The organism is Aeromonas cavernicola, from assembly GCF_002795305.1.
GTDB classification, from domain to species: domain Bacteria; phylum Pseudomonadota; class Gammaproteobacteria; order Enterobacterales; family Aeromonadaceae; genus Aeromonas; species Aeromonas cavernicola.
Genome location: NZ_PGGC01000095.1, coordinates 1 through 57,671, shown reverse-complemented (window position 1 = coordinate 57,671; position 57,671 = coordinate 1). Strand labels below are relative to the sequence as shown.

Here is a 57,671-nt window from a genome sequence, read left to right as displayed (position 1 = left end):
AGAAGATGGCCAGCCCCATCCCCACTAGAGCGTATTGAATCGGGTGTACCCTTAGCCCTCTGAGCAGCTCGAACATAAAGAAGCTGATAAAGGTTAAGCCGATAAATAACAAGGCATACTTAGCCGCCCGCTCATTTTGCTGATAGTGATCTACCGGCTGTACCAAGCTAATGCTGAAGCTAGGTAGTTGCTCGGTACCTCTCACCATTATTTGGTCAAAACGGTTCGCCATATCGGTGGCAAACCAGCTGGTCTGCCAGTTGGCAGTAAAGCCTTGCTTACTGATGTCGCGGCGAGTCGGGAGGAAGTCACCGAGGAAGCTGGGATGTGGCCAGTTACCCTCCATCGTCAAATGGCTGTTACGTCCAACAGGTACCAATGAGAATTTCTCCATCCCCTGTAAGGTCAGTTGCACGGCAAAGTCACCCCCCTGCGGCTGCTGTGCCGGGAGCGGCACATGTACGCCAGCCAGATCGCTGATGTGCGCCCCCGGCAGCACTTCGCGGAGGTGGCCACTGAGGGTGACCGACGGGATTTGGCTGATACCACGGGCATCCGAGAGCGCCATGCTCAGATAAGGCTCATCGGCTATTGCCCCCTCCGGCAGTTGCCAGTCAGGGTTGGCTGGTAGCGTGCCGGTCAAGGAGATGTTGGTCTGATAAACCTGAGCTTGATAGATACCGAGCCGACGTGGTGTTACCTCTAGCTTCACCTGAGCATTGAGCTGCTCTGGTAGGATGAAGCGAGCGTGGTATTTACGCACCATCTTTACCTTATCCCCCTCCTGGACTTTTACCTCGCGGCTATATGGCAGCACGAGCACTGGGCCAATTAACTGCTGCGGGCCGCTGGCGCTTGCCATGATCTGATCTATTGCATCAGTGCGATAGGCTTGGCGTTCCTGATTGAGGTCACGAATAGACTGCATGGGTAGCATCAGTAACAGGCCGAGCAGAATTAACAGTGTAATTTTATGGGTAAGAATATGTTTCAACATGACAATCCCTCCTTGAGACCTGGCTACGTTAGCAATGGGGGGTGAAGGGAATATGGGGTTGTGTGAAGTGGCGGTGAAGTGAATAAAAAAACCGGCGCAGCGCGCCGGTGGGAGTGAGGAGAGTTAACCCATTAATAGCTGGCAAGGCGAGCCGGCAGGGCGGCCAGTACCTCCTCTTTTGCCTTAAGTGATGCAAACTGCTTACCGGGTTTTTGCACCACGGTATGGACGAAAATCAGCTGCTTGCCCGGTTTGCTGGCCCAGCCGACGAACCAGCCGATCTGCTGATCGCGGTTAAGGTTGCCATCCTGCTTCTTGGGGTAGCCCATCCCCGTCTTACCGTGGATCTGCCAGCCGTCGATCTCGCTGACCTTGAATATATTGGCGGTGTATTGCAGGGTTTGCGCCGAGACTGGCAGCTTGCCGCTCAGCATCTTACTGAGGAAGCGGGCCTGCTCCTCTGGGCTAATCAGGAGGCTGGTGCTGAGCCAAGCCTGAGTCAGGCCGTCATGCTTGCCCGGATTACCGTCGATGTTTCGGTTGCCGTAATCGAAGCGGTTCACATACTGCTGGAAGCGTTCCCATCCCAACCATTCGGTCAGCTGCTGAGAGAACCACACCACCGAGTGAGCTGCCCAGCGGGTCGGGGTCGTGGTTTCGCGCCAAGCGGGCAGCCAGCCGTCATAGCTCGGCTTGTAGGGGAGCGCCGGAAGCTTTTCATCCACCAGAAAACCGCTGTCGTAGCCCATCAGTGCCAGCGGGATCTTAAAGGTGGAGGCAGGCGGCAGCCGCGTGGTGCAATCCCCTTCAGCAGAGAGCGTTTGCCCATTGCTATCGACATAGAGAAAGCAGCCGCTGACCGCCGAGGCGGGCAGGGTGCAGAGTAGGCTACTGGCCAATAGGCTGGAGAGCAGTAGGCGGGACATCGCGTTTCCTTAAGCAAATAACGGGGACATCACGGCAGTGTAACGCCGCTTTGTGTGGCGACCGTGAAGTGATAGGCAAGGGACTAGGCGAGCGGTAGCCAAAGTTCGGCTAGCACGCCCCCTTCAGGGCGGTTGCACAGGGTTAACCGACCACCGTGTTGGCGGGCAACTTCATGGGCGAAGCTGAGCCCCAGACCGCTGCTCTTGCCCTTGTCCGGGCGTGGCAGCGAGTAGAAACGCTCAAAGATCCGTGGCAGGGCGTAGTCGGGAATGCCAGGACCGTTGTCGGAGACCGAAAAACAGTAACCCCCTTGCTGCAAAGCCCCTTGCAGGCGCACGGTGGCGCCAGTTGGGGAGAAGTCGATGGCATTATCTAGCAGATTGCCTATTGCCTGTTCGATTAACAGCGAGTCCCATTTGGCCTTGGTGCTGCTGGCTAGTGTCGTTAACAAGCTTATCTGACGAGGCGACGCTGCGATTTGGCGGGTATCGAGCACTCGTGTAGCCAGCTTACTGGGGTCAACCGTGTGGCGGTCGAGGGGTTGCCCCGATTCTAATCGTGCTAGCTGCAGCATTCGTTCAATCAACTGCTGGATGCGAGCAGTTTCCAGATTAATGTTGCCGATAAAGCGGTTAGCCACCGCGGGTGGGGGCGCTTCTGCGAGGATCTCCCCGGCTCCGCGAATCGCCGCCAGTGGGCTTTTCAGCTCATGGGTGAGGCTGTGAACATAATCCTCGATGTAGCCTTTGCCATCGAGCTGGTGGCGCATCGTCTCAAGGGCGCGGCCGAGCCGATCCAGTTCGACGGTATGCAGCCGTGGCAGTGGTGCCGCCTCTCCTTTACTGACGGAGTCGGCGTAGTGGACCAGCTTACCGATGGCGCGGTTGAGCCACCACACCAGCAGCCCGCCGATCAGCAAAGTGCCCAGTAGCATCTGGCTACCAACGCGCATCAGTTCTCGCTCCCCTCGCTCGATGGTGGGCATGAGGGTGCGACTGGGTTTAGCGACCGTGAGTACCCCGATGATCGCCACGCCATCGCGCAGTGGTGCGGCGACATACATGGTGGAACTTGCCGGATCATTGGGGTCGGTGCGAGTACTGCGAGCACCGTATTGGCCTCGCAGAGTGCGGTAGACGTCGTTCCAACGAGAGTAATCTTGGCCCACCGCGCCGCCATCAGAGTCGTAAATGACGATGCCCTGCTGATTGGTCACGTAGATGCGATATTCCGCGAGCTGTTTGAGATGACCATCGATCAAGGCGTTGACCGGATTTTGGTTGAGGCGGGCAAAGGCACTGGCCAAGCGTCCGTTTTGCATCTTGCCTTCCCGTAGGTCATCGCGTGCTAACGGCGCCAGTAACTGGGTCATGTCCACCAAGGTATCTTCAGTGGCGCTGCGTACCCCTGGTTTGATCTCTTCCACGAAGATCTTCACCACGAACCAAGTGGCGAGCGCAAAGATCAACAACAGCCCGCCCAGTAGTTGTAAGCCGAGCCTCATAGCTGCTCCAGACTGTAGCCTAGCCCGCGATGGGTCAGGATCAGATTGGTGTGCGGGTCATGTTCGCGCAGCTTGGCACGAATGGTCTTGATGTGGGTATCGACGGTGCGATCAAGGCTCTCTTCGGCATCTTGCCACACCAAATCCATCAGCTGTTGGCGCGAGTAAACCCGTCCCGGTGCCTGCATCAGGGTTTTGAGGAGCAAGTATTCGTAGCGGGTGAGCCCCAGCCGTTGGCCATGAAAGTGGATGCAGGCCCGCTCTTCATCCAGCACCAGCGGGCTGCTGGACAGAACTGCGGCCGGCTGGCTGCGGCGCAGGATGACCCGCACTCGGGCGCACACCTCGCGCGGCGAAAAAGGCTTGGCCACGTAATCGTCCGCCCCAATCTCTAACCCAATGAGCCGATCTATCTCTTCACTGCGGGCAGTCAGAAACATCAAGGGCACATTACTGCGAGCCCGCACCTGCTTACACAGCTCGAAGCCACAGATATCAGGCAGCCCCACATCGAGGATCATAAAGTCGGGTTGGGTTTGCGTCAGTTGGCTCAGCATCTGCTGGCCCAAGCTAAACCACTGCACCTCAAAGCCTTCGGTCTGTAGCGCGTAAATCAGGGTATCCGCAATGCTGGCCTCATCTTCCACCAGCCAGATAGTACGTTGTTGCATAGTCGCCTCACGATCAGTCGCCGCTATTTTGACATCTCCTTGCGCGCGCTCCTATTTGCGGTTTTATTTTTGCCAAAAAAGGGCTAACATTTCGATATTATTTCGAATCGAAACTTGTGCATGACCAAACGTAATACACAACAGCGCCGTCATACCATAGTGACCTTAGTTAACGAGCAAGGAGAAGTGAGCGTTGATGCGCTAGCGAACCACTTCTCCACCTCTGAGGTCACTATCCGTAAAGATCTCGCTCTATTAGAGAGCGGTGGCTTGCTGCTGCGCCGTTACGGCGGTGCCGTGCCCCTACCCAGCGAAATGGTGATGCCAACGCATTCTGAACATATTTCGAAACGAAAGATAGCGATAGCCAGAGCGGCCGCCGAGCGCATTCGCGACCACAATCGCATCATCATCGACAGCGGCACCACCACCAGCGCCATGATCCCCCTGCTGGGCCACAAGCGCGGCCTTATCGTGATGACCAACTCCCTCAATGTGGCCGGTGCGCTGCGTGAGCTGGAAAACGAGCCTACCCTATTAATGACAGGTGGCACTTGGGACCCTCATTCTGAATCCTTTCAGGGGCAGGTCGCCGAGCAGGTATTGCGCTCGTATGACTTCGACCAGCTCTTTATCGGAGCGGATGGCATCGACCCCGATCGTGGCACCACGACCTTTAACGAGCTGGTGGGGCTGTCGCGAGTGATGGCCGAGGTCTCGCGGGAGGTCATCGTCATGGTCGAGTCGGACAAGATCGGCCGCAAAATCCCCAATCTCGAACTGCCGTGGTCCGGTGTTCACACCTTAGTAACGGATGATGGATTGACCAATGAGATCAGAGCGCATATCAAAGGGTTGGGGATTACCCTCATCTGCGCCCCGATCATGGATTGAAGAGTGCTGGGTAGCCTAGATCGGAGCTATCCAACGCGCGTTTCATTTTTACATCTCAAGGAGAAGTGTATGTGTGGCATCGTCGGGGCTGTGGCTCAACGTGATGTGGCTGAAATCTTGGTAGAAGGTCTGCGTCGTCTCGAATATCGCGGGTACGACTCGGCTGGGGTGGCGGTATTTAGCGCCGATCATCCGCTGCAGCGGGTGCGGCGACTGGGCAAGGTTGCTGAGCTAGCCAACGCGCTCGACCAGCAGCCGGTGCACGGCGGCACAGGGGTTGCTCATACTCGCTGGGCCACTCACGGTGAACCCTCGGAGCGTAATGCTCACCCGCATGTGTCGGATCATATTGTGGTGGTGCACAACGGCATCATCGAAAATCATGAAGCGCTGCGCCATCAGCTGAAGGCGCTGGGCTATATCTTCACTTCCGATACCGACACCGAGGTCATTGCTCATCTGGTGCATCACGAGTTGAGATCGACCGACTCCTTGCTGGCAGCGATGCAAAAAACGGTAAAACAGCTGCGTGGCGCTTACGGCACCGTGGTGATGGATAGCCGTGACGACAGCCGCGTGGTAGTGGCGCGCTCTGGCTCGCCGCTAGTGATAGGCCGTGGTATCGGTGAGAACTTCATTGCCTCCGATCAACTGGCTCTGCTCCCGGTTACTCGCCGCTTCTTGTTCCTTGAAGAGGGTGACGTAGCGGAAGTGACCCGCCGCGAAGTGAGTATTTTTGATACCCATGGCCAACCCGTGGTGCGGGAAGAGCAAGAGTCCGACGTTTCTCACGATGCCGGTGATAAGGGCGAGTATCGCCACTACATGCTCAAAGAGATTCATGAGCAGCCAAAGGCGATCACCAGCACCCTAGAAGGCCGGTTAGCGGGCGAGCACGTGGTGGTCGAGTCGTTTGGTAATGGCGCTCGCACCATTTTCGAACAAGTGGACCATATCCAGATCGTCGCCTGTGGCACCTCCTACCACTCTGGTATGGTTGCCCGCTACTGGTTTGAAGAGATAGCAGGGGTATCGTGCGATGTGGAGATCGCCTCCGAATTTCGCTATCGCAAATCGGTGGTACGCCCCAACAGCCTGCTGATCACCCTCTCCCAGAGCGGTGAAACCGCCGATACCCTAGCCGCCTTACGGCTGGCCAAGGAGTCAGGCTACATGAGCTCACTGGCCATCTGCAACGTGCCGGGCTCCTCCTTAGTGCGTGAATCGGCACTGGCTTTTATGACCCGAGCGGGCGCCGAGATCGGTGTGGCATCCACCAAAGCGTTCACTACTCAATTGACCGGCTTGTTGATGCTGGTGGTGGCCATTGGTCGCTGCCGTGGCCACCTCAGTGCCGCTGCCGAGGCTGAACTGGTCAAGGCACTGCAAGCCTTGCCACTGCGGATCAAAGAGAGCTTGGCGCTGGCCAGCGATATCGAAGCCATGGCGGAAGAGTTTGCCGATAAACAGCACAGCTTGTTCCTGGGGCGCGGCAGCCAGTATCCCATTGCCATGGAAGGGGCGCTCAAGCTCAAAGAGATCTCTTACATTCATGCCGAAGCCTATGCCGCAGGCGAGCTGAAACATGGCCCGTTGGCACTGATCGACGGCGAAATGCCGATCATCGTGGTGGCCCCCAACAACGACCTGCTGGAAAAGCTCAAATCCAACGTCGAAGAAGTGCGGGCCCGTGGCGGGATCCTCTACGTCTTCGCCGATACCAATACCGGTTTCAAGAGTGATCAGACCATGCGGGTCATGAAACTCAATCCGGTTGAAGAGGCGATCGCCCCCATCGTCTATACCGTGCCACTGCAACTGCTCTCTTATCACGTTGCTTTGATCAAAGGCACCGACGTAGACCAACCCCGCAATTTAGCCAAATCGGTGACGGTTGAGTAACTCGAGCCGATTGGGTGGGGCTCTCAAATAAGATGAAAATAACGACGCTCGGGTTGAACTGACCCCAGCACCCCTCATCATCGCTGCCTACCTCAATTGCTGTCCCACCATCCGAAACCCAGTGCTGGGTTTCGGATTTTTTTATGGGCATCAACTCGGTGTTTGCGGCGCGCTAGTGGCAAGCAAGGGGGTAGCCATCACCGACCATGGGGGCTGGTGGAGCGGCTAATAGCGGTGACAATAGCGGTTGGTCGCCATGGCTGTCAGTCCCCGCTATTGAGCACGCTAGAATGGTTTGTCTCCCAAGATGGTGGCTCGGTGCATGATCCGGCGGGCCGGTAGGTAGTCGGCGTTGGCGTAGTGTTGGGTGACGCGGTTATCCCAGATGGCGATATCGTGCTCCCGCCAGCGCACCTGATACTCGGGTTTGGTGACGTGACTGAACAGAAAGCCGAGTAGCGCGTCGCTCTCACGGGCCGGCAAGTCGGGTAGGTGGGTGGTGAATCCCTCGTTAACGAACAGCGCTTGGCGACCACTTAGGGGATGAGTGCGTATCACTGGGTGGCGTAGCGGCGGATGCCGCGCCGCTGCGGCTTGCCAGCGCTGGTATTCAGCTGGACTGGTGTTGTGGCGATGGGCCGGAAATGACTTGGTGAAATCATGCTCGGCCTCCAGCCCCGCTAACAGTTGTTGCAGCCGAGGAGAGAGCCCTTCAAAGGCGGCGATGCCGCTGGTCCATAGGGTATCGCCGCCCACCGCAGGTAACTGTTTGGCTGCAAGAATAGCCAGCGCGGGTGGTGTTTCGATAAAGGTGACATCGGTGTGCCAGTTGTCGTTATCGGGCGGATTATCGTCGTGGGTATCGAGCACGATGATCTCTTCGGCTTCTGCGGTGTGGGGGTAGACTGGGTGGATGTGCAGATCGCCGAAGCGGTGACCCAGTGCCCGCTGCTGCCGAGGGGTGATGGGTTGATCGCGAAAGAACAGCACCTGATGGGTCAGCAAGGCCTGTTGCAGCTGGGTGAATTGATGGTCATCAAGGGGTTCGGCTAGGGTGAGGCCACTGATCTCGGCACCGATATAGGGGCCCAGAGGGGTGATATGCAGGGAATTGCTCATAGTCCTTCTCCATGCCACGGCGTCAGGCGACGCTGCAGCGCACGTAAACCAAGTTCCAGAGTGAAGGCGATCAAGGCGATCACCAGAATGCCCGCTAGCACCACATCGGTGGCGAGAAACTCGCTAGCGGATTGCACCATAAAGCCCACGCCACGGGTGGCGGCGATGAGCTCGGCTGCCACTAGGGTGGACCAGCCAACCCCTAGCCCGATGCGCAGCCCAGTGAGGATGTCCGGCAGGGCGCCGGGCAAAATGACGTACCACAGCACTTGCCAGCGGGTTGCGCCGAGGGATTGGGCGGCCCGCAGCCGTACCTGTTTTGCCCCCTGCACCCCAGCCAGCGTTGCCATGGCGATGGGGGCAAAGATAGCCAGATAGATGAGCAGCACTTTGGCGGTTTCACCGATGCCAAACCAGATCACCATCAGTGGCAGATAAGCCAGCGGTGGCACAGGGCGGTAGAGCTCAATCAACGGATCAATCATGCCGCGCAGAATAGGGCTGAGCCCCATTGCGATGCCGACCGTAACGCCGCATAAGGTCGCGGCGGTGAGGGCAACCAGAATGCGTTGCAAGCTGGCGGCGAGGTGCTGCCAGAGGGTGGCATCCATAAAGCCCTGCGGTCCTGCGAGGGTGACTAGTTGTTGTAGCACTTGGTGGGGGGAAGGCAGAAACAGAGGGCTGATTGCTCCTAACCGTGTCACCCCCCACCAGAGGGTCAGCAGGGCGGTCAGGGTGAGCAAGCTCACCCCCAGCCGATGCGACCAAGGCCAGCGCAGCCGGCGGCGCAGGGGCCAGCGTACTGAACGGGTTGGGCGAGCGAGTGTGAGGCTCATGCAAACACCTCCCGCGCGGCAAATACGCGACCGAGCACGTACTCACGCTGCTCGATAAAAGCAGGATCAGACTTGATACTGCGGCATGGCTCACCGGCTGCAAAACGGCGCCCAAAGTTTAGGGTGAGCCGCTCCAGCACTCGACCCGGCGCAGGGGAGAGCAACACCAGCTCAGTGGCCATAAATACCGCCTCTTCGATGTCATGGGTGATCAACAGCACTTGCTGGCGCTGGGCGTGCCACAGCCGCAGCAGTAGGGTTTGCATCTGCTCGCGGGTGAAGGCGTCAAGGGCGCCGAAAGGTTCGTCGAGTAACAGCAGTTGCGGCTGGGTAGCGAGAGCCCGAGCGATACCCACCCGCTGGCGCTGGCCACCAGAAAGTTGCCAGATAGCCTTGCCGCTGGCCTCCGCCAGTCCCACTTGACGCAGCATCGTCAGCGCCCTGGCTTCGCGCTCAGCACGGGATAAGCCCGTCAGTTGTAGCCCGAGGGCGACGTTGTCCAGCACGTTGCGCCACGGCAGCAGTCCATCGTGTTGAAACACGACCCCCCGCTCGGCACTGGGTCCGGTCACTGGCCTTCCCTGTAAGGTGATCTCCCCTTGCTGATAGGGAGTAAACCCCGCGATCAGGTTGAGCAAGCTGGTCTTGCCGCAGCCGGAGGGGCCGAGTACCACCATCAGCTCGCCCGCATTCAGGGTCAGATTGATGTCGTCGAGGACTCGGCGCCCGCCGTAGCTGGCACTAAGGTGAGTGATTTTCAGCATGGCTACCTCCTTGTGAGACAGGGTCAGCGGAACTGGCCTTTGACAAAACGGTCGGTGACGTAGTGGCGATAATCGTTGCCAGCCTGCGCGACCTTGCCCTGCTCTTTGAGAAAGCGACTGGTGTCCACCAGCGTTTGGTTCACCAGCGCCCCCAGTTCGGCGCTCTGCTGGTTAGCATTCAGGTAGGTATTCCCCTTGACCAGAGTGGGCACGTCTGGTGCGGCGACACCGCTTAGCTTGGCCAGTTTGGCGAGGTTGTCGGGCTGGGTCAGCCAGCTGTCAGGGTTGGCTAGATAGTCCTGTTGCGCTGCTAAGTTACTATCGACAAAGGCCTGCACCAGCTTGGGGTGAGCCTCGGCGAAATCTTTGCGCACTACCCATACATCCAGAGTGGGCGCGCCCCACTCACCGACCTGACTAGAGTCAGTCAGCACCTTGCCGCTGTTGGCCAGTTCGTTGAGAACCGGCGCCCAGACATAGGCGCCATCAATATCCCCTCGCTGCCAAGCGGCGGTAATGGCGGGTGGTTGCAGGTTGACGATCTCTACGCTGGCTGGCGCGACTCTCCAATGTTTGAGCGCCGCCAATAAGCTGTAGTGGGTTGTGGAGGTAAAGGGCACCGCAATGCGCTTGCCACGAAGTGCTGCTGGGGAGTCGATCCCGGGCTTGACCACCAACGCTTCCGAGTTACCCAGCTTGGCGGCGAGCAAGAACACCTCGATGGGTACCTGCTGGTTGGCCGCCACGGCCAGCGGACTGGAGCCGATATTGCCGATCTGCACATCGCCAGAGGCAAGCGCCCGCACCACGCTGGCCCCACTGTCGAATTTGAGCCACTGCACCTTGGCCCCGCTAGTGCGGGCAAAGGTGTTGTCAGCTTGGGCTACCTTGGCTGGTTCGGCGGAGGTTTGGTAGGCCACCGTTACCTCGACGGCACTGGCCTGCAGGCTGAATAGGGTGAGGGCGATTAGCCACAGAGGGTGTCCTTTTCCTGTCATGATATTGCTCCATCGGGTCAATGAAGCGGCAGTTTGCCCATCTCTTTGGGCGACAAGGAAAGACTAAAAATCGTGGCTTGATGAGATATGGTTCTTAGAAAAAGAGCGGTAACGCAATCCGGTTATTTGTATATCTCAATATGACCTATCGATAGTTGGCCATCGATAAAAGGGGACTGAACATCGCCGTCATTAAGGATGAGGGGAGTGCCAGCCCACTGGCCAGTAGGCTGGCGGGCGAGTGATGAGCGGTGGTACCAACGCAGCAAGGCCTGCATCTGCAGGCCTTGGTTATTTCTCGCGATTTGGTTTGCTTAACCGGGCAGCGCCAGCGGGTCGGGTTTACCGATGTGAATGGCGCGGGGCTTGAGCGCCTCCGGCAGTTCGCGAGCCAGGTCGATGGTCAGCAGACCATGCTCCAGCTTGGCGCCCTGCACCTCCACGTGCTGGCTCAGCTTGAAGGCAAGCTCGAAGTCACGCTCGGCAATCCCCTGATGGAGGAACTGGCGCTCACCGGCCGCAGCCCCTTTGCGCCCCTTCACCTTGAGAGTACCGTTTTCAGTCTCCAGCGCCAGCTCTTCGCGCTCGAAGCCAGCCACGGCGACCGTGATGCGATAGCCATCCTGATCGCGCTTTTTAATGTTGTACGGGGGGTAAGCGGCGGTCTTCTGCTCGAACAGACCTTCCAGCTCACGGGCCATCCGCTCGAAGCCGACGGCATTGGAATAGAGATGAGAAAAATCGAGGTTACGCATAATCCTATCCTTCTAATAAGCAACAGGTTCAACTCGCCACAGGCCCGTCATCGGCACCCGGGAAATTTTAAAATTTCAGTGAATTCAGGTTATCAGCCGTTGATCTCAATCTTGCGTGGCTTCATCGCCTCGGGCACTTCACGCACCAGCTCGATGTGCAGCAAGCCGTTTTTCAGGTCGGCCCCTTTCACCCGCACATAGTCGGCCAGCTGGAAGCGGCGCTCGAAACCACGTTCGGCGATCCCCTGATAGAGATAGCTGCGCCCGGTGTCTGCCTGCTTGTTGCCCTTCACCGTCAGCAGATTTTCCTGGAAGCTCAGCTCCAGCTCTTCCTGGGTAAAGCCAGCCACCGCCATGCTAATGCGGTAGTCGCTGTCACCCAGCTGCTCGATGTTGTAGGGGGGATAACCGGCATTGCCATTGCTGGCCGCAGATTCGATAAGATTGGCCAGACGATCGAAACCGATGGCAGAACGATAGAGCGGAGAAAAGTCGATAGAACGCATAGTATTACCCTCTCGTGAGCGATAACGGATTGTTTGCCCTCCTTATGGACGGGCGCCTGGTCGAAACCTCTGTCGAGCGTTCCGGCCTTGTTACCTATATAGGGGCTCACTTTTTCCTTTCAAGGGGATTTTTTCAAATTTTTAAATGGCCGCGCCGACCTTTGGCACATCAACCTGTTGGCCCGATAGTGATGATAATCGACCCGTGGGCCACTGATGGCAACTCGCTCCACACCCCATAATTGGTTGCATATCCACCAGCCAACATGGAGCCATCCCATGAAGATTACCCAGGTTCGCAACGCCACCCTGCTGCTCGACTATGCCGGCACCCGCTTTCTGATAGATCCCATGCTCTCGGCCAAAGGGGCCTTCCCCGGCTTTGAGGGCACCGCCAACAGCCAGCAGCGTAATCCGCTGGTCGAGCTGCCGCTACCGATCGATGCGCTGATCGATGTGGACGCAGTGATCGTCACCCACGATCATCCCGACCACTGGGATGACGCCGCCAGAACGTTGCTCCCCAAGCATCTGCCACTGTTTGTACAACATCAGAAGGATGCCGATGCCATTCGTGCCAGTGGTTTTGAGGATGTGCGCCTGCTGAGCGAACAGCCCGAATTTGCCGGCATTCGCCTGCAGCAGACCAGTGGTCAGCATGGCAGCGACCAGCTGATGGCGGTACTGGGTGAACGCATGGGAGAGGTGTGCGGCGTGGTCTTCTCCCACCCCGATGAACAGAGCCTCTATCTGGCCGGTGATACCATCTGGCATCCCCGGGTCGAGCAAGCCCTGCAACAGCATCAGCCCGAGGTCGTCATCCTCAACTGCGGCGATGCACAGGTGCCCGGGCTCGGTTCCATCATCATGGGCAAGGAAGATGTCGCCGCCGTTTATCAGGCCGCACCGCAAGCCACGCTGATCGCCAGCCATATGGAGGCGGTCAACCACGCCCTGCTGTCACGCCAGGAGCTACGCGACTATCTGACGGAACGGGGCATGACGGATCGGGTACGGGTGCCGGAAGATGGCGAGGCGATATCGCTGTGATCCGCAGGAGGGCCATGCCAGACATGGCCCTTCGGCTTTCACTGCCGAACGCTTATGATGAGAGTCCTGCGCGCAGAGAGGAGCCAACATAATGCCCACCCCGACCGTTGCCGTGGTGACCTTCGATCATTTCAGCCCTTTTCACTGCGCCGTCCCCTGCCTCATCTTTGGCGATATCCTGCCGGGCCAGCCGCTATTCGAGCTCAAGATCTGCTGCGGTGATGGCAACCGTCACTCACACTCGGCGCAAGGCTTCACCATTCAGGCCCCCCATGGGCTGGAGGTGCTGGCCGAGGCGGAGATCATCATTATCCCCTTCTGGCACGACCCGGCAGCACGGCCACCGGCGGCGCTGCTCGATGCCCTGATCGCCGCCAGAGCCAGAGGTGCCCGGCTGGTCGGGCTCTGTCTCGGCACCTATGTGCTCGCCTACGCCGGCCTGCTCAATGGTCGCAAGGCGTCGACCCACTGGGAGTACGAACAGGATTTCTGCCGCCGCTTTCCCTGCGTGCAGCTCGATACCAACGCCCTTTATGTGGATGACGAGGGGTTAGTCACCTCGGCAGGCACCGCCGCCGGGCTGGACTGCTGCCTCTATCTGGTTCGCCACTACCATGGCTCGGCTATCGCCAACAAGGTGGCACGGCGGCTGGTGATCCCACCCCACCGGGAAGGGGGTCAGGCCCAGTTTATCGAGCAGCCGGTACCCGCCTCCACCCGCGATGTCCGGATGAACCAGTTGCTCGATCACCTGCGTGCCCATCTGGCCGAGCCTCACACCCTGGATTCTCTGGCAGCCCATACCCTGATGAGTCGGCGCACCTTTACCCGCCGTTTTCATCAGGCTACCGGCCTCTCGGTAGGTGAATGGCTGCTGGCGGAGCGGCTCAGGCGCAGTCAGGAGCTGCTGGAAGTGAGCGGTCATTCCATCGATCGCATCGCTGAGTTGGTCGGCTTCAAGAGTGCCACTTCCCTGCGCAATCACTTCCGCGCCCGCTTTGCCATCTCCCCCAGCGAGTGGCGACGCTCTTTTCGCGGCCATAACTCCTGATGATGTCCGCTGTACCCACTCACTCCGCTACGGCAGGCTAACCAGAGATCCCGAGGAGTCATCCCATGTCCCGTTCCGAACGCCTGCTGGCCCTGCTCCAGCTGCTGCGCGGCCACCGTTACGCCATCACTGGCGCTGAACTGGCCAGCCAGCTTGGCATCAGCCTACGCACCCTCTATCGGGATATCGCCACCCTGCAGGCGCAAGGTGCCCATATCGAGGGCGAACCGGGTATCGGCTATGTGCTGCGTCCCGGCTTCATGCTGCCACCATTGATGTTCAGTGAAGAGGAGCTGGATGCGCTGGTGCTGGGGTCACGTTGGGTCGTCGCCCACGGTGATGGAGCCTTGAGTGCATCGGCCAGCAGTGCGCTGGCTAAGATAGAAGCCGTGCTGCCCGCCGACTATCGCCAGCAGCTCCAGAGCAATGCCCTGCTGATCGGCACCTCCCGCAGCGACAGCCTCACCGATGAAGCCCCGCTGCGCAGCGCCATCCGCCAGCAACGCAAGGTGACCCTGAGCTATCGGGATCTCAAGGATGAGGCCTCAGAGCGCACCGTCTGGCCCTTTGCCCTCGGCTACTTCGAACAGGTACGGGTACTGGTGGCCTGGTGCGAACTGCGTCAGGGCTTGCGCCACTTTCGGGTCGATCGCATCACTCGGATGCAACCGCAAGATTGCCGCTATCCAAAAAGCAGAGAGAGCCTGCTGAAGGAGTGGCGCGCCACCCAGCAGATCCCGCAGCCGAAATTCATTGCTGACAGAAACTGACAGCAGGTAGCGCCATGCTGACGGGGTCGGCGCCAATGCGCCATCTCATCAGCAAGGAGCATCACCATGTTCGTCCCCCAATTCACCCTCCTCTACGTTGCCAACCCAGCCTGCAGCGTGCTCTTCTACCGCGAGCTGTTCGGGCGCGAACCGGTGGAGGAGTCACCTACCTTTGCCATGTTCGTGTTCGAATCGGGAGCAAAACTAGCACTCTGGTCCCGTGCTACCGTCGAGCCAGCTGTGACACAAAGCGCTGGCGCCATGGAACTGGCCTTCCCGCTGCCTGATGAAGCCAGTGTTGATTCTGGTTTGGCAGAGTGGCAGGCACGCGGCCTGACCATCATCCAGCAGCCGACCCTGATGGAGTTTGGTTATACCGGTATGGCTCTTGATCCCGATGGCCATCGTCTGCGCTTGTATTGTCCAGCGCCTGACAGCCTGCCATCTCAATAACCCATATCCTTATGGTGTTAAGCTGTGACAAAAGGCCCAGCAATCTAAGATGACTGGGCCTGACCTAATGCGCTGATTAGCCTAGGTTATATGGCTCACCTAGGCGCGGTATCCGCTTTTATGGTTTGAGCAAGTTGCCATTGTTGACTTGCACCGCAGCCCCTTCGCTCATGAAGAAGCTGGCAAACTGGCTTTGCATCTCAGTCGTGACCTCACCGGTTGGGTCAAAGTTTTCATCCGGTGCCAGCAAAGAGCTGTGACCACCCAGCACAAAGCGAGCGGCGTGGTGATTGGCGGGGCCGGTTACCGTCAGCGGCTGTAATCCGAGAACCTTAAACAGCGCTTCTGTCCCTGCCAATGGGGCCGAGTCAACCCGATTGGGGATCACTTGGTCTGGCAGGCTCAGCGCGCCGTCGCCGACAATCTCAGTGGCAAAGAGCGGGAAATCTGGCGCAATCGTGCTGCCAAGGTTGATTGGGTCGGCGGAGTCCAGTACCGACTGGGCGGCGAAGCTGTAACTCTGCAGAGTGCTGGCAGCGAGCCCCAGAGTCGCGCTATCCAAACTGGGGAGGAACTCATTGACGAAGCAATTGGCTAGCACTGGTGTTTGGCAATTGGCGGCATACGCAGCAAAGCTTGCTTTCAGTTCAGGGCTGCCCCCGGTCAGTACCCCCATCTTGATGGTGGGACCAAAACTCGGGGAGTTCAACAGCAACGGGGCAATACCGCCACCCGGCATAGCGAGCCCACCACTATCAAATTGGAACAAAGGATCGGCGGGATTGCCCAGCGGCTGATTGGCGATTGCCAGTAAGTTGGCCCCGGTGATCGCGCCCAGTGAATGGCCAAGAAAGTGGGTCTTGAGGTTGCCTGCACTGCCGATTTGGCTTTGCTGATTCGCTAACCCAATGGCGAGCCGCAGCCCTAACAGGTCTGCCACGCTCTGCTTGAGGTTATCGCGCGCTACCGTCAGGTAGCTGAGGTTCAGATAAGGGGTCGGATCGCTGGCGGTGGTGACGGTTGCCATACTGCCGCTCAGATTAAAGCCCCGTTCACCGTGTAACGGATGGTCGATCACCACCAGCGCCACCTGCTTGCCAGCTTGCATCCCCGCAGCAATTTGCCCCAGCGCCAGCGCATAAGCGTTCTCTTTGATGGCGGTCACCCCATGTTGATAGATGATGACATCGGTCACCGTATTGAGCGGCCCATTGCTGAAGATCCGCACAGGCACTGGTTGCAACTCGGTCAGGGCGGGTAATGGGCTGAAACGGCCAATATGTTGCTCGGCATCTAATGGTTTGCCACCTGAGGTCAGGGTGACGCCAATCAGCTTGCGTGCTTCAGTCAACAGCTCGCTCTGGCGAGTGGGATCGGCGATCAGGGTTGCCAGCAAAGCGGGGTCAACACCGGCTCCAGCTAACCCAGCAATCACCTCGCTATCGGCGCTTTGGAGGGCGGTCGCTATGGCATAGAGGCTGGGTATGGCACCCTGCCATGATTGGGTTCTGGCGCGATCCCAACTGCCGCTGCTGGTGGGGGTGGCGAGGAAGTAGGGGAGCTGGACGGTGCCACTGTAAACCTGGGTCAGTTGAGCGATGGGATACAGCGGGGTGCCAGGGCCAAAGGCGGCAGTCAGCGCACTTTTTTGCTCTTGCGGTAAAAAAGGCTCACTGGCGAGCTGAGTTAAAAATGGGTTGCTCCCGGCTAGTGCTAGGCGATAAGTACCGGGGAGGCTGGTGTTACCCATGGCATCTTGTGGCCACACCTCAGTGGCATCTAGGGTAGGGCTGGCGGCCACCATTGCCGCAGCGCCTTTGACGGCCAGTAATACGTCGGCACCGGACTGAGTGCCAAACCAATCGGAAAAAATCACTTTGTCGCGGGCAACGCCGGTTGCAGCGCTAAAGATCTCCTCCTGCAGGGTAATCAGGCCACGGATGGTCTGCTCTTGGCGAGTGGCGCCTGCGGTTTTGGCGTTGCTGTAGTCGCCACCGGCCTTGAGTGGGGTGCCTCGGCTATCTTTGAGCGCCTCGGTGGCCACGATCAGGTAATAAGCAGAGGGGGTGAGTGGCTTGAGGGGGACGAGGTTGAGTTTGCCTGCCGCCGCTGCGACCACGAAGTCGGTGCCGTAAGTCAGTACTTTTTCCACCCCGTTTGGTCGTTGAGTCTGCTGATCGAAGGTCAACTCCAGCAGATAAAGGGGGGCGGTTGCCGTTGCGTACTCTGCTGGGTTGGGGGCGGGGACCGATACCCCAGTCACGGTGGCGGGCACGAGCGGAATGGCCTGAGTGGTTGACCAGCCATCTAAGGTGGAAAGCGCTGAGACCGGATTGGCGAGATCCTGTGTTTGCGTGGCAAATTTCAGGGTGCCATCGCTATCCCGTGGGGCTAAGACGCTGGGGCGTAGCCCGCTAGCGCCACTGAGGAGGTAATCAAGGGTGCTGCTGGTATCCCCCATCTTGTTGTTTTCACCACCACAGCCGGCCAGCATGGCACTGAGTACGGCGGCACAAATCAGCTTTTTCTGCATCGTAGATCCTCTTTATTGGTTGTTATCCATCACAGCCCACGGCGCACACTACTGCTCCGATGACTCACGCTAACATAGAATTATCCTCGGCCATCAATGCAAAACAACGCCTCGATCTCGGCAAAAAGATCCGATTATCGGTAGAATGGCCGCCAACGCTTTAAGGAGGATCAGATGATCGACCCGAAAAAACTGGAAGAGATCGCCAAACAACTGCACAACGCGCTCCCACCTGGCATTCGCAGCATGGGGGAAGAGGCAGAGAAGAAGTTTCGACAAGTCGTCCAAGCCCAGCTGGGTAAGTTGGATCTGGTTAGCCGCGAAGAGTTTGACGTCCAGACCAAGGTGCTGCTGCGTACTCGGGAAAAACTGACTGCGCTGGAGGCTAAATTGGCTCAGCTTGAGCAGCAGCTCAGTGCTAAAGGTGAATAAGCCTAGTCGCAGCAATGGCAAATCAGAGGGAGCCCACGGCTCCCTCCTCTTTTTATGGGCCCCACTTGCGGTAGACTGGCGGCCTACCCCGATACGTAGGAGACGTTAATGGACCAGTTTGCTCACATCAGTGCTCAAGATGCTTATCAGAAGTTAGCTGCAGGCGCGGCGCGGCTAGTCGATATCCGCGATCCGCAGTCCTTTGCGGCGGGGCATCCGGTAGGGGCGTTTCACCTCACCAACGATACCCTAGTGCGCTTTATGAATGAGGTGGAGTTCGAAACCCCAGTGATCGTGATCTGCTATCACGGCAACAGTAGCCAAGGGGCGGCGCAATATCTGCTGCAGCAGGGCTATGACTCGGTTTACAGCCTAGATGGGGGATTTGAGGCATGGCGCAGGGAATTTCCCATTGAGGCGAACACCCCATGATCCAGTTGCTGGTGCTCGACAACGCCCGCATGGCCCATGCGCTAGTCGACTATCTAGCGACCCTCGGCATCGGCTGCGAGCTGACCCAATCCGAACTCGGTGTCGCCATCTGGCTGGTAGACGAAGCACGATTCGTGCAGGCACAGCAGGAGGTGAAACGCTTCTTAGCTGACCCCACTCATCCCCGTTATATGGCGGCCTCTTGGCAATCTGGTCGGGCGGATGCTCGGCTCGATTACAGCAAAGGGATGCTGGATCCGGTGACCGATTTTCTCCACCAAGCGGGGCCACTGACCCTGCTCGTCATCATCGGCTGTTTGGCCATCTATGCACTGGATGCTATCGGCTTGCCAATGGTGGATGCGTTAGCCTTCCATCCCACCCTGACACAGTTCACTGATTGGCAGTTGTGGCGTTATGTGACCCCCGCTTTGCTGCACTTTTCCGTGTTGCACTTGGTATTTAACCTGCTGTGGTGGTGGTATCTGGGAGGGCAGATCGAGCAACGTATCGGCAGTGGTAAGCTCCTGATCTTGTTGCTTATTGGCGCCGCATTACCGAATATCGCCGAATTTTTTGTCAGCGGTCCAGCGTTTGGCGGCCTCTCTGGGGTGGTCTATGCCCTGCTTGGCTACTGTTGGCTGCGTAGTAAGTGGCAACCCGCGTGCGGATTAACGTTACCGCCCGCGCTGATGGGATTTATGTTGTTTTGGTTAGTGCTCGGTTTTTTCGATCTGCTGGGCACCCCCATCGCCAATGCAGCCCATTTGGTCGGCTTGTTGGTTGGGTTATTACAAGGTTGGCTAGATCGCCACAGCCCAGTGAGTCATCAGCGATAAACTTGGCATTGATGAGCTGGCGCGCAGTGAGCGCGCCTCTGCTGCTTGGTCGGATGAGGGCGGGTGACGGGCTGTTCACTCCCCGATGCTAGAGATAAATCGCCCCGTCCTCTGCAAACCGTTGCTCATCAATGCGTTTTTCAACAAGCTCTTCAATATCAAAGCGCATACTCTCGAACGCGCGCAGCGCATCCTCTTGCCCAGCAAGGGGCAGCCCAGTGAGTGCCTCCAGCTGGTGTAGGCTCATGTAACAGGTGATCAGCGCCCCCATCTGCTGGGCTGGAAAGCACACGCGCTGTTGATCCGCCTGCCACTCCACCAGGTCTGGAAAGTGAATACCTTGGTTCATATGCTCCCCAGATTACGCTTGAGTTCACGCAATACTTGCTTGGTGCCAGGTCGAATCCCACGCCAGATGGTAAAAGCTTCCGCAGCTTGCTCCACCAGCATCCCTAAGCCATCCATGGTGCGCCGAGCGCCGTGCTGTTTTGCCCAGCCAATAAAGGCGGTGTCGGTTGCACCATACATCATGTCGTAGATAGCGATATCGGCATGAATTAAGGTCGCTGCGAGCGGGGGCAGTTCACCTTGCAAACTGGCAGAGGTGGAGTTGATGATGAGATCGAAGGTGCCTGTCAGCTGCTCATAGCTGCAGGCACTCACGGTGCCCAGATCATGAAACTCTGCCGCCAACTGTTCGGCCTTGCTGTGGGTGCGGTTAGCGATCACCAGCTCGGTGGGTTGCTCCGCCAGCAGTGGTGCCAACGCACCACGGGCGGCCCCCCCCGCCCCTAACAGCAGAATGCGCTGCCCTGTCAGGGTCACCCCATGGGATGTCAGATCGGCAACCAGACCGGCCCCATCGGTATTGTCCCCCAGCAAGACCCCATCATCGGTCAATTTGATGGTGTTGACGGCCCCGGCCCGTTTGGCCCTTGGGCTCAACTGATCAACCAAGGTAAAGGCCTGCTCTTTAAAAGGCACCGTGACATTGCAGCCTTTACCACCTTGCGCGAAAAAGTGTTGTAGCGCAGCGGCGAACCCATCAATGGCCGGTTCCGCCAAGCCATATTCCAGCGTTTGCTGGGTTTGTCTGGCAAACAAGGTATGAATAAACGGTGATTTGCTGTGGCGCACTGGGTGGCCAAAAACCAGATAGTGATCCATTCATCTCTTCCATCAGAGGGCTATGGGTCGAGTGACTACCCATACCGTCAGGTCTATGTCAGTTGCCATATTGAATCAGGCTGTGGAGGGCGGTAGGCCTTAACGCCGATGTTCGGCGGCACTAAGGTCTCTCGATAACCGCCAAGGGCCGAGGGACGGTTTGCTCAGATCCACTCCCTCGGGGCGAGGTAATCGCGGTAGAGCAAGGCTTCTGGGCTGTCAGCCTCAGGCTGCCAGTCGTACTCCCAGCGCGCTAGCGGCGGCATCGACATCAGGATCGATTCGGTACGCCCGCCCGTTTGCAGCCCGAATAGGGTGCCGCGGTCGTAAACCAAATTGAACTCGACATAGCGACCACGGCGATAGAGTTGAAACTCCCGCTCCCGCTCGTGATAGGCCAACGCCTTACGTCGCTCGACAATGGGCAGGTAGGCCGCAAGGAACCCCTTGCCCACGGCCTGCATAAAGGCAAAACAATCGGCAAATGGCCACCGATTGAGATCATCAAAGAAGAGGCCGCCCACCCCGCGGGTCTCATTGCGATGTTTGAGGAAAAAATAGCGATCGCACCACGCTTTGAACTCGGGATAAATATCCTCCCCGAAGGGCTGGCATAGATCGTGGGCCGTCTGATGCCAATGTTGGACATCCTCAGCAAAGGGGTAGCATGGCGTCAGATCAAAGCCGCCACCAAACCACCAGATGGGCTCTTTTCCCTCTTGCTCAGCAATAAAGAACCGCACATTGGCATGGCTGGTCGGCACATAGGGATTGTGGGGATGGATCACCAGCGAGACCCCCATGGCTTCAAACTTACGGCCTGCCAGCTCAGGTCGATGAGCGGTGGCAGAGACGGGCATGGCATCGCCGTAAACGTGGGAGAAATTAACGCCGCCCTGCTCTATCACCGCGCCGTGGCGCAATACTCGGGTGCGGCCGCCGCCGCCGCCATCTCGGCGCCAGCTATCTTCGACAAAGTGGCCACTGCCATCGGCTTGCGCTAAGCCATGGCAAATTTCATCCTGCAACTGCAGCAGGAAGGCCTTGACCTCGGCCACATCCGGTTTGCTCATATTGTCTCCAGTCCGGCAGGATCTTGATTGCCCTGTCCGTCATTATTGTGATCTCGCGGTGAGCCTATCGCTCATCCGCGTGACCGTCAAACTAGGCAGCGACCCCGCTTATGAAGGGCGAATGATGGCACCCGTGCGGGCATCTCTGATTTGTGAAGGGCTGGCTTGCCCCCCTACCGTACCCGGCAGGATGTAGGCCAATTGGTTGGCCAGTGATGGGCTGAACTCGGCCACTTGGCGAGCGGGGGGCTCACCGGTCAGATTAGCGCTGGTGGAAACCAGTGGTTTGCCAAATGCTTGGCACAAGGCTGCCACCTGAGGGTGTGCCGTGACACGCACCGCCAAGCTAGCAAACTGGCCAGTCAACCATGCTGGGGTGGTCGCGCGGGCTGGCATGATCCAGGTGAAAGGGCCAGGCCAGCTGGCCTCCACCTGGGCCCATTGATCTGCCGTCAAGGTGTTGAGGTCAATATAAGGTTGCAGCTGGGCAACATTCGCTGCAATCAGGATCAAGCCCTTTTCTACAGGGCGCTGTTTGATCGCCAATAAGCGTTGCACGGCGAGTTCTGAATCAGGATCACACCCTAAGCCAAATACCGCCTCAGTGGCATAGGCGATCACGCCTTGCTGTTGAAGAGCGGTCACAGCCAGTTCAAATTCGTTAGCCATAAAAAATGCGACAGCCAAGCTGTCGCCTCATCATATAAAAGTAAGGGGCCGCTTATCGTGCAACACGAGATGGCGGCAGAGAGGCTGCTAGCCAAGCCGGAAAATGGCAATATATGCAGCCTGCCAATACGGGATGGTTTACTTCAATAGCGCCTGCAACGCGGCATCTTTGGCCATGACCTCTTCGGCACTCTTTTGGCGCTCAGCACGAACCTTAGCTGCCAATTCATCATCCCCGACAGCCAGCATTTGAGCCGCTAAATAGCCCGCGTTTTTTGCGCCAGCGTTGCCGATAGCGACGGTGGCAACCGGTACTCCACCCGGCATCTGTACCGTAGAGAGCAGGGCATCCATTCCTTTGAGTGGCCCGCCATCAATCGGCACGCCAATCACGGGCCGAGTGGTAATGCCCGCTACCGCGCCAGCCAAGTGAGCAGCCAAGCCAGCCGCGCAGATAAACACCTTGCAGCCACGGGCCTCGGCATCGGTCACATACTGATGGGTTGCCGCTGGGGTGCGGTGGGCGGAGGTGACCTTCACTTCGGTGGCGATATCAAATGACTTGAGTACCTCCAACGTGGTTTGCATCACGGGAAAATCTGAATCTGAGCCCATCAATACGGCAACAAACGGTTTACTCATGGTGGGAAGTTCCTTACTCCGGGTGAGGGGGATCTTGGCCGCAAACGTTTCAATTCACTCGCGGCGGCGGGATTATACCCGCTCACTTTGATGACCGCATTTTTTTTGCGGACAGACTAAGCGCAGTTGCCCCCGTACTTTTTTCTCCACCATCAGACCCCAACCGCATACTGGGCAAGGGGTTGGAACCGGTTTGTCATTAACCACATATTTGCAGTGGGGGTAATGATCACAGGAGTAAAACTGCTTACCGTAACGGGAGGTGCGACTGACCAAGTGGCCTTTGCCGCACGCGGGGCAGGGGATCTGGGTGTTATCACTTTCCTGCAAGGATTCAATGTGTTGGCAAACAGGGTAGTGGGTGCAGCCGACGAACAACCCATAGCGCCCTTTTTTGATGGCCAGTGGCTGGCTGCACTGAGGACAGCTGGAGCCCTCTAGTACTTTTTCGATGTCATGGCCTGACGGGGTGAGAGAGCGAATATGGTGGCAAGTGGGGTAGTTGGAGCAGCCTTGAAAGGGGCCGTGCTTACTTTGGCGAATGACCAGCTCCCCCCCACACAGCGGGCACGGCTCGGGGTCGAGCGCATGTTCGTGGGCGGAAAAAAGGTGATGATCGATTTTTGACATGGGCCGCGCCTTGCAATTCAGATGGCCTGAATTCTATCAGCGCGGCACTAGGCTGTCAGTGAATGACGCCATCTGACTCATCAAACACCAGCTCTTCCATCTGCTGGTAGGCGTTTTCACTGCCCGGTACGTTGAACAACACCATCATGACTACCCATTTGAGGTCATCCAGCTCGATGTCTGGTTTGTCTAACTCAAGTAGGCGTTCGATGCAGATTTCACGGGTTTCCGCATTGAGCACTTGAGTTTGCTCTAAAAACAGCAGAAAACCACGACATTCGGTGCTAAGACGAATCAGCTCCTGCGGGGCGTAGATCCGCATTGACCCTTGCGCGCTGGCGCTGACATAAACTTCTCGCTCGCTATCGTGTAAGGTAGCTAGCCGCTCTAACCAATTGAGAGCCTTTTCGATTTCGTCCTTATCGAAACCCGCTTGGCTCAGTTCGTCAGTGAGTTCATCCTGCGCGACCGTTACATCAGTATCACTGTGGATGTAGGTCTCGAAAAGGTACATCAATACATCAAACATGATTCACCCCCCTCGTTCTGACGTATCCACCGGCTACCGCTATGACTGCACCGGCAAGTTCCAACTCTACCAACCTGCCTAAGACAACGTCGACAGGAAGTTGAGCTCGCTCGGCAACGGTATCCACGCTTGTGGTCTCATAACCTACGTTATCCAACAACGCGGCATAAGGCAATTCACGGTTATGCTGTTGTTTTAATTCAGGGTGGGTCTGGCATTTCCACCCAGTGAGCATCGGTAGTTCTTCCATTATATCGGCGGCATTTAATACAAGTTTGGCTCCTTGTTGGATTAATCTGTTACAGCCTATTGCTTGCTCATTTTGCGGCGCGCCGGGAACCGCAAATACCTCGCGCCCTTGCTCCAGCGCATAACGCGCAGTGATCAACGAGCCGCTTTGCTCTGTCGCCTCTACTACCAAGGTGCCCAACGACAACCCACTGATAATACGATTGCGACGGGGAAAGTGTTCAGCCAAAGGCCCTTTATCTGGCACTAACTCGCTAATTAGTAAACCGCCCTGCTCTAACATCGTGGCCGCCAACCCTTGATGGCGTTTAGGGTAAATACAATCTAAGCCTGAACCGAGTACCGCCAAGGTGATCCCTCCCGCTACTAACGCCTGTTGATGACATACCCCATCAATGCCCAACGCAAGGCCGGAGGTGATCGCTAATCCGCCCGCAACCAACTCAGCACTGAGCCGAGCTGCGTTGTCCTTGCCCGCGTAGGTGGGATGACGGGTTCCCACCATGGCCAACTGTGGCAACCCAAGTGCGGACAGATCGCCGCGACAGTAGAGCAGCAGAGGGGCGGCAGGGATGGCTGCCAATAACGGGGGATAAGCAGGGTGATCGAGCGGGAGTAGGTAATTGCCCTGCTGGTTAGCCCATTCAACACCGTTGGCCACCGCGGGAGTCGGCCATCGTAGTTGCCGGATTTGTTCTGGTGATAGCCCCATAAGACGGAGCTGGCCATCGTCACGATCAAACAGCGCTTGGATATCCCCCTCAACTTGTTCAAGGAGCCGAGCGGCGGTGACGGGGCCAATACCGGTCACCGAATCTAGCGTGAGCCAATGCGCCAAGCGCTCGCTGGGGTAGCTCACGTTAGAAGTGGGTAACCTGATAGCCTGTACTCACTATCTCTTGGCTTTGCAGGATTAGGCCATAACTGAGTTTGTCGTAGATTTTGAATAGCATCACCTTACCGATCGACTCGGCAGGTAAAGAGAGCTGCTTATCGCTGTGAAACACCTTGTCGTAACTCGATGAAAAGTCCTTATATTCCTCTTTTCCATCGCGGCCAACCAAGGCAGCACCTGGCCGTTTTATGTCGAGCATATCACCCGCAGTTAGCTGATCTCGGGCGCCACGGTTGATCAGCACCACATCAAATTTCCCCCCTCCTCGGGCTTTGCTGGGCAAATCGATAATGTAGCCGGGACTGATCGCGGGGGCTGCTTTGGGGCTAAATACGCTCGGCAGATCACCTTGGGGAGGCAGGGGCATCAGTTTATCCCCCTGCAGCACTTCGCGCTGACTATGGAGTAGGGTGGCGCGCGTTCTTCCTTCTGCTAAGGGTGCTTGCGCCCGGATAGTTCCGGCTAACACCGCCTCTTGACCCAAGATCTCACCACTCACCTTGTCTTTATAGACGGTGCCGAGGTGATAGACGGCATAGTCTTGTCCCGTCGCGAGCACGCCCTGCACGTAGAGGGTTTGGCCCTCTAACATCGCAAGGTGTTTTTCATTGGCGCCGAGCAAGTAGGGCAAGCGTTTGACTTGCGCAATATCAGCCAGAATGTGGTCGTTCTGCAGAAAGGGAGCAATATCGCTGCTTGGTAAGGTCGGTATCGGGGCAGCTTTACTGGTGTAACGCATTTTAGGGCTCAGCCGAATGACCGGTTTAGCGTTGTGAGCCACTTTGCTCAACTGGGGCGTCCCATTCACCCAATTGAGGTGCAGCGTGTCGCCCGGATAAATCCAGTGAGGATTAGCCAGTTGCGGGTTGATCTGCCAAAGGTGGGGCCAATGCCAAGGTTCTGAGAGGTATTTACCAGAGATGTCCCATAGGGTGTCGCCAGGTTGCACGACATAGCGCTCGGGATAGCCCTCTTTGAGTATCAGCTGTTCTGCCTGTAGTGTTGTGCTCGCGGTTATCAGCAGACAAGCGAGGATGGTTTGCTTCAGATACATAACACTCCCTGTTACTTCTGCGCGCAAGTGTCGCTGTTTTTTGTCGGCGTAAATGACTAGAATTACGCCAATTAAGACGGTATTTATCTCAAACTAAAGAAAAAATTATGGCCATTCTAGAAGTATTGCGTTTCCCCGATGAACGCTTGCGCACTGTTGCAGCCCCTGTCGAGACCTTCACACCTGCGTTACAGCAGATTGTAGATGATATGTTCGAAACCATGTACGCGGAGGAGGGGATTGGCCTCGCAGCGACACAGGTTGATATTCATCAACGTATTATCGTGATCGACGTGTCTGAACATCGTGAACACCCGCTGGTGTTAATCAATCCAGAAGTGATCTCTCAAAGTGGCAGTACGGGTATCGAAGAGGGATGCCTCTCTGTGCCCGAGCAGCGTGCGCTGGTACCGCGTTTCGAGCAAATTAAGGTGCGTGCCTTGGATCGTCATGGTCAATCCTTTGAACTGGAGGCGGACGATCTGCTGGCGATTTGCATCCAGCATGAGATGGACCACCTAATGGGCAAGCTGTTCGTGGATTACCTCTCCCCACTCAAGCGCCAGCGCATTCGTCAAAAGCTGGAAAAGATGGCCCGCGAAGACCGCAAAGCCCCCTGAGGAGCTGCCCCATTGAATAAGCTGAAACTGATTTTTGCCGGTACACCCGACTTCGCCGCCCGTCATCTGGCGGCGTTGTTGTCTTCCGACCATGAGGTCGTGGCCGTTTATACCCAACCGGATAAGCCCGCTGGTCGTGGTCAGAAACTTACTGCCAGCCCAGTCAAAGCGCTGGCGCTGGCCCACAACCTACCGGTTTACCAACCTGACTCCCTACGTAAGGAAGAGGCGCAAGCCGAACTGGCCGCCCTTGGCGCCGATCTGATGGTCGTGGTGGCCTATGGCCTGATCTTGCCCAAAGTGGTACTCGATACCCCACGTCTGGGCTGCATCAACGTCCATGGCTCCCTGCTGCCCCGCTGGCGCGGCGCTGCCCCGATCCAGCGCTCCATTTGGGCGGGCGATAGCGAAACCGGTGTCACCATCATGCAGATGGATGTGGGGCTGGATACCGGCGCCATGATCCGCAAGGTTAGCTGCCCCATCGCGGCTGATGAAACCTCCGCCAGCCTCTATGACAAGCTGGCGGAGCTGGGCCCGCAGGCACTGGTCGACACCATCCATGCCATGGCGGCCGGTGAGACCGCGGCCGAGCCACAAGACGATGGGCTGGCCAACTACGCCGAGAAGCTTTCTAAGGAAGAGGCCCGCATCGACTGGTCGATGGACGCCACTGCTATCGAACGTTGCATTCGCGCTTTCAATCCTTGGCCCATCAGCTGGTTTGAAGTGGCAGGTCAGACGATCAAGGTATGGCAAGTCACCGTCATCGACAGCGACCACGGCCAACCCGCCGGCACTCTGCTCAAGGCTGATAAGCAGGGGATCGATATTGCCACCGGTAAGGGAGAGCTGCGTTTGCTCACCCTGCAACCACCGGGCAAGAAGGCGATGTCCGTTTCGGATCTGCTCAACTCTCGCCGCGACTGGTTTGAAGCCGGCACGCTCTTGGATTGAACCGTACTGACACAAGCGGGGCTTGGCTCCGCCTTGTGCATTTAAGGGAATGCTATGAAAACACGTGCACAGGCCGCTCTCGTTATTCAACAGGTGCTGGATCAGGGCCAATCCCTCTCTGCTGTTCTGCCTGCTGCGCAGGAGAACGTCGCCCCTCGCGATCGCGCTCTCCTGCAAGAACTCTGTTACGGCACCCTGCGCTGGTTGCCCCGTCTCGACGCCGCAGTGAGCGAGATGATGGATAAACCGCTCAAGAATAAGAGCCGGATTTTCCACTATCTGATCTTGGTCGGTCTTTATCAGCTTATCTACACCCGGATTCCTGCCCATGCCGCTGTGGCTGAGACCGTCAACGCGGTCAAGCTGCTCAAAGGCTCCTCCCTGCGTGGCCTCATCAATGGTGTGCTGCGCAACTTCCAACGGAGCGCAGAAGTCATTCTGCTGCGCATCGACCGCGTTCCCAACATTCGCCTCGGTCATCCTGAGTGGCTCACCAAGCGGCTGCGTCAGGCCTATCACGATGAGTGGGAGTTTATCATGGCGGCGAACAACCAGCGCCCCCCCATGTGGATCCGCAACAACAGCCAGCGCCAGAGCCGCGAGCAGATGCTGGTGCGCATGGCCGAGGTCGGCATCAATGCCGTGGCCGGTGAGGAGGGCGAAGATTGCATCCTGCTGGAACGCCCTTGCGACGTCACCAAGCTGCCCGGCTTCGAAGTGGGTGACTGCTCGGTACAGGATGGTGCAGCACAGCAAGCTGCGGCACTGCTCGACCCGCAAGCGGGCGAGTGGGTGCTGGATGCCTGCGCGGCTCCCGGCGGCAAGACCGCCCACCTGTTGGAGCGTCAGCCCAAGCTTGCGGGGGTGGTCGCCGTCGATGCCGACGAGCACCGCCTCAAACGGGTGCAGGAGAATCTAGACCGTATCGGCCTAGCCGCCAAGGTTATCCACGGCGATGCCGCGGCACCGGAACAGTGGTGGCCAGAGGGGCAGTTTGACCGTATCCTGCTGGACGCCCCCTGCTCCGCTACCGGGGTGATCCGCCGTCACCCTGACATTAAGTGGCTACGCCGAGATCAGGATATTCGTGAGCTGGCTGAGCTGCAGCGCCGGATTCTCAATGCCCTCTGGGGCAAGCTGAAAAGCGGTGGCACCCTGCTGTACGCTACCTGTTCGGTACTGCCGGAAGAGAACCGCGAGCAGATCCGCGCCTTCTTGGTGGCGACCAAGGATGCTAAATTAGTGCCGCTACATCCGCAGGACACGCCAGATTGTCCGGGCCGCCAGTTTTTGCCAGGCGAAGCCGAGATGGATGGCTTCTACTATGCCAAATTGGTCAAGCTCTAAGCCGGGTATGAAAAACCCCTTTCAGGACCGCAGCCAGCACCCTGCTGGTTGTGCCTTTTACTGCATCAACGTGAGTAGACGTTCCCTATGAAAATCATCATTTTGGGAGCCGGCCAGGTTGGCGGCACTCTGGCCGAAAACCTGGCGGGGGAGAACAACGACATTACCATCGTCGATACCGACAGCGAGCGTTTGCGTGAGCTGCAGGACAAGTTTGACCTGCGGGTAGTCAACGGTCATGGCGCCCATCCCAAAGTGTTACGCGAAGCGGGAGCCCAAGACGCCGATATGCTGGTGGCGGTCACTAACAGTGACGAAACCAACATGATCGCCTGCCAAGTGGCTTACTCGCTGTTTAACACCCCGAACAAGGTGGCTAGGATCCGCTCCCCCGCCTACTTGGCCGAACAAGACCGCCTGTTCCTGCCTGAATCGGTGCCCGTGGATCATCTGATCGCGCCAGAGCAATTGGTGACGGATTATGTGCGGCGCCTTATCGAGTACCCTGGTGCCTTGCAGGTGGTCGATTTTGCGGATGGCAAAGTGGGGTTGGTAGCAGTAAAAGCCTATTACGGCGGCCCACTGGTGGGTAATGCGTTGTCTACTTTGCGCGATCACATGCCTAACATCGAAACTCGGGTGGCGGCGATATTCCGTCAGGGCCGCTCGATCCGACCACAGGGCACCACCATAATCGAGGCCGATGACGAGGTGTTTTTCGTTGCCGCCGCCGGCCATATTCGGGCGGTGATGTCGGAGTTACAACGGCTTGAGAGCCCCTATCGGCGGATCATGATTGTCGGTGGTGGTAATATCGGTGCCGGCTTGGCCCGCCAGCTGGAGAAACGCTATAGCGTCAAGCTCATCGAGCGTAATCAAAAGCGGGCGGAGCAGCTCTCCGAACTGTTGGAAAATACCATCGTGTTTTGCGGTGATGCGGCGGATCAAGAGCTGCTCGTCGAAGAGCACATCGATCAGATCGATGTCTTCATCTCCGTGACCAACGAGGATGAGGCCAACATCATGTCAGCCATGCTGGCGAAGAAGCTGGGCGCGAAGAAGACACTGGTGCTGATCCAACGCAGTGCTTATGTCGACTTGGTGCAGGGGGGATCGATTGATATTGCGATCTCGCCGCAGCAGGCGACGATCTCCGCCCTGTTAACTCATGTGCGCCGCGCTGATATTGCCAACGTTTATAGCCTGCGCCGCGGGGCAGCCGAGGCGATTGAGGCGATTGCCCATGGTGATGAACACACCTCTAAGGTGGTGGGTAAGACAGTGGGTGAACTCAAGCTGCCACCGGGCACCACCATTGGTGCGGTAGTGCGTGGTGATGAGGTGCTGATTGCTCACGATCGTACCCAAATTCAGCAAGATGACCATGTGGTGATGTTCTTGGTAGATAAAAAATATATCCCTGAAGTAGAAAGACTGTTCCAGCCAAGTCCATTCTTCTTGTAATCTGCCGATGCATCCCAGCAGCACCCAGCAGACCCGGTACAGCCTTTTGAGGGATTGTCCGGGTCTTTTTTAATTCAACGCACAGGCTACCCAAGATGATCAAGCTGCGCCCTATTCTCTTCACTCTCGGGCTGGTGTTATCCAAACTGGCGCTTTTTATGTGGCTGCCCACTCTGTTGGCCCTATTGACTGGTTCTGAGGGATTTGTTGAGTTCCTCAAATCGGTGCTGATTACCCACGCTGCCGCCCTGCTCTGCCTCCATGCGGGGCGTAAAGCGGAATTTCATCTCGGCGTGCGGGAGATGTTTCTGCTGACCACCTCGGTGTGGGTGGTGGCCTGTATCTTCGGGGCGTTGCCCTTCGTGTTTATTACCCACATCAACTTTACCGATGCCTACTTCGAGACCATGTCTGGGGTGACGACGACCGGCTCGACGGTGCTGTCTGGTCTGGACAATATGGCGCATAGCATCCTGCTGTGGCGCTCCATCCTGCAGTGGCTGGGCGGGGTGGGGTTTATCGTGATGGCGGTGGCGGTGTTACCCTACCTTAACGTTGGCGGCATGAAGCTGTTCCAAACCGAAAGCTCAGATTGGTCAGATAAAAGTGCACCCCGTGCCAAGACGGTGGCGAACAACATAGTGGGGGTGTATCTGGTGCTCTCGATGCTCTGCTTCATGGCCTACTGGGCTAGCGGCATGACCTTGTTTGAGGCTATTAACCATGCGATGACCACCCTGAGTACCGGCGGCTACTCTACCTCCGATCAATCCATGTCCCACTTTTCTAACGCAGCACATTGGATTGGCACCCTGTTTATGTTTCTCGGCGGGTTGCCTTTTCTGCTTTATGTGCAGAGCGTCCATCACAAAGATTACAGCCTGCTCAGGGATGCGCAGGTCCGAGGATTTTTTTGGTTAGTGGTGTGGGTGACCCTCATCATGAGCCTTTATCTTTGGAGCCGGGAGCTGTTTAGCTTTAGTGATGCGCTGCGGATCAGCAGTTTTAATATTGTCTCAGTCATCACCACCACCGGCTATGGCTTGGGGGATTTCGGCACGTGGGGGCCGCTTGCTAGCATCGTGTTTATCTTTTTGCTGGCGCTGGGAGCGTGTTCTGGTTCCACCTCGGGTGGGCTCAAAATCTTCCGTGTGCAGCTGGCATTTTCGTTGTTCAAGAAGCAGATGCGTCAACTCATGCACCCTTCTGCGGTGTTTCCACAAAAGTACAATGGCCGCACCGTCCATGACGCCATCATTCGCTCGATGATCGCCTTCGTACTGGCCTATTTTGCTATCATCCTGCTGATTGCCGCCCTGCTTGCTGCCATTGGTCTTGACCCTCTTACGTCTATCTCGAGCGCGATCACTGCCGTGGCTAACGTGGGGCCAGGGATGGGGCCTGTGGTGGGGCCAAGCACTAACTTCGCTAGTTTGCCTGATTCGGCTAAGTGGTTATTGTCGTTTGGTATGTTGCTAGGGCGGCTCGAAATCTTGACGGTGATCGTGGTGTTCTTCCCCTCTTTCTGGCGTCAGTAAGTTCAGTCGTCAAATCACTTCAACGCCAGTACACGTTAGGCACTGTGCTGGCGATCTTATCGATGCCATGCACCGTTCGGGTTTGCTTTCTCACCGGATGATCATATTGAGATGGCCACTATAACAAACGGGCCCAAACCAGAGGTTTGGGCCCGTTTGTTTGCCTAATTGGGGAATGATTTACCCCATAGGATTAGCTACGGCCAGCGCGCTTACGATCCATTTCAGTTAGCAGCTTTTTACGGATACGGATGCTCTTTGGTGTCACTTCCACCAGCTCATCGTTGTCGATGAATTCGAGGGCTTGTTCCAGTGACATACGGATGGGCGGAGTCAGCACTTGGGCTTCATCCGTACCAGAGGCGCGCATGTTGGTCAGCTGTTTGCCCTTCAGGCAGTTAACAGTCAGGTCGTTGGAACGTGAGTGGATACCGATCACTTGGCCTTCATACACTTCGGTTGCGTGACCGATAAACAGACGACCGCGGTCTTGCAGACCAAACAGGGCGTAAGTCAGGGCCTTACCGGTTGCGTTGGAGATCAGCACGCCATTCTGACGCTCACCGATGCTGCCACCCTTGTGCGGACCGTAGTGGTCGAAGGTGTGGTACAGCAGACCGGTACCGGAGGTCATGGTCATAAACTCGGTCTGGAAGCCGATCAGGCCACGGCTCGGGATCATGAAGTCCAGGCGGACACGCCCCTTGCCATCCGGCGTCATGTTGGTCATTTCGCCTTTACGCAGACCCAGTTGCTCCATCACGGAACCCTGGTGCACTTCTTCAACGTCTACCGTTACGGTTTCGAACGGTTCTTGTAGCACACCATCAACGGTACGCAGGATGACTTCCGGACGAGACACAGCCAGTTCGTAACCTTCGCGACGCATGTTTTCGATCAGGATGGAGAGGTGTAGCTCACCACGACCGGATACACGGAACTTGTCCGGATCATCAGTCTCTTCCACGCGCAGGGCCACGTTGTGGACCAGCTCCTGGTTCAGCCGCTCCAGAATGTTACGGGAGGTCACGAACTTGCCCTCTTTACCGGCAAACGGTGAGGTGTTGACCTGGAAGGTCATGTTCACGGTCGGCTCGTCAACGGAGAGCGGTGGCAGGGCTTCAACAGCACCGTTGTCACAGATGGTATCGGAGATTTTCAGCTCGCCTAGGCCGGTGATAGCGATGATGTCGCCGGCTTGTGCATCCACGACTTCGGTGCGAGACAGTCCCAAATAGCCTAAGACTTGGCCGACTTTGCCGTTACGGGTCTTGCCGTCAGCACCGACAATGGTGACCTGCTGGTTAGTTTTGACACGACCACGAGTAATGCGGCCGATACCAATTACGCCAACGTAGGAGTTGTAATCCAGCTGGGAGACTTGCATCTGGAAGCCACCCTCTGAATCGCCCTTGGGGATTTCTACGTTATCAATGATGGCTTGGAACAGGGGTTCCATGTTGTCTGACGGCGTGTCTTGGTCCAGCGTGGCCCATCCATTCAACCCTGAGGCGTAGATCACCTTGAAGTCGAGCTGTTCATCACTCGCACCCAAGTTATCAAACAGATCAAATACTTGGTCCATTACCCAGTCAGGACGCGCACCCGGACGGTCGATCTTGTTGATCACCACGATCGGTTTCAGACCTTGGGCAAATGCCTTCTGAGTCACGAAACGAGTTTGTGGCATTGGGCCATCAACGGCATCCACCAGCAGCAGTACTGAGTCAACCATGGAGAGTACCCGCTCAACTTCACCACCGAAGTCGGCGTGCCCGGGGGTATCTACGATGTTGATACGGTAGTCTTTCCAACGGATTGCAGTGTTCTTAGCGAGAATAGTGATGCCACGTTCCCGTTCCAGATCATTGGAGTCCATGATCCGTTCTTGGCCTTCCGTGGAGCGGTCCAAAGTGCCGGACTGCTGCAGCAGCTTATCCACTAGGGTCGTTTTGCCGTGGTCAACGTGCGCAATAATCGCAATATTGCGTAAATTCTCTAACATTCTCGCCTCAATCACCGGGTAAAATTGGGCGCTAATTGTACTCTTGCCTTTGTGATCTGCCTAGCAGAATTACAGCGCGCCAGTGGAGTGCAATGGATCTAGATCATGGACGGTCGTAACAAACTCTGCTTAAGATCAGCAGTGCTTGTATACTACGCACCATTTTAGTGCACCAAGACGATCCAAAGGCGCACTATTTTGATGCAATACGAGATGAGACAGCCTAGTTGGCGCACAAAATCCCGTGAGGATCGCCCCAAATCAGGCTGTCACAAACTTGGCACGATACTGGCTTAGGTGGATTCGACGACGTATTCATCTAACGAGTTTTAACACCGGAGGTTACTTAGCATGTCTGCCCAGAACGTTTTGGCATTGATCCAGGAACATGAAGTCAAGTTTGTTGATCTGCGTTTTACCGATACCAAAGGTAAAGAACAGCACGTATCTATTCCTTCTCATCAAGTTGACGAAGATTTCTTCGAAGACGGCAAGATGTTCGATGGCTCCTCTATCGGCGGTTGGAAAGGCATTAATGAATCTGACATGGTGCTGATGCCGGACGCGGCTTCTGCCAAACTGGACCCGTTTACCGAAGAGACCACTCTGAATATCGTCTGTGACGTGCTGGAGCCTGCCACCATGCAGGGCTACGACCGCGATCCGCGTTCCATCGCCAAGCGTGCCGAAGACTTCCTCAAATCCAGCGGCATTGCTGACACTGTGCTGTTCGGGCCTGAGCCAGAGTTCTTCATGTTCGACAACATCACCTTCTCGAACACCATGGGTCATAGCTTCGTCAAGATTGAGTCTGAAGAAGCGGCTTGGAACTCAGGCACCAACTACGAGCATGGTAACAAGGGACACCGCCCATTCGTCAAAGGCGGTTACTTCCCGGTTGCGCCGGTCGATTCTTCTCAGGATATCCGCGCCGCCATGTGTCTGGTGCTGGAAGAGATGGGCCAAGTCGTTGAAGCTCACCACCACGAAGTGGCCACTGCTGGTCAGAACGAGATCGCCACCCGCTTCAATACCTTAACCCTGAAAGCGGATGAAGTGCAGGTACTGAAGTACGTGATCCACAACGTGGCTCACGCTTACAACAAGACTGTCACCTTCATGCCAAAACCCATGTTCGGTGACAACGGCTCTGGCATGCACTGCCACCAGTCGCTGGTCAAGAATGGCGTTAACCTGTTCGCTGGCGACTTGTACGGCGGCCTGTCCGAGATGGCTCTGCACTACATCGGCGGTATCATCAAACACGCCAAGGCCATCAACGCCTTCGCCAACCCAACCACCAACTCCTACAAGCGTCTGGTGCCGGGTTATGAAGCACCGGTCATGCTGGCCTACTCTGCCCGCAACCGCTCTGCCTCCATCCGTATCCCGGTGGTACCGAGCCCGAAAGCTCGCCGCATCGAAGTGCGCTTCCCGGATCCTGCTGCCAACCCATACTTGGCCTTTGCAGCTCAGTTGATGGCTGGTCTGGACGGTATCATCAACAAGATCCATCCAGGTGATGCCATGGACAAGAACTTGTATGACCTGCCGCCGGAAGAAGCCGCAGAAGTGCCGACCGTTGCCGGCTCTTTGGACGAAGCCCTGTCCGCTCTGGATAGCGATCGCGAGTTCCTGACCCGCGGTGGTGTGTTTAGCGATGACTTCATCAACTCCTACCTGGAACTGAAACAGCAGGATGTTGACCGTGTGCGCATGACCCCGCACCCGCTGGAGTTTGAACTGTACTACTCCGTCTAAGCCGAAACCGCCTGCCCGTTTAAACTTGGTCAGTGTGCTTAATCGTGACAAAACCCGCCATCTGGCGGGTTTTTTCTCTGATAGGATTTAAGCAAGATACCGTCAAGGAGAGATGGATGAACCACAAGCATGGTGTAGGGATGCTCACCCTCCTGTTGCTGACCTCGTTTAGCGCAGATGCGGCCAAGGTCTACTCTTGGGTCGATAGCAATGGTGTGACCCATTACACCGATACTCCTCTGCCTGGCAAACAGGCAAAAGAGGTTGATTTACGCATTGCCCCATTTATTGGTAATGCTCCCCGCTCAGTGCAGGTCAGCAACTTCAACGAACTGACAGGGAAAGGGGCTAAGCAAGCGCAGGGCGAAGCCAAGTTGAGCATCGCACTGCTGGTGCCAGAGCAGGGTGGTACCTTACGGGACAATACCGGTAACGTAGTGTTTCATGGGCAGATTAATCCTGCTGCCCCTACTCAATACGATGTGCGCCTTACGCTCAATGGCCAAACCGCCGCCTTGGTTAGCAATAACCCGGTCATCCGAGTTGAGAACCTAGATCGCGGTGCTCATGTGGCCCAGCTCGATCTACTCGCCAAAGACGGTACGATCCTTGCTAAATCCTCCCCTGTTACCTTCTATCTGCATAGGGCCAGCAACCTTTCCGCTCCGAAGCCCACTCCTAAGGCGAATCAGGGATGATCTAAGGCTGCGATGCGGGTAAACTTCACGCACCATATTGGTGCGAATTATGTGTGTCGCACCGCTTTAGGGAGAAATCAGTGCCAACCCGCTCGGATCATGCCAAAACCCTGTTGGATAATCTGCTGACCGCTGTGATTGTGATGGATGAGCGACTCTGCATTCAATTTGTTAATCCTGCCGCCGAGCAGCTGCTCTCTCTCAGTAAACGACGCTTGATCGGGCTCGAACTACCTTATCTGTTGGAGCATATCTCCGTTGATCTACAACGTCTTAAGCAGTGCTTGCTATCAGGACAAGGTTTTACCGATAGTGAAGTGACGCTGGTGGTAGAGGGGGAGGCCTGCTTGGTTGAGCTGAGCGCAACCCCGATGGCCGATCAGCACCAGCGCTTGTTGGTCGTGGAATTACGAAAGATCGACCAGCAGAAAAAAATTAGCCAAGAACAGCAGCAACATGCTCAGCAGTTGGCGGCCAAGGAGCTGGTACGCGGACTGGCCCACGAAATCAAGAATCCACTCGGCGGCCTGCGCGGTGCCGCCCAGCTTTTGCAAAAAGAGCTACCAGATCCAGCCCTGCGCGAATATACCGGCATCATTATCGAGCAAGCCGATCGGCTGCGAGTGCTGGTGGATCGGCTGCTTGGGCCCCAGCGACCGGGCCGTCACCAACTGCATAACGTGCACTCCGTGTTGGAGCAGGTACGCCGATTGGTGGAGTTAGAGCTGCCCCCTGCGGTACGCATCGAGCGGGATTACGATCCCAGCATCCCTGAATTTGAGATGGAGCCGGATCAGCTGCAGCAGGCGTTTCTCAATATAGTGCGCAACGCTGCCGAGGCACTGGGCGACCAGACCGGTCTTATCCGCATCAAAACCCGCACCGCCTTTCAGATCACCATCCATGGCCAACGCTACCGACTGGCCACCGAGATCAAAATTATTGACAACGGCCCCGGCATTCCCGAAGCGATCCGCGACACCTTGTTTTATCCGATGATCACCGGCAAAGAGGGAGGTACTGGGCTCGGTCTCTCCATCGCCCAGACCTTGATTGATCAGCATAAAGGCCGGATTGACTGCATCAGTTGGCCGGGACACACCGAGTTCACCATCTTTTTACCGCTTCGCAAATAAGGGGACCCCATGACTGCCAAGGTATGGATCGTCGACGATGACAGTGCTATCCGTTGGGTATTGGAACGAACGCTCGGTAGTGAAGGCTTTCAATGCGAGAGCTTTGCCGATGGCGAGGCGTTATTGCACGCCTTGGCGCTGCGCTCACCGGATGTGATCCTCTCTGATATTCGCATGCCTGGCATCGACGGCTTGAGCCTATTGGAGCAAATTCATCATCGGCAAGCTGACTTGCCGGTGATCATCATGACGGCCCATTCTGATCTTGATAGCGCGGTCAACGCCTACCAGCGCGGTGCTTTTGAATACCTGCCCAAACCATTTGATATCGACGAAGCGGTCACCTTGGTGCGTCGTGCCGAAGCCCATCTTAGAGAGCAACGCACGAAGCGCAAAGCGCACCAACAAGAGGTGCCCAGCACGCCAGAGATTATCGGTGCAGCGCCTGCAATGCAGGAAGTATTCCGCGCTATCGGCCGTTTGTCGCGCTCCAGCATCTCGGTGCTGATCAATGGCCAGAGCGGCACTGGCAAGGAACTGGTCGCCCATGCGCTGCACAAGCACAGCCCGCGTGCCCACCAGAACTTCATTGCCCTCAACATGGCTGCCATCCCTAAAGATCTCATCGAATCAGAGCTGTTCGGTCACGAGAAGGGGGCCTTCACCGGCGCCAACAACATCCGCCACGGCCGCTTCGAGCAGGCCGACGGTGGCACCCTGTTTCTCGACGAGATCGGCGACATGCCGCTGGATGTGCAAACTCGGCTGCTGCGGGTATTGGCCGATGGCCAGTTTTACCGGGTGGGTGGCCATCAGCCGGTGCAGGTGGATGTGCGGATTATCGCCGCTACTCACCAGCATCTGGAGAAACGGGTGGCTGATGGCGAGTTTCGGGAAGATCTGTTCCATCGCCTTAACGTGATTCGCATCCATATCCCCGCCCTCAAAGAGCGCCGCGAGGACATCCCCCAGCTGGCTCGCCACTTTTTGCTGTGTGCCGCCAAGGAGCTGAACGTGGAGGCGAAGAGCTTGCACCCAGATGCCCAAGACTACATCAGCCGCCTGCCTTGGCCGGGTAACGTGCGCCAGTTAGAAAACACCTGTCGTTGGCTTACCGTCATGGCAGCAGGCAAAGAGGTGTTGGTGAGTGATTTGCCTGCTGAGCTGCTTACTCCCATACCCAGTGTTGCCACTCCCGAGCCAGCGCTGCCGCCGAGTGACTGGCAGCAGCAGTTGCAACGATGGATTGCCAGCAAACTGGTGGAGGGTGAAACCGACATCTTGGCTGATGCACTGCCCCAGTTTGAGCGGATTATGCTAACTACCGCACTGACCCATACCCAAGGCCATAAACAAGAAGCGGCTCGGTTGCTAGGCTGGGGGCGTAATACCCTTACCCGTAAGCTCAAAGAGCTCGATATCTCTTGAGCTAGGATAAAAACGTTTCCCATCACGTCCTTCTATTCGGATCGCTAATCGCGCCCGCCTTTAGTACCTCGCAGGGTATCTTTTTGGCACGCCCTGCCTAGAATGGCAGGGTTTCCACCCTAACTAGATGAGGGCGCCAGTATGATTGACAGATCTCTTCCCCTGACCGATTTGCATCGTCATTTGGATGGCAACATCCGTCTGCAAACTATTCTTGAGTTGGGCCGTCAACACAATATCCGACTGCCAGCCGATGAGCTGGAGACACTGCGCCCTCATGTCCAGATCGTGGAGAAAGAGCCGAGTTTGGTAGCGTTCTTGCAAAAGTTGGATTGGGGGGTTGCAGTGCTGGCCGATTACGATGCGTGTCGCCGAGTTGCCTACGAGAATGTGGAAGATCTGCTGCGCGCCAATATCGACTATGCCGAGCTGCGCTTCAGCCCTGCCTATATGGCGATGGCCAACAAGCTGCATCCGCAAGGCGTAGTGGAAGCCATTATCGATGGCGTGGCCGCTGGCAGCCGCGACTTTGGCATCAAGACTAACCTGATTGGCATCATGAGCCGAACCTTCGGCACCGAGCAATGCCGCCGCGAACTCGCCGCCTGTCTGGCCTATCGCGATAAGTTGGTTGCCATCGATCTGGCCGGTGACGAGTTGGGGTTTCCCGGTGACCTATTTACCGACCATTTTCGCCAAGTACGGGATGCCGGCCTACATGTCACCGTGCATGCAGGTGAAGCAGCGGGCCCCGACAGCATCTGGCAGGCCATCCAGAATCTTGGTGCAGAGCGGATAGGCCACGGCGTCAATGCGATCCAAGACCCCGCCCTGATGGCTTATCTGGCCGAACAGCGTATTGGTATTGAATCCTGCCTGACTTCCAACGTGCAGACCACCACAGTGATGAACCTGAGTGAACATCCCATTCGCCAGTTTTTAGCTGCAGGCGTACTCGCTTGTCTCAATACCGACGATCCGGCTGTGGAGGGCATCGACTTGCCCCATGAATATCAAGTCGCTGCACCTGCCGCGGGCCTGACCATCGACGAGATCCGTAGTGCTCAAAAAAATGGCTTAACTTTGGCGTTTCTAAGTGAGGCCGACAAAGCCGCTCTTTGTGTTCATGTCTCTCACCGCTTGCTCGGAGCCGGCGAGAATAACACGGTAGCAGGCCATAGCTTAAAGCTAAGATGAAGAGCGAAATTGGAATGGTTGGCTAACAACGCTTGCAATACCAAGCTGTGCATATAGAGCACAACTGGCTCTTAGCAAGAGTATGAAATACACCGTTGTCATTGAACACTAAGAAAACCTATCCCAGTCGGTGTGATTAGTGCAGTCTGCTTGGCTCGCATCGCGTGGAACCGAGTACACACAGTACGTCAGGATTTCGAGCACGAAGCAGGGCCAACATGGTTAGCTAAATAGCCTAATGGGATAGGTTCTAAGGAGCGAGAGCGGCATCCTCGCTGAGGGACGCAAGCAGGATAAGCCGCCCCCTCAAACACCCTTAGGAAAAGTATATTAAAAGCGATATCGTGCTTCTCAAACCGCTTATTTATACGCCACGAGTATCGCGCCAATAGTTCACACCTTTTTGAACTTGCTCAAATACCTCCTGCAGTTGACGTAATGCACTCGGCATACACCAAGCCAGTCTCGGTGATTGCTCCCATTCAATGCAACAAGCAACAAGCTGGTCAACACCAATTATTCGAGCGCCACCTTTTATTCGATGCAAATGGTCAAGAAAACGCCGACAGTCATTATTATTACTCGCTTCTGCTAGCGCGACTAAATCCTCTTGGGTCGCAAGCATGAATGCTTCTAGCAATGGATAAACTGAGACCGCATTACCCGGCGCCAGCGAATGAATAACTTCATCAATCCGGTCAGCAATCGAAATTGTCAAATCAGCATCTTGGTGAAAATCATATTTTGCTAAACAATTTTCTAACTCATCGAGGCTAACTGGCTTAAAGAGACAATCATCCATCCCTACTAATGTTGCATTTTGCATTTGTTCTTGACGTGCATCAGCCGTTAATCCAATGATAACAGAGCGTTTACGCTTCTCTTGTAACTCTTGCTGACGATAGTGAGTCGTAAATTCTAAGCCATCCATGTCCGGCATATTAAAGTCGGTAATAATAATATCAAAATATTGGTCAGCTAATTTAGCGAGTGCATCCTTACCTGACTCTGCCATGACAACCTCATGTTTGAGGAACGTCAATTGTTGATTTAATAGTAATCGGTTGGTTGGATGATCATCAATTATCAAAATATGATGGCTGCGAGCCGAAGGCTCAAAATTACTACCTAAAATATCAATTTTGGTATTATCACTATGAAGAGCTACCGTTTCTAAGCAAATGGATACAGATATTGTTGTACCTTTACCTAATTCACTTTCTAACTCTAAACTACCACCCATCATCTGGCATAACGTGCGACTGATCATCAATCCCAATCCAGTTCCCGAGCGTTGGACATCCGTTGGCTGAGTTGCCTGACTAAATGGCTGAAATAATATATTTTGATCTTGTTCACTAATTCCAATGCCGGTATCTGACACGATTATTTTTATACAACAAACATCACCTGTTGATTGCAACTTCAATGCCAGAGTAACACTACCCTCACGGGTGAATTTAATAGCGTTACTAATGAGATTTGAGATTATCTGCTTGTATCGAACAGGGTCTATCATCACTATTTCATCGTCAGTGATATTGCAAGTGAGCATTAATCCTTTTGCTCTGGCATTAGCTGTAAACACATTGAACACTGAACGGCTTAGCTCAGCGATGCTATGTGGTGCTGGCGCTAGCTCGAGCTTCCCTGATTCTATTTTTGATATATCAAGGATATCACCGATAAGAGATAATAAATCCAGCGCTGAATTGTGAGCAACTGAAATAGACTCTCTTGCTTCAGCACTTATGTTTTCTTTACGTAACGTTAACTCAAGTAAACCAATAATCGCATTCATTGGCGTGCGAATTTCATGACTCATGGTAGCCAAGAAAGTTGACTTTGCTTTATTGGCCTCTTCTGCTCGATTAGATGCTTCCGATAGATCATTCATGAGTGCATGTCGATCACTAATATCTATCCACCCTCCCACTACACCAGAAATATTGCCTGATAGATCTCGATAGGCATGCAACCAGTAATATACATAAAAGGTTCGACCGTCCATTAATAAGACTTGATGGTCACCTTCATATGGTTGACCGGTTCTGTATATTTCATTATATACTTTTCCTAATTCTGACATTGATTGTTCACTGAGCGGTAATTCGACATATTTACCGCCAATAAATTCTTCTTTTTCTTTTCGATGGAATAAGGAAAAACTACTATTACACAGTATTAAATCACCTTGCTCATTACGAGCAAATATTGGATGAGGTATACTATCAACTAACTCCCCCATAAATTTTAATTGTTGTTTTAACTTAGTCTCAGCCAATCTTCTTTTTCTATTTTGACGTCGCAATGAAATGGTCCAGAACACCATCAGAATCAGAGTAATAACAATGGATATTAACGATGCACCAAAGTGTCTAAAAATATCATTAAAGCTAATATCATCACTGGCAGGACTAACACGCCAGCGACTAGGTAAAAAATCTATTTCATTAGGTGGAATAGAAGATAAAAACTTATTAATTACATCTATTAATACTTGATTATTTTTATTTGCTGAAAAAACTATCGCAATAGGTTCTGAGTCATATAGTTCCCCTGCAATGGCAAGACTATCTGGAAATTCATTATCAATTGAATACTGGGCTAATCGTAGCGGTAACAATGTAGCTAGACACTCTTTTTTAACAACACATATCGATAAATTAGAGGTGTATACAACTTGTACACTCTCATCTTTATAATATTCCAGAATACTTTCAGATACTCCGCCTTTCCTTACACCGATAGGACCAGCCTTGATTACATCTCTGAAGTCACTGTATTTCCCCAAATCCCCTTTTCTTAATACGTATACCAAAGGATCTAACATGACAGATCTAGAAGATAAAAAACCATATTCGTTACTTCCGAATGAGCTTAATATAGTCAAATCTGCACTCCCTGAAGCAATAGATTTTACTTGCTCAGAAAGTGTTTTATCTTTTGTCATGATGACGTTAATTTCTATACCCAGACTTAATTTCATTGCTTGAACAATATCAGCGAGGACACCTCTGAAATTGCCATTTTCATCAGCATAAGCAAAGGGTGGAATTCTCGAATTTAAAATAATAGTAAGGTTTTTCTTTTTTCTTAGATAAGCTATTTCATCCTCAGATAAGTTAAGTCTATTGCTGGATAGTGATATACCACCACCGCTCCAACGTTGATACATTTCATCTTTCTGAACATCATTTAATTTTTCAATGGATTGATTTAAAATTGATGTTAGTATCGTATTATAGTTTGCAACTGCAAATGCAAACCCTTGAGATTTAAATGGAATGAGACTTAATAGCTGAAGTGAGTCTTGATATAATTTATTAACAAGAAAGTTAGCTGAAATTGTGTCAACAATTACAGCATCAGATATTTTATACGCCACACTAGCTATCGCACTATAGACGCCAGAATAATAAAGTATTTTTTTTCCTGGAAAAAAAGTATTGATGAATTCACTTGAAAGATAATCTTGTGGTACAGCTAGTGTATGGACATCTTCTAGTTTCATCCCCAGCCTGCCATATATGGATGGGGTGTCGTGTGCGTAGGGACTTGTTAATCTAAGCCCTTGACTAAATTCATAATCATTTGCCGCACCAATAAGGTCCGCCTCTCCTTTCTTGATTGCTAACAAGGCTGCTGAGCGTGAGGGGTAGCTTTTAGCAACAAAGTCTATTTTTAGATTTGATGAAATGACACCGATAACATCCGCAGTTAAGCCTTCATAAGTTTCTCCGCCACTGCGAATTTTTATGTCATGCGGTGGATATTCTTCTTTAGGTACAGCCAATATCAAACGCTTTTTATGTTTCAACCACAGTTTTTCATCTGATGAAAGATTTGTCAGTACACTTTTTTCATCAGAGCTTGACTTGCGGGATAAAATATTCATGAATCCATCTTGAGCAAAAACTGAATTCATAAATAATAATGACAAAAAAAACCAAAGATATTTGCGCATGTTTATACCAAATTATGTCTTTTGGCAAAATTTATTAAATCAACAATATTACTAACATTAAGTTTATTCATCAGCCTCGTTTTATACGTACTTATTGTCTTTTCACTTAAAATCAAATCGGCAGCTATTTTTTTATTACTTTCGCCACGCACAAGTGCAAGTAATACGCTCATTTCGCGAGTAGAAAGAGCCTGCAATGCTGAATTATCATCCACATGAGCAGTTTGCGAGGCATCAAAACGCAAACCATGCTCAAAAATGACATATCCAGATAAAACCCTATCAATCACTTCTTTAAGCTTGCCTAAATCTTCCATTTTGGAGATAAAAGAACAAACACCCAACTGAATACAGCGGGTTTTTATGTGATCACTATCATGTGCACTTAAAACGATCACTTTAGGCCTACACTCTAATTCATTGATTCGTTTAACCACATCTAGGCCATCAATACGTGGTATATTAATGTCTAGAATTAAGATATCAGGAACCAGTTGACGAATCTGAGCTAAAGCATCAACACCGTTATCGTACTCACCAATCACTTCGTGCCCACCGCTTGTCGCAATCATCTTGACGGCCATCCTGATTGCAGGATGATCATCAACGATAATGATACTTGCCATCCGTACACCCTTTTAATGTAGGTATTTTCCTAAATATAGAGCATTGTCATTTAATCTGACAATAGAATAATCTTTATTTTTCAAAAATATAGAGGTTGCTCGCAGTTAATAGAGCTCCAATGAGGGCCTTTTTGTCACGATAAAGTACCTTGCCTAGGTATTATTATAAAAATTTTGATTATCATCAAAATTTATTGCAAGCATTAGGCAATGTTAAATTTTGCCCAAAGTACAGCAAGGTGATGATTAATACTTTGACGTTGATATCATTTTTCTGCTAGGCATTGCTCAGAACAAAAGCCCGACTACATCACATGTTGTCATTCTAAAAATAGGCTTTGGTGTAAATGGCACATTTATTGACTAACGATTTCTGAGGATTGATTGATAGTAGGCATTCTTTAAATACGACATCTTAAAATGTTATTGCTAGAAGTCATTGGCAGGATGGAGGTTAATTAATAGAGGTATAAATGATAACTCGATGTTAAAAATACAGTAAAATATATTAACAATGATGGGGGGACGATAATAATCGTCCATTACTGACTTTACTATGAGGATAACATATTAAAAAATAAAATATCGTGAGCGCTAAACTAAATTATTCTATTTGAAAGAGCCCCAACAATAGTCCAAGCTATTGTTAAGGCACTCATTAATTTAAAGCAAGCTCAATATCTCAGGATCAGTTAGTGGTGAGCCCCCCTGAACAGGTCCAATTTTTTCTTCTATCTGCTTTTTAAATATCTCTAGAGACTCCCTGTCGATCATGAATTTAAAGAAATCGATCGGAGATGTGTTGGAATAAGTGTTATAAGGCCGATAACCCACTTTAGCCTGAACATCATTTCGAACGGACCATTGAATCCATTTTTCTTGCATTTTTTTAGAGGTAAGCCAGCTCATATATAACTTGGCTGCCGTTTTATGCCTCGCGTTCTTAAATATCCCGCCAGTTTGTGCCCACGTTAAGAATGTGTCTTCGGTAGGTAAGACGGTTTTGCCCGTAGTGGACTCAGTGAAGCTAGCAGCAACACCAAATGTAGCCATTTTTTCTCCTCTGGCTACAACCGCACGAGGTGCCGCAGTCCCTCTAATCCAGCGTGGATTCTGAGCTAATAATTTATCTAAAAATTCCCAGCCATACTTATCCACTATTTCCTTATATAAATAAAGAACAGCATCATCATCGTGAGGATAGGTAAGTATTAAATTATCCTTATACTCAGGCTTAAGATAATCATTGAAACTATCCGGCTCAGATATAATATTGTTTTTGTTAACATAGTGAGCAAAAGTTATCATATAGACAGGCAAATAATAACCATCTTGATCTTTTATGTCATTTGGTATTTTATTCCAACTCGCTGGTTTAAATGCCTCCAAATGACCTTCGTCTCGCCAGCGTTGAAAATTTTGTACCGTTTGTAGATGTGTCAAATCTGCGGTTGGATTACCTAATGCTAGCTCTTTATCAATCGTGATGTCATGAAATTTTGATAAATCAGTTATTAGTTGTAAATCGATATCAGGAAAATCCTTCTTCCATTCAGTCACAATCCAATTATTGGGAGAGGTAGGAGCATCACCACCTGCCCAGACAATCAACTGTCTTTCCCCTTGTGTTTGCGCATCACGATATAGTGATGCAATTTCATCCTCTTCGGCATTTATCGAGTTACCACGGTTATCTTGGTTACATGCGGATAATAGGGATGAGGCCAACATAACGGTTAGTGCTATTTTTTTCACTGGTATTCTCCATTAAACATGAGTGTAAAAATGAATTAATCATTACCGTTTGCACGTTTAATTTTAAGTTAAGGCTGTCGGTATAAATAGCCACAATATCTAAAAATAACTATCAACTATTTGTAAATAAAACAGATCTGTTTTTACGCATGTAACACTTTTAGTTTGTAAATACTGACAGTATTGTAGTTTTTACATTTAGTTTAATAAGGATCTTTAATATTGAGGTGATAGGGTATTATTCTGTTTTTTTAGAATAAAAAACCATCAGCAAACATTATTCATTAATAATCACCTATTACAATGCCACATGTTCTAATGGAAAATTCAATTTGAAGCACTTGAAGAGATAAATAATTACCACCAATTTGATTATTTATTGCACAATAAAGCCTTATGAGAATGTGTTATTACCCATCTATCCGCGTTATGTTTAAGCACCATGCGATGGTTTTCGATATTTGACATCATCTCAATTGATTTGGTCGGATGAGTATCCACACAATGATTTAAAACAGGAGGTGACAAATCAATATCGTCTACCATATTTTTCATATGGCTGGTTTTTCCTTCACGGTAAGGTCTATTCGCTCTTTTTATGCTGCTGATACGGTATTGAGATGCCGTAACTATCGGTTAATGTAGCTAATAACCTATCTTGGTAAGTGTGATTGGCGTTGTTAAATAAAAGAATTTTCCACTGGCTAAAAGCGACACGAGCCTAAACGTCGCACTTGGAAGCCGCACTCCTGTGTCACTGCTATGGTGGTGCACGGAAAGTTCTGCTGATTTCAATGATTGAAACTGCGCAGATATGCGTTTGTTCAACAACGCCGGTGTGATTGGCACAGCCAGTTTGGACTTCCATCGCACACAGAAACTACAGCGAACACCTAGCTTGTGAGGATTTCGAGCACGAAGCAGGGCCAACATGGTGAGCTAAATAGACTAATTTGGGGTGGGTTCTAAATCTTGGATAATAAATAAGGAGGATATGGCAGATGAAGATTGAACGGATGGCTCCTCGTACCTTGGCTTATATCCGAGTAACCGGACCATACGGTAAAGACTATCAAACGGTATGTGACCGACTTGAGCAATGGGCAACCACTCAAGGGTTAGTCGGGGTTGAGTTCATCTTTATTTACCACGATAACCCTGAAACTACTCCTCCCCCGCAATGTCGCACCGATATCTGTGTCACCGTACCCACAGACGCCAAAGGCAGTGGCGGGGTGTCGATTCAGCAGTTTGTGGGTGGCCGTTATGGGTCATCACGCTTCACGGTAACCGATCCGGCTCAGTACCCTCAATTGTGGCGCCAGCATATCAGCGATGTTATCCATGCTGGCTATTCTTTGCTGCAGGCTCCCTGTTTTGAGCACTATCACCGTTATGACCCACTAACCCAGGTCGCAGATGTTAGCTTTTGTTGTCGCCTAACCGACTAGGCTAGGTGCAGCCCAAGTTGTTTTTGTTGACTCTCGGTTCTCATCGTTTCTTTATACAATGAGCAATGGTATCGAGTATGCAGCCACTCTGCATGGCTTACGCCGTATCCGTAAAGAGCTTAGGTATTTCACGCACCAGCCAGCTTTTGGCCTTACCCATGGTATCGCGGCGCCAAGCCAAAACTACTTGTACTTGGTGGCGATACTCAGGGCTAATCACCTTCAACTGACCACTCTTGATCTCCTCTGTGACATAGCTATACGGCATCGTGCCGACACCGATACCCGCAAGTAACGCATCTCGTTTCTCTACCATGGTGTTCACAGTCAGTCGAGGCTGCTTATCGAGTAACCGATAGGTTAATACCGGTTTACGCAAGGCTGAATCCGCGACCGCGATTGCGCGATAACGACGCAGCGTCTCATCTGCCAGTGGTTCTGGCTCTTGGTGCAAAGGATGATCGGGATGCGCTACGTACAACATGACCTCCTCTTTGAGCAAGTGATGTTTAATACCCGTCAAGACGGTCCCCGCATTGAGGGATGAAATGAGCAAGTCGGCACGACCATCCTCCAAACATTCCCAGCTACCGGCTAGCGATTCGGCACGGAATCGCAATCGGGTATTGGTTTGGGTTGCCAACTTTTCCACTAAAGGATAAAGGGTCTGTATCGGGACAAGCGCATCCACAGCAATCGTTATTTCGGTTTCCCAGCCCCTTGCTAGTGCTCGCGTTTCCCCTACCAAGTGTTCGGCTGCCTCTAGTAGCACGCGTCCTCGCTCTAATAGCATGCGACCGGCAGGGGTAAACTTAGTGCGATGACCGCTGCGGTCAAACAGCATGGCATCGAGATCATCTTCCAGTTTTTGCACCGTATAACTAAGCGCAGAGGGCACCTTACCCAGCTCATCGGCAGCAGCAGCAAAACTCCCGCGACGATCAATGGCATCGAGTACCCGAATGGCCTCTAGGGTTAACGCTCTGTCTTTGTTTACTTCCTTCGCCATTACCCACCTTCAATTTTTTTGAATTTGTTTGCCAGATAAACTCGCTAACAAATGAGGTCAGTTAACATTAGTATTTTACTAACGGCAAAAATACGCTGTTAAATGCGTTTTTGACATAAAATTTCTGATGTCAGGATCATTTTTGCGGTGAAAACCAAGTGAACATAAGCAAATAAACAACATAATATTTGAATGTTCTCTTAAAAATAGCAGGTGTTGGCACTCAACAACGTTGATGGCTTGTAGCAGCCAAACCTGACAATGCAAGGAGCGTAACCGACTGTAATAACGCTGTGGGGGATACAACATGATGGAACTAAGGCAATCTGAAGCGCGTGGTCATGCAAATTTTGGCTGGCTAGATGCTCGCCATAGCTTTTCCTTCGGTCACTATTATGACCCGAAATGGATGGGACACTCCGTATTGAGAGTGCTCAATCAGGATTTTATTGCCCCTGATGGTGGTTTTGCGACGCATCCCCACGCCAATATGGAGATCCTGACGTGCGTGCTAGCTGGCGTCATCGCCCACAAGGATAGCCTTGGCCACGTTGCGCAGATCCCCGCAGGTGAATTTCAGTTAATGAGTGCAGGGTCTGGTATTCGTCACAGCGAATACAACCCATCGCAAAGCGAACCGCTCTCATTGTTGCAAATCTGGATTGAACCTAACGAGGTAGGTACGCCGCCTAGTTATCAGCAAAAGCAGATAGCGGCTAAACCAGGCTTAACACTCATAGCGTCACCCAATGGTGAAGCAGGCTCTCTGACTATTCGCCAACAGGTGCGTATATGGCGATTAGAGTTATCCGCAGGTGATAGCTACGATTGGCAGCTCGCCGGTCAGCACGGTTATCTGCAATTAATCTCAGGGGAGTTAATGGTCAATAACCTGACCGCTCGATCTGGTGATGGGATTCTGAGCCGCGATGAAAATAACTGGCGGCTAGTCGCAACTTGCGCCAGCCAAGGGTTACTATTTGATCTACCCTAACGTCGCCGATATTGATGTATAGTCAAGGGCGATATTGTGTAAATAATGAGGATGTTAATATGGATAAGATGAAAGATTTGGCCTTATTACTAGGTCGCGTGTTGTTGAGTAATATTTTTATTGTGACTGGCGGGCAGAAAATCGGTGGCTATGCGGGGACTCAAGGCTACATGGAGTCAATGGGGGTGCCGGGTTTCGTCTTGCCATTGGTTATTTTATTGGAGCTAGGTGGTGGTATTGCTTTGGTTCTTGGCTTATTTACGAGAAGCCTCTCTATTCTCCTAGCAGGATTTTGCGTTATCACGGCAGTGGTGTTCCATTATCAACCTACTGAATACATGCAGATGCTGTCATTTATGAAGAATATCTCTATCGCAGGTGGCTTCTTAGCTTTAGCTGCGGCAGGTGCGGGAGCATTTAGTATGGACAGTAAGCTAGGTAAAAATTGGTAATTTTTTAATTTTTTAATTTTTTAATTTTTTAATTTTTTAATTTTTTAATTTTTTAATTTTTTAATTGTTGTGTATCCTCCTGCTACACTTATGGCAGGAGGATGTAAAAACTAATAAACTAGCATATAGTGCGTTTGTATTCTCCGTTTGGTCATTTAAAAGCTGTCGATATTGATTATCCCTTGTTTGATTCAGCATACAGGTAGGTAATATTATGAATCGTTTTTCTATTGCTGGACTTTTAATTTTTACATCCATGCAGTTAACTTATGCAGCAGAAAATAAGCCTGATGATTTTTCCTCAATGACGCCAGAAACTAAGGAAGAAAGGATAAATAAAACCTTAGAACAGTTCAAAAAGGAAAGAATAGAGGTCGAGAAAAATCTAGATAATTTTGATGACTTAGACTTTAACGTATACAGTCATCAGAAATGGGATGAAATGCATAGAAGCCATGCCAAGGATATTATTGTTCATTATCCTGATGGAACGACAACCAAGGGACTAGAAGAGCATCTGGCTCGGTCTAAAAAGATATTTTCATTTGCCCCTGATACTGAAAATCCAATTCATCATGTTCGTATTGGGCAAGGCAAATATACTGCTGTAACCGGGGTTTGGCGTGGTACCTTTACTAAACCAATGACGCTAGGGGATGGTACAGTTGTTCAACCTACAGGTAAGCGTTTCGAGATTGAAATGGCAACAGTGGCTAGATGGAATGATGAAGGAACCATGGATGAAGAATGGTTATTTTATGATGATTATACCTTCATGAAGCAAATCGGTTTACTGAAGTAAATTATTTTACGTTAACGTTTAATTATGTTTTCCAATGTGTTTGCCGATACGAAAGTATCGGCTTTTTTTTGAATATACTAAGTGTGAGTGACGTAAATATGAGTTTACATCCTAATGATTTCATATTTGGTGCATCTACCATAGGCGCCAATATACCAGATCCAGACAATGCTCGCGTTCTAACAGATAGAGACCGAATTGCTCAGATCATTAATATGGGCATTTTGTGTGAACAATTAGGTATTGATGCATTTGCCATTGGTGAAAGTCATGAAGCAAACTTTGTTACCCAGGCGCATACTGTGATGCTTGCGGCTTTAGCCGCGGCAACAGCTCAGATAAAATTATTTAGCTCAGTATCGGTGCTTAGTACTCAAGACCCCGTTCGGGTATATGAAGATTTTTCAACACTTTCACTGTTATTTCCTAAGCGGGTCAATCCTGTCGTTGGACGAGGCTCACGTCTGGGGAGCTATCAGCTTTTTAATGTCAATGAGGCTTTTTACGACGATATATTTAGAGAAAAATTAAACTTATTGCTGGCGATTAACTCAGCGGGTATAAATAAATCGCCGCTTACATGGCAGGGAAAGTATAGAAGCAATATTAATAATTTGCCTGTATTACCTTACTGCGATACTGGTTTAAATATTTGGCATGCAGTCGGTGGCTCACCAGAGAGTGTATTATCGGCGGCCAAGCATGGCTTGCCTATGATGTTGACGACATTGGCAGGGCCGAATTCATCCTATGCTAGGATGATTGACTATTATCGTGAAAATTTTGTGGCTAGCGATATATTACAACGACCAAAGGTAATCACGACGAGTTGGTTTTTTGCTGCCGAGTCAGACGAGCAAGCGGTCACCGAATTTTATCCCTATTTTAAAAATATGAATAAGTACTTAAGAGGAAGTGATGTAACCATTGATTTTTTATATAACTGCTTAGATGTAAATAACTCGATGATGATCGGCTCGATTGAAACCATCACCAATAAGCTAAGAACGCAATATGAACTGTTTAATCATGATGGTTTTATGGCGCATCTAGATACCGGCTGCTCACAAGAAGAGGTCATCACGAAGAATATCTATTTTTTTCGTGACATCATCAATACATTAAAAAAGTGAGTTTTGTAGGCATTTTTCGGTGCTGTGTTTCAAATCAGTCATCAGGTTACCACTGCGCTGTATATGGGCCATTGGTTTGCTGCTTGGGCTTTGCACCTGATCAGGGTGGCAAAGCCCAACAGAGTAGGGGAGGGGCTACTTTTTCTTGGCGTATTTCATGGAGTCCAGCGCCACGGCCAGAATGATGATGCCGCCCTTGATGATGAACTGCCAGTAAGGGCTGACCCCGATATAGGTCAAACCATAGTTGATCAGGGTGAAAATCAGCACGCCGGTGATCACTCCAGCAACTGTCCCCACCCCGCCGGCAAACGACACCCCGCCCACCACGCACGCCGCAATGGCATCCAGCTCGTACATGAAGCCGAGGTTGTTGGTGGCGCTGCCGATCCGGCCCGCTTCTAGCATACCGCCGAACGCGTAGAACACCCCTGCCAGCGCATAAATCATCACCAGATTGACCGCCACGTTGACGCCAGACACTTTGGCGGCCTCGGGGTTGCCACCGATGGCAAAGATGTTTTTGCCAAAGCGGGTCTTGTTCCACAGTACCCAAACAAAGACGCTGGCGATGGCTGCATAGAAGGTGAGATACGAGAGCTTGAATCCTCCTATTCGGATAAACCCTTGAGCAAAGCTGGAGAAGCGGGGATCAAACCCGGCCACCGGCGAAGCCCCCACCGAGTCAAAATAGAGGGAGTTGATGCCATAGACGATGATCATGGTCCCTAGGGTGGTGATAAACGGGGTCACGTTTAGGTAGGCCACAATCAAGCCATTGATCAGGCCAATCAGCGCGCCTACGGCGCACACCAGCAGGATCACCACTGGGATGGGTACTACCCCTAAATCTGGGAACACCTTGTTGACGTTATCCAGCGCTTGCAGCATGGTCGCCGCGATGAGCGCGGCCAGACCAACCTGACGGCCGGCCGACAGGTCGGTGCCTTGGGTAATAATAATGCCCGCCACCCCCAGCGCGATGATGACCCGCACCGAGGACTGGGTCAGGATGTTGCTGAAGTTGGTGAGGCTCAGGAAAGAGGGCTCTTGGATCACGATGACCATAAGCAGCACCAGCAACACCAAGTAGATGGCGTTTTCCTTGAGCGCTTGCAGCAGATTAAAATTTTTAACCGACGTCATAATGTCTTCCTGTCGCTAGAGGTAGAGCGATGCCAGACGCAGTATCTCGCTCTGGTCAGTGGCTTTGGTATTGACGATGCCAGCGACCCGGCCATTGCTCATCACCATGATCCGGTCGGTGATGCCAAGTAGCTCGGGCATTTCGGAGGAGATGATGATGATCCCCTTGTCCTTTTTCGCTAGCTCCAAAATAAGCTGGTAAATCTCAAACTTGGCCCCTACGTCGATGCCGCGGGTGGGTTCGTCGAGCATCAGGATCTCCGGTTGGGTCAGCAGCCAGCGACCGATGATCACCTTCTGCTGGTTGCCGCCAGAGAGGGAACCGATCTGGGTCTGCTGGGTCGGTGTCTTGACCCGCATGGCGTCGATCACCCACTGGGTATCACTCTTCATCTTGTTATCGCTGAGCAGCCCCATGGAACCTTTGTAGCTGTCCATGTTGGCGATCAGCGAGTTGAAGGCGATGTCGAGCCGCGAATAGATACCGGTGGAGCGGCGCTCTTCCGTCACCAGCGCAAAGCCGTTGCGAATCGCTTCGTGGGCGTTGTGGTTGGCCACCTCTTTGCCATGAAGTTTGATGCTGCCCTGACTGCGATCGCGAATACCGAACAGGGTCTCGACGATATCGGTGCGCTTGGCCCCCACCAGTCCTGCGATGCCGAGGATCTCCCCCTTGTGCAGGTTAAAGCTGATATCTCGAATGGAGGGCTGGTTCTTCGCCGTCAGGTGTTCGATCTCGAGGATCACCTCTTGCGGCTGGTTGGTTTTTTCCGGGAAACGCTGGGTCAGTTCACGGCCAACCATCATCCCGATGATCTGATCCATGGTCATGCCCTTGAGCGGCTGGGTTGCTACCCACTGGCCATCCCGCAAGATAGTGATCTCGTCACAGAGTTGGAAGATCTCCTCCATCTTGTGGGAGATGTAAACGATGCCGCACCCCTTATCCTTCAACTTGTTGATGATCTTGAAGAGGTGGTTCACCTCTTTCTCGGTCAGGGAGGAGGTGGGCTCGTCCATGATGACGATCTTGGCATCGTAGGAGAACGCCTTGGCGATCTCGATCATTTGCATCTGGGAGACCGACAGGGTCGCGACCTTCACCTTGGGATCGATGTCGATATCCAGTTCATCGAAGATGCGCCGGGTGTCGTCATACATCTTGCCGTGGTCGATAAACCACCCCTTGGTGGGGTAGCGGCCGAGCCACATGTTGTCCATCACGGTACGCTGCAACACCAGGTTGAGCTCCTGATGCACCATGGAGACGCCATTTTCCAGCGCCTCTTTCGAGGAGCTGAAGTTGATCTCCTGCCCCTTGAAGAAGATCTTGCCCTGATCCTTCTCGTAAATGCCGAACAGGCACTTGAGCAGGGTGGATTTTCCCGCGCCGTTCTCGCCCATCAACGCATGCACAGAATGAGGACGGACCCGTAAATTGACATTATCGAGTGCCTTGACGCCGGGAAAGCTCTTACTGACGTCAATCATCTCCAACAGCCATTCTGCTTGTTGCTGTGTTGTCATATCAGCCATCACATCTGGTTGAAAAAAGGGCAAGGGGATCTCCCTTGCCTTGGAGGAGGGAATTACTCGAATTGGGACAGGTTGTCTTTATCCACACCAACGTAGGCAACACGTACTACCTTGTTGTCGATCTTCCAGTTGGTGCCTTCACCGGCCGGTTTGCCTTCAGCCAGGTTGTTGGTCAGCTCGAAGGTGGCTTTGGCCTGGTTGGCGGCATCGTTCAGCACGGTGCCCGCCATGGCACCGCTCTTGACCATGGCCAGCGCTTCCGGTAGCGCATCGACGCCAAACACCGGAATGGCGGTTTTGCCCTGCGCCTTCAATGACTCGACTGCTCCCATTGCCATGCCGTCGTTGTTAGCGATGACCACTTCGATCTTGTTGGCGTTGGGGCCCGAGATCCAAGCATCCATCTTGTCTTTGGCCATGGCGGTGTCCCACATGCCGGTGTCCATATGTAACTGATCGGTCTTGATGCCACCGTCGTTCAGGGTCTTGACCACGTAGGAGGTGCGCGCTTCGGCATCTGGGTGACCGGGCTCCCCTTTGAGCAGCACGAACTGGATCACCCCATCCTTGTTCAGATCCCACTCCGGATGGGCTTTCCAGTGTTTGGCAATCAGCTGACCCTGGATGATCCCTGACTCCTTAGAGTCGGTGCCCACGTAGTAGGCCTTGTCGTAGCTGGATAGTGCGGCAGCACTGGGTTCCTTGTTGTAGAACACCACTGGGATATCTTCGCTGCGCGCTTTGTCGATCACCACGGGGGCGGCAGCGGGATCAACCAAGTTGATGGCCAGTGCTTTAACCCCTTTGGCCAGCAGTACGTCAATCTGGTCATTCTGCTTGGATTGATCGTTTTGGGAGTCATTCATCAGCAGCTCGACATCAGGCTTGGTCGCCGCTTCTTTCTCGATGGCTTTGCGTACCACCGCCATGAAGTTATCGTCGTATTTGTAGACGGTTACCCCGATGCGGGTCTCCGCGTGGGCGTTGGCACCTGCCATCATGGTCATCAATACGGCAGCAATCGTGGTGATTTTTTTCATTGTTATGCTCCGATCTCTCTATCTGTTTTGTAGGGGAGGGGGGGCGCTGTGTTGGCAGATCGCGTCGCTATCGCCTGCAATCAGCGCCAGCCTAATGTAATCAATTTGTTGCCGCGATGACTGTGATCATGACGACAAATTGAAAACGTTTACACTCTGTTACATACAAAAAATTACATGGTATTCAAAAAGTTAACTTTTAAGTCAACAGTGAAGACCTGATTGCAGCTGGATTGCCAACGAGCTGCTTAAATTCAGCGTAGAACACAGTGCCAAGAGTAGTGGCCGGGCCGTAGCCAATATTCTGGTCGTACGCTCTGACTCCACGAGTCATCCCCTCCAACTCCCATGTGAAAACCATCGAGACACACATGCACTCCTCGCTCAGCAGTCAGGTCAGTCTGGTGGCGGGCCTTGGCCAGCTGCGGCTGGCTATAGCGGCTGACGCTGAAGTGAAAGTGGCCCTCTATGGTGATACCTGCCAGTTGTAACTGGCGGGTATCGCAGCGCAACCCGTTATCAGTGGGATAGATATAGGGGGTATGCATTGCTGCCAGCGGCTGTTGCCAGCGGCCAAGGTCAGCACTGAGTTGGCGATCTGGGTAGTTTTCATGGGGCCCGCGTCCGAGCCAGACGACCCGCTGTTGTGGGTCCCATTCCCCCTTGGCTAGCCACAGGCTGGCACCGATCCGCGGCAGAGAAGGCATCACACTAGCGGAGGTGACCGCGATGGTGAGTAACATGGCGCCATCGGCGCTGAATTGGTGCTGCCAGCGGGTAAGCAGACGGGCTTCCCCCGCTACCAAATAGCAGTCGCTGACCTGAATGTGGCCCAAATGCGGACTCGCGTCGATGGCAAGGCAGCGATGGGTCAGGTCGTTGAGTCCTGCCTGCTGCCAGCGGGCAATCCAAGCACTGGGATCGGCGTGATCCGCCTCGCTGGTGCCGATGTCGTTGTCCAGCGGCGCGCGGTAGAAGTGGTCGCGAATCGGTGCCAGCAGCTGCTCCTCGCCCCCTTTGCGCCAACTGGTAATGCGGCCGCTCTGCTTGTCGAGCTGCCACTGACTGTTGGCGGCGGTGACTAGCCAGTAATCTGGCTGCTCGGTAAGGGTGGCCGCTGTCGTCGGCGCAGGCAGAGCGAGGGGGGTGGGCAGGGTAAATTGCTGGCGGGCCACCTCATGCCCTGCGACTGACCAAGGGGTCGCCTGTGGTTGGATGATGGCTAGATCGAGCCACGCCAGTGAGCCTGCGACAAAGGGCGGCAGTGT

At 53.3% G+C, this 57,671-nt stretch carries 53 protein-coding genes (1 of these 53 running past the window's edge); 24 read left to right on the top strand and 29 right to left on the bottom strand.

The window, feature by feature from the left end; genetic code table 11:
* The 4 genes from creD to blrA form a co-directional block, all read right to left on the bottom strand.
* Positions 1–997: the 5' portion of a cell envelope integrity protein CreD gene (gene creD, locus CUC53_RS11220; RefSeq protein WP_100294250.1), read on the bottom strand. It extends 302 nt beyond the left edge of the window; the window shows 997 of its 1,299 coding nt (coding positions 1–997); it begins with the start codon at positions 995–997; the stop codon falls past the left edge of the window.
* A 131-nt stretch (positions 998–1,128) separates the two neighbouring features.
* Positions 1,129–1,923: a class D beta-lactamase gene (blaOXA, locus tag CUC53_RS11215; protein WP_100294249.1), complete on the bottom strand. Its 795-nt coding sequence runs from the start codon at positions 1,921–1,923 to the stop codon at positions 1,129–1,131.
* Positions 1,924–2,006: 83 nt separating this feature from the next.
* Positions 2,007–3,428: a beta-lactam sensor histidine kinase BlrB gene (blrB, locus tag CUC53_RS11210; protein WP_100294248.1), complete on the bottom strand. Its 1,422-nt coding sequence runs from the start codon at positions 3,426–3,428 to the stop codon at positions 2,007–2,009.
* Positions 3,425–4,099, bottom strand: a complete 675-nt coding sequence (gene blrA, locus CUC53_RS11205; RefSeq protein ID WP_100294247.1) for a beta-lactam response regulator transcription factor BlrA — start codon at positions 4,097–4,099, stop codon at positions 3,425–3,427. Before blrA ends, blrB begins: the two co-directional genes overlap by 4 nt.
* A gap of 120 nt (positions 4,100–4,219) precedes the next feature.
* On the opposite strand from blrA, the gene CUC53_RS11200 reads away from it, so the two are divergent.
* A complete protein-coding gene (locus tag CUC53_RS11200) occupies positions 4,220–4,993 on the top strand; it encodes a DeoR/GlpR family DNA-binding transcription regulator (protein WP_100294246.1) in 774 nt (257 codons plus the stop codon).
* A gap of 69 nt (positions 4,994–5,062) precedes the next feature.
* Positions 5,063–6,895, top strand: coding sequence for a glutamine--fructose-6-phosphate transaminase (isomerizing) (gene glmS, locus CUC53_RS11195; RefSeq protein WP_100294245.1), 1,833 nt, complete (start codon positions 5,063–5,065; stop codon positions 6,893–6,895).
* 285 nt (positions 6,896–7,180) lie between these two features.
* Here glmS and tauD read toward each other — a convergent pair whose 3' ends face one another.
* The 6 genes from tauD to CUC53_RS11165 form a co-directional block, all read right to left on the bottom strand.
* A complete protein-coding gene (gene tauD / locus CUC53_RS11190; RefSeq protein ID WP_100294244.1) occupies positions 7,181–8,014 on the bottom strand; it encodes a taurine dioxygenase in 834 nt (277 codons plus the stop codon).
* Positions 8,011–8,850 (bottom strand): taurine ABC transporter permease TauC, encoded by an 840-nt coding sequence (gene tauC, locus CUC53_RS11185; RefSeq protein WP_100294243.1) that lies wholly within the window; start codon positions 8,848–8,850, stop codon positions 8,011–8,013. Before tauC ends, tauD begins: the two co-directional genes overlap by 4 nt.
* A complete protein-coding gene (tauB, locus tag CUC53_RS11180) occupies positions 8,847–9,614 on the bottom strand; it encodes a taurine ABC transporter ATP-binding subunit (RefSeq protein ID WP_100294242.1) in 768 nt (255 codons plus the stop codon). Before tauB ends, tauC begins: the two co-directional genes overlap by 4 nt.
* A 23-nt stretch (positions 9,615–9,637) precedes the next feature.
* Positions 9,638–10,612 carry a taurine ABC transporter substrate-binding protein gene (gene tauA, locus CUC53_RS11175; protein ID WP_100294241.1) on the bottom strand — a complete coding sequence of 325 codons (975 nt, stop codon included), beginning with the start codon at positions 10,610–10,612 and terminating at the stop codon, positions 9,638–9,640.
* 314 nt (positions 10,613–10,926) lie between these two features.
* On the bottom strand, positions 10,927–11,367 hold the full coding sequence (locus CUC53_RS11170) for an Hsp20 family protein (protein ID WP_100294240.1): 441 nt from the start codon (positions 11,365–11,367) through the stop codon (positions 10,927–10,929).
* 92 nt (positions 11,368–11,459) lie between these two features.
* Complete coding sequence (locus CUC53_RS11165) at positions 11,460–11,873, bottom strand: Hsp20 family protein (RefSeq protein WP_100294239.1); 414 nt, start codon at positions 11,871–11,873, stop codon at positions 11,460–11,462.
* A gap of 279 nt (positions 11,874–12,152) precedes the next feature.
* On the opposite strand from CUC53_RS11165, the gene CUC53_RS11160 reads away from it, so the two are divergent.
* The 4 genes from CUC53_RS11160 to CUC53_RS11145 all read left to right on the top strand — a co-directional run bounded on the left by CUC53_RS11160 (position 12,153) and on the right by CUC53_RS11145 (position 15,197).
* The gene (locus CUC53_RS11160) at positions 12,153–12,923 is read left to right on the top strand and encodes an MBL fold metallo-hydrolase (RefSeq protein WP_100294238.1); all 771 of its coding nucleotides are present in this window, start codon (positions 12,153–12,155) and stop codon (positions 12,921–12,923) included.
* Positions 12,924–13,014: 91 nt separating this feature from the next.
* Positions 13,015–13,974, top strand: a complete 960-nt coding sequence (locus CUC53_RS11155; RefSeq protein WP_100294237.1) for a helix-turn-helix domain-containing protein — start codon at positions 13,015–13,017, stop codon at positions 13,972–13,974.
* A gap of 65 nt (positions 13,975–14,039) precedes the next feature.
* Positions 14,040–14,744, top strand: coding sequence for a helix-turn-helix transcriptional regulator (locus tag CUC53_RS11150; protein WP_100294236.1), 705 nt, complete (start codon positions 14,040–14,042; stop codon positions 14,742–14,744).
* Between the two features lie 66 nt (positions 14,745–14,810).
* Positions 14,811–15,197 (top strand): VOC family protein, encoded by a 387-nt coding sequence (locus tag CUC53_RS11145; protein ID WP_100294235.1) that lies wholly within the window; start codon positions 14,811–14,813, stop codon positions 15,195–15,197.
* 118 nt (positions 15,198–15,315) lie between these two features.
* Here CUC53_RS11145 and CUC53_RS11140 read toward each other — a convergent pair whose 3' ends face one another.
* A complete protein-coding gene (locus tag CUC53_RS11140; protein WP_100294234.1) occupies positions 15,316–17,730 on the bottom strand; it encodes a VolA/Pla-1 family phospholipase in 2,415 nt (804 codons plus the stop codon).
* Positions 17,731–17,904: 174 nt separating this feature from the next.
* Between CUC53_RS11140 and ubiK the strand changes: the two genes are divergently transcribed.
* The 3 genes from ubiK (at position 17,905) to glpG (ending at position 19,433) form a co-directional block, all read left to right on the top strand.
* A complete protein-coding gene (gene ubiK, locus CUC53_RS11135; protein WP_100294233.1) occupies positions 17,905–18,162 on the top strand; it encodes a ubiquinone biosynthesis accessory factor UbiK in 258 nt (85 codons plus the stop codon).
* Positions 18,163–18,270: 108 nt separating this feature from the next.
* A complete protein-coding gene (gene glpE, locus CUC53_RS11130; RefSeq protein WP_100294232.1) occupies positions 18,271–18,594 on the top strand; it encodes a thiosulfate sulfurtransferase GlpE in 324 nt (107 codons plus the stop codon).
* Positions 18,591–19,433: a rhomboid family intramembrane serine protease GlpG gene (gene glpG, locus CUC53_RS11125; protein WP_100294231.1), complete on the top strand. Its 843-nt coding sequence runs from the start codon at positions 18,591–18,593 to the stop codon at positions 19,431–19,433. The genes glpE and glpG overlap by 4 nt, the downstream gene beginning before the upstream one ends.
* 88 nt (positions 19,434–19,521) lie before the next feature.
* On the opposite strand, the gene CUC53_RS11120 is transcribed toward glpG, so the two are convergent.
* The 9 genes from CUC53_RS11120 to CUC53_RS11080 form a co-directional block, all read right to left on the bottom strand.
* The gene (locus CUC53_RS11120; RefSeq protein ID WP_100294230.1) at positions 19,522–19,782 is read right to left on the bottom strand and encodes a DUF1488 family protein; all 261 of its coding nucleotides are present in this window, start codon (positions 19,780–19,782) and stop codon (positions 19,522–19,524) included.
* Entirely contained in the window at positions 19,779–20,600 is an 822-nt protein-coding gene (gene aroE / locus CUC53_RS11115) for a shikimate dehydrogenase (RefSeq protein ID WP_100294229.1), read from the bottom strand. The genes CUC53_RS11120 and aroE overlap by 4 nt, the downstream gene beginning before the upstream one ends.
* Positions 20,601–20,764: 164 nt before the next feature.
* The gene (hemF, locus tag CUC53_RS11110; RefSeq protein WP_100294228.1) at positions 20,765–21,673 is read right to left on the bottom strand and encodes an oxygen-dependent coproporphyrinogen oxidase; all 909 of its coding nucleotides are present in this window, start codon (positions 21,671–21,673) and stop codon (positions 20,765–20,767) included.
* A gap of 108 nt (positions 21,674–21,781) precedes the next feature.
* Positions 21,782–22,342: an L-threonylcarbamoyladenylate synthase type 1 TsaC gene (tsaC, locus tag CUC53_RS11105; protein WP_100294254.1), complete on the bottom strand. Its 561-nt coding sequence runs from the start codon at positions 22,340–22,342 to the stop codon at positions 21,782–21,784.
* A gap of 138 nt (positions 22,343–22,480) precedes the next feature.
* Positions 22,481–22,984: a 5-(carboxyamino)imidazole ribonucleotide mutase gene (purE, locus tag CUC53_RS11100; protein WP_100294227.1), complete on the bottom strand. Its 504-nt coding sequence runs from the start codon at positions 22,982–22,984 to the stop codon at positions 22,481–22,483.
* 72 nt (positions 22,985–23,056) lie between these two features.
* Entirely contained in the window at positions 23,057–23,614 is a 558-nt protein-coding gene (locus tag CUC53_RS11095; protein WP_100294226.1) for a DNA topoisomerase family protein, read from the bottom strand.
* A 55-nt stretch (positions 23,615–23,669) separates the two neighbouring features.
* Positions 23,670–24,143, bottom strand: a complete 474-nt coding sequence (locus CUC53_RS11090) for a DUF494 family protein (protein WP_100294225.1) — start codon at positions 24,141–24,143, stop codon at positions 23,670–23,672.
* Positions 24,136–25,251 (bottom strand): DNA-processing protein DprA, encoded by a 1,116-nt coding sequence (gene dprA / locus CUC53_RS11085; protein WP_100294224.1) that lies wholly within the window; start codon positions 25,249–25,251, stop codon positions 24,136–24,138. Before dprA ends, CUC53_RS11090 begins: the two co-directional genes overlap by 8 nt.
* Position 25,252: 1 nt before the next feature.
* Positions 25,253–26,341, bottom strand: a complete 1,089-nt coding sequence (locus tag CUC53_RS11080; protein ID WP_100294223.1) for a LysM peptidoglycan-binding domain-containing protein — start codon at positions 26,339–26,341, stop codon at positions 25,253–25,255.
* 107 nt (positions 26,342–26,448) lie between these two features.
* Here CUC53_RS11080 and def point away from each other — a divergent pair, with 107 nt between their 5' ends.
* From def to CUC53_RS11055, 5 genes are all read left to right on the top strand, one after another.
* Entirely contained in the window at positions 26,449–26,961 is a 513-nt protein-coding gene (def, locus tag CUC53_RS11075) for a peptide deformylase (RefSeq protein WP_100294222.1), read from the top strand.
* A 12-nt stretch (positions 26,962–26,973) separates the two neighbouring features.
* Positions 26,974–27,918 carry a methionyl-tRNA formyltransferase gene (gene fmt, locus CUC53_RS11070; RefSeq protein ID WP_100294221.1) on the top strand — a complete coding sequence of 315 codons (945 nt, stop codon included), beginning with the start codon at positions 26,974–26,976 and terminating at the stop codon, positions 27,916–27,918.
* Positions 27,919–27,972: 54 nt separating this feature from the next.
* Positions 27,973–29,265 carry a 16S rRNA (cytosine(967)-C(5))-methyltransferase RsmB gene (rsmB, locus tag CUC53_RS11065; RefSeq protein WP_100294220.1) on the top strand — a complete coding sequence of 431 codons (1,293 nt, stop codon included), beginning with the start codon at positions 27,973–27,975 and terminating at the stop codon, positions 29,263–29,265.
* An 87-nt stretch (positions 29,266–29,352) separates the two neighbouring features.
* Positions 29,353–30,729 carry a Trk system potassium transporter TrkA gene (trkA, locus tag CUC53_RS11060; RefSeq protein WP_100294219.1) on the top strand — a complete coding sequence of 459 codons (1,377 nt, stop codon included), beginning with the start codon at positions 29,353–29,355 and terminating at the stop codon, positions 30,727–30,729.
* Positions 30,730–30,824: 95 nt separating this feature from the next.
* Entirely contained in the window at positions 30,825–32,267 is a 1,443-nt protein-coding gene (locus CUC53_RS11055; protein WP_100294218.1) for a TrkH family potassium uptake protein, read from the top strand.
* A 193-nt stretch (positions 32,268–32,460) separates the two neighbouring features.
* Here the strand turns inward: CUC53_RS11055 and typA are convergent, their stop codons facing one another.
* A complete protein-coding gene (gene typA, locus CUC53_RS11050) occupies positions 32,461–34,272 on the bottom strand; it encodes a translational GTPase TypA (RefSeq protein WP_100294217.1) in 1,812 nt (603 codons plus the stop codon).
* Between the two features lie 351 nt (positions 34,273–34,623).
* On the opposite strand from typA, the gene glnA reads away from it, so the two are divergent.
* From glnA to add, 5 genes are all read left to right on the top strand, one after another.
* Positions 34,624–36,033, top strand: coding sequence for a glutamate--ammonia ligase (glnA, locus tag CUC53_RS11045; RefSeq protein WP_100294216.1), 1,410 nt, complete (start codon positions 34,624–34,626; stop codon positions 36,031–36,033).
* Positions 36,034–36,149: 116 nt separating this feature from the next.
* Complete coding sequence (locus CUC53_RS11040) at positions 36,150–36,731, top strand: DUF4124 domain-containing protein (protein ID WP_100294215.1); 582 nt, start codon at positions 36,150–36,152, stop codon at positions 36,729–36,731.
* An 80-nt stretch (positions 36,732–36,811) separates the two neighbouring features.
* Positions 36,812–37,867 (top strand): nitrogen regulation protein NR(II), encoded by a 1,056-nt coding sequence (glnL, locus tag CUC53_RS11035; protein ID WP_100294214.1) that lies wholly within the window; start codon positions 36,812–36,814, stop codon positions 37,865–37,867.
* A gap of 9 nt (positions 37,868–37,876) precedes the next feature.
* Positions 37,877–39,295, top strand: a complete 1,419-nt coding sequence (gene glnG, locus CUC53_RS11030; RefSeq protein ID WP_100294213.1) for a nitrogen regulation protein NR(I) — start codon at positions 37,877–37,879, stop codon at positions 39,293–39,295.
* A 141-nt stretch (positions 39,296–39,436) separates the two neighbouring features.
* Entirely contained in the window at positions 39,437–40,492 is a 1,056-nt protein-coding gene (gene add / locus CUC53_RS11025) for an adenosine deaminase (RefSeq protein ID WP_236757908.1), read from the top strand.
* A gap of 364 nt (positions 40,493–40,856) precedes the next feature.
* Here the strand turns inward: add and CUC53_RS11020 are convergent, their stop codons facing one another.
* The 3 genes from CUC53_RS11020 to CUC53_RS11010 all read right to left on the bottom strand — a co-directional run bounded on the left by CUC53_RS11020 (position 40,857) and on the right by CUC53_RS11010 (position 46,840).
* A complete protein-coding gene (locus tag CUC53_RS11020) occupies positions 40,857–44,459 on the bottom strand; it encodes an ATP-binding protein (protein ID WP_100294212.1) in 3,603 nt (1,200 codons plus the stop codon).
* A 2-nt stretch (positions 44,460–44,461) separates the two neighbouring features.
* The gene (locus CUC53_RS11015) at positions 44,462–45,085 is read right to left on the bottom strand and encodes a response regulator transcription factor (protein WP_100294211.1); all 624 of its coding nucleotides are present in this window, start codon (positions 45,083–45,085) and stop codon (positions 44,462–44,464) included.
* Between the two features lie 663 nt (positions 45,086–45,748).
* Entirely contained in the window at positions 45,749–46,840 is a 1,092-nt protein-coding gene (locus CUC53_RS11010) for an extracellular solute-binding protein (protein WP_100294210.1), read from the bottom strand.
* Positions 46,841–47,841: 1,001 nt separating this feature from the next.
* Here CUC53_RS11010 and CUC53_RS11005 point away from each other — a divergent pair.
* Positions 47,842–48,291, top strand: a complete 450-nt coding sequence (locus tag CUC53_RS11005) for an AraC family transcriptional regulator (RefSeq protein ID WP_100294209.1) — start codon at positions 47,842–47,844, stop codon at positions 48,289–48,291.
* A 97-nt stretch (positions 48,292–48,388) separates the two neighbouring features.
* Here the strand turns inward: CUC53_RS11005 and CUC53_RS11000 are convergent, their stop codons facing one another.
* Complete coding sequence (locus CUC53_RS11000) at positions 48,389–49,300, bottom strand: LysR family transcriptional regulator (protein ID WP_100294208.1); 912 nt, start codon at positions 49,298–49,300, stop codon at positions 48,389–48,391.
* Positions 49,301–49,607: 307 nt separating this feature from the next.
* Between CUC53_RS11000 and CUC53_RS10995 the strand changes: the two genes are divergently transcribed.
* The 4 genes from CUC53_RS10995 to CUC53_RS10980 all read left to right on the top strand — a co-directional run bounded on the left by CUC53_RS10995 (position 49,608) and on the right by CUC53_RS10980 (position 52,681).
* The gene (locus CUC53_RS10995) at positions 49,608–50,294 is read left to right on the top strand and encodes a pirin family protein (protein WP_100294207.1); all 687 of its coding nucleotides are present in this window, start codon (positions 49,608–49,610) and stop codon (positions 50,292–50,294) included.
* A 59-nt stretch (positions 50,295–50,353) separates the two neighbouring features.
* Positions 50,354–50,746, top strand: coding sequence for a DoxX family protein (locus CUC53_RS10990; RefSeq protein ID WP_100294206.1), 393 nt, complete (start codon positions 50,354–50,356; stop codon positions 50,744–50,746).
* A gap of 214 nt (positions 50,747–50,960) precedes the next feature.
* A complete protein-coding gene (locus tag CUC53_RS10985; RefSeq protein WP_100294205.1) occupies positions 50,961–51,548 on the top strand; it encodes an ester cyclase in 588 nt (195 codons plus the stop codon).
* Between the two features lie 98 nt (positions 51,549–51,646).
* Positions 51,647–52,681 carry an LLM class flavin-dependent oxidoreductase gene (locus CUC53_RS10980; RefSeq protein ID WP_100294204.1) on the top strand — a complete coding sequence of 345 codons (1,035 nt, stop codon included), beginning with the start codon at positions 51,647–51,649 and terminating at the stop codon, positions 52,679–52,681.
* A 135-nt stretch (positions 52,682–52,816) separates the two neighbouring features.
* Here CUC53_RS10980 and mglC read toward each other — a convergent pair whose 3' ends face one another.
* From mglC to CUC53_RS10960, 4 genes are all read right to left on the bottom strand, one after another.
* A complete protein-coding gene (mglC, locus tag CUC53_RS10975; protein WP_100294203.1) occupies positions 52,817–53,827 on the bottom strand; it encodes a galactose/methyl galactoside ABC transporter permease MglC in 1,011 nt (336 codons plus the stop codon).
* 15 nt (positions 53,828–53,842) lie between these two features.
* Entirely contained in the window at positions 53,843–55,363 is a 1,521-nt protein-coding gene (gene mglA, locus CUC53_RS10970; RefSeq protein WP_100294253.1) for a galactose/methyl galactoside ABC transporter ATP-binding protein MglA, read from the bottom strand.
* Positions 55,364–55,416: 53 nt separating this feature from the next.
* Positions 55,417–56,403, bottom strand: coding sequence for a galactose/glucose ABC transporter substrate-binding protein MglB (mglB, locus tag CUC53_RS10965; RefSeq protein WP_100294202.1), 987 nt, complete (start codon positions 56,401–56,403; stop codon positions 55,417–55,419).
* A 254-nt stretch (positions 56,404–56,657) separates the two neighbouring features.
* Positions 56,658–57,671 (bottom strand): beta-galactosidase small subunit-related protein (locus CUC53_RS10960; RefSeq protein WP_476692210.1); only part of this gene is annotated, 1,014 nt, incomplete at its 5' end.

Coding starts and splice junctions, on each gene's coding strand:
- blaOXA (WP_100294249.1), bottom strand. CDS start 1,923: ATGTCCCGCCTACTGCTCTCCAGCCTATTGGCCAGTAGCCTACTCTGC.
- blrB (WP_100294248.1), bottom strand. CDS start 3,428: ATGAGGCTCGGCTTACAACTACTGGGCGGGCTGTTGTTGATCTTTGCG.
- blrA (WP_100294247.1), bottom strand. CDS start 4,099: ATGCAACAACGTACTATCTGGCTGGTGGAAGATGAGGCCAGCATTGCG.
- CUC53_RS11200 (WP_100294246.1), top strand. CDS start 4,220: ATGACCAAACGTAATACACAACAGCGCCGTCATACCATAGTGACCTTA.
- glmS (WP_100294245.1), top strand. CDS start 5,063: ATGTGTGGCATCGTCGGGGCTGTGGCTCAACGTGATGTGGCTGAAATC.
- tauD (WP_100294244.1), bottom strand. CDS start 8,014: ATGAGCAATTCCCTGCATATCACCCCTCTGGGCCCCTATATCGGTGCC.
- tauC (WP_100294243.1), bottom strand. CDS start 8,850: ATGAGCCTCACACTCGCTCGCCCAACCCGTTCAGTACGCTGGCCCCTG.
- tauB (WP_100294242.1), bottom strand. CDS start 9,614: ATGCTGAAAATCACTCACCTTAGTGCCAGCTACGGCGGGCGCCGAGTC.
- tauA (WP_100294241.1), bottom strand. CDS start 10,612: ATGACAGGAAAAGGACACCCTCTGTGGCTAATCGCCCTCACCCTATTC.
- CUC53_RS11170 (WP_100294240.1), bottom strand. CDS start 11,367: ATGCGTAACCTCGATTTTTCTCATCTCTATTCCAATGCCGTCGGCTTC.
- CUC53_RS11165 (WP_100294239.1), bottom strand. CDS start 11,873: ATGCGTTCTATCGACTTTTCTCCGCTCTATCGTTCTGCCATCGGTTTC.
- CUC53_RS11160 (WP_100294238.1), top strand. CDS start 12,153: ATGAAGATTACCCAGGTTCGCAACGCCACCCTGCTGCTCGACTATGCC.
- CUC53_RS11155 (WP_100294237.1), top strand. CDS start 13,015: ATGCCCACCCCGACCGTTGCCGTGGTGACCTTCGATCATTTCAGCCCT.
- CUC53_RS11150 (WP_100294236.1), top strand. CDS start 14,040: ATGTCCCGTTCCGAACGCCTGCTGGCCCTGCTCCAGCTGCTGCGCGGC.
- CUC53_RS11145 (WP_100294235.1), top strand. CDS start 14,811: ATGTTCGTCCCCCAATTCACCCTCCTCTACGTTGCCAACCCAGCCTGC.
- CUC53_RS11140 (WP_100294234.1), bottom strand. CDS start 17,730: ATGCAGAAAAAGCTGATTTGTGCCGCCGTACTCAGTGCCATGCTGGCC.
- ubiK (WP_100294233.1), top strand. CDS start 17,905: ATGATCGACCCGAAAAAACTGGAAGAGATCGCCAAACAACTGCACAAC.
- glpE (WP_100294232.1), top strand. CDS start 18,271: ATGGACCAGTTTGCTCACATCAGTGCTCAAGATGCTTATCAGAAGTTA.
- glpG (WP_100294231.1), top strand. CDS start 18,591: ATGATCCAGTTGCTGGTGCTCGACAACGCCCGCATGGCCCATGCGCTA.
- CUC53_RS11120 (WP_100294230.1), bottom strand. CDS start 19,782: ATGAACCAAGGTATTCACTTTCCAGACCTGGTGGAGTGGCAGGCGGAT.
- aroE (WP_100294229.1), bottom strand. CDS start 20,600: ATGGATCACTATCTGGTTTTTGGCCACCCAGTGCGCCACAGCAAATCA.
- hemF (WP_100294228.1), bottom strand. CDS start 21,673: ATGAGCAAACCGGATGTGGCCGAGGTCAAGGCCTTCCTGCTGCAGTTG.
- tsaC (WP_100294254.1), bottom strand. CDS start 22,342: ATGGCTAACGAATTTGAACTGGCTGTGACCGCTCTTCAACAGCAAGGC.
- purE (WP_100294227.1), bottom strand. CDS start 22,984: ATGAGTAAACCGTTTGTTGCCGTATTGATGGGCTCAGATTCAGATTTT.
- CUC53_RS11095 (WP_100294226.1), bottom strand. CDS start 23,614: ATGTCAAAAATCGATCATCACCTTTTTTCCGCCCACGAACATGCGCTC.
- CUC53_RS11090 (WP_100294225.1), bottom strand. CDS start 24,143: ATGTTTGATGTATTGATGTACCTTTTCGAGACCTACATCCACAGTGAT.
- CUC53_RS11080 (WP_100294223.1), bottom strand. CDS start 26,341: ATGTATCTGAAGCAAACCATCCTCGCTTGTCTGCTGATAACCGCGAGC.
- def (WP_100294222.1), top strand. CDS start 26,449: ATGGCCATTCTAGAAGTATTGCGTTTCCCCGATGAACGCTTGCGCACT.
- rsmB (WP_100294220.1), top strand. CDS start 27,973: ATGAAAACACGTGCACAGGCCGCTCTCGTTATTCAACAGGTGCTGGAT.
- trkA (WP_100294219.1), top strand. CDS start 29,353: ATGAAAATCATCATTTTGGGAGCCGGCCAGGTTGGCGGCACTCTGGCC.
- CUC53_RS11055 (WP_100294218.1), top strand. CDS start 30,825: ATGATCAAGCTGCGCCCTATTCTCTTCACTCTCGGGCTGGTGTTATCC.
- typA (WP_100294217.1), bottom strand. CDS start 34,272: ATGTTAGAGAATTTACGCAATATTGCGATTATTGCGCACGTTGACCAC.
- glnA (WP_100294216.1), top strand. CDS start 34,624: ATGTCTGCCCAGAACGTTTTGGCATTGATCCAGGAACATGAAGTCAAG.
- CUC53_RS11040 (WP_100294215.1), top strand. CDS start 36,150: ATGAACCACAAGCATGGTGTAGGGATGCTCACCCTCCTGTTGCTGACC.
- glnG (WP_100294213.1), top strand. CDS start 37,877: ATGACTGCCAAGGTATGGATCGTCGACGATGACAGTGCTATCCGTTGG.
- add (WP_236757908.1), top strand. CDS start 39,437: ATGATTGACAGATCTCTTCCCCTGACCGATTTGCATCGTCATTTGGAT.
- CUC53_RS11020 (WP_100294212.1), bottom strand. CDS start 44,459: ATGCGCAAATATCTTTGGTTTTTTTTGTCATTATTATTTATGAATTCA.
- CUC53_RS11015 (WP_100294211.1), bottom strand. CDS start 45,085: ATGGCAAGTATCATTATCGTTGATGATCATCCTGCAATCAGGATGGCC.
- CUC53_RS11005 (WP_100294209.1), top strand. CDS start 47,842: ATGAAGATTGAACGGATGGCTCCTCGTACCTTGGCTTATATCCGAGTA.
- CUC53_RS11000 (WP_100294208.1), bottom strand. CDS start 49,300: ATGGCGAAGGAAGTAAACAAAGACAGAGCGTTAACCCTAGAGGCCATT.
- CUC53_RS10995 (WP_100294207.1), top strand. CDS start 49,608: ATGATGGAACTAAGGCAATCTGAAGCGCGTGGTCATGCAAATTTTGGC.
- CUC53_RS10990 (WP_100294206.1), top strand. CDS start 50,354: ATGGATAAGATGAAAGATTTGGCCTTATTACTAGGTCGCGTGTTGTTG.
- CUC53_RS10985 (WP_100294205.1), top strand. CDS start 50,961: ATGAATCGTTTTTCTATTGCTGGACTTTTAATTTTTACATCCATGCAG.
- CUC53_RS10980 (WP_100294204.1), top strand. CDS start 51,647: ATGAGTTTACATCCTAATGATTTCATATTTGGTGCATCTACCATAGGC.
- mglC (WP_100294203.1), bottom strand. CDS start 53,827: ATGACGTCGGTTAAAAATTTTAATCTGCTGCAAGCGCTCAAGGAAAAC.
- mglA (WP_100294253.1), bottom strand. CDS start 55,363: ATGGCTGATATGACAACACAGCAACAAGCAGAATGGCTGTTGGAGATG.
- mglB (WP_100294202.1), bottom strand. CDS start 56,403: ATGAAAAAAATCACCACGATTGCTGCCGTATTGATGACCATGATGGCA.